54 protein-coding genes (2 of these 54 only partly in view) are annotated in these 56,999 nt (G+C 68.1%); 27 read left to right on the top strand and 27 right to left on the bottom strand.

What is annotated here, in order from left to right; translation table 11 throughout:
- Positions 1-508, bottom strand: the 5' portion of a protein-coding gene (locus tag ABZ909_RS01075) for a TetR/AcrR family transcriptional regulator (protein ID WP_356995569.1). Its footprint begins 62 nt before the window's first position; the window shows 508 of its 570 coding nt (coding positions 1-508); it begins with the start codon at positions 506-508; the stop codon falls past the left edge of the window.
- A gap of 97 nt (positions 509-605) precedes the next feature.
- Here ABZ909_RS01075 and ABZ909_RS01070 point away from each other — a divergent pair, with 97 nt between their 5' ends.
- A complete protein-coding gene (locus ABZ909_RS01070; RefSeq protein WP_356995568.1) occupies positions 606-1,283 on the top strand; it encodes a lysophospholipid acyltransferase family protein in 678 nt (225 codons plus the stop codon).
- A gap of 98 nt (positions 1,284-1,381) precedes the next feature.
- Here the strand turns inward: ABZ909_RS01070 and ABZ909_RS01065 are convergent, their stop codons facing one another.
- Together ABZ909_RS01065 and ABZ909_RS01060 are read right to left on the bottom strand one after the other, a co-directional pair.
- Complete coding sequence (locus tag ABZ909_RS01065) at positions 1,382-1,879, bottom strand: hypothetical protein (protein ID WP_356995567.1); 498 nt, start codon at positions 1,877-1,879, stop codon at positions 1,382-1,384.
- Positions 1,880-2,057: 178 nt separating this feature from the next.
- The gene (locus tag ABZ909_RS01060; RefSeq protein WP_356995566.1) at positions 2,058-2,309 is read right to left on the bottom strand and encodes a hypothetical protein; all 252 of its coding nucleotides are present in this window, start codon (positions 2,307-2,309) and stop codon (positions 2,058-2,060) included.
- Positions 2,310-2,734: 425 nt separating this feature from the next.
- On the opposite strand from ABZ909_RS01060, the gene ABZ909_RS01055 reads away from it, so the two are divergent.
- Together ABZ909_RS01055 and pth are read left to right on the top strand one after the other, a co-directional pair.
- Complete coding sequence (locus tag ABZ909_RS01055; protein WP_356995565.1) at positions 2,735-3,331, top strand: 50S ribosomal protein L25/general stress protein Ctc; 597 nt, start codon at positions 2,735-2,737, stop codon at positions 3,329-3,331.
- A gap of 25 nt (positions 3,332-3,356) precedes the next feature.
- On the top strand, positions 3,357-3,938 hold the full coding sequence (gene pth / locus ABZ909_RS01050; RefSeq protein WP_356995564.1) for an aminoacyl-tRNA hydrolase: 582 nt from the start codon (positions 3,357-3,359) through the stop codon (positions 3,936-3,938).
- A 67-nt stretch (positions 3,939-4,005) separates the two neighbouring features.
- Here the strand turns inward: pth and ABZ909_RS01045 are convergent, their stop codons facing one another.
- Positions 4,006-4,527, bottom strand: coding sequence for a nuclear transport factor 2 family protein (locus ABZ909_RS01045; RefSeq protein ID WP_356995563.1), 522 nt, complete (start codon positions 4,525-4,527; stop codon positions 4,006-4,008).
- Between the two features lie 83 nt (positions 4,528-4,610).
- Entirely contained in the window at positions 4,611-5,492 is an 882-nt protein-coding gene (locus ABZ909_RS01040; protein ID WP_356995562.1) for a DUF4393 domain-containing protein, read from the bottom strand.
- A 347-nt stretch (positions 5,493-5,839) separates the two neighbouring features.
- Here ABZ909_RS01040 and ABZ909_RS01035 point away from each other — a divergent pair, with 347 nt between their 5' ends.
- Positions 5,840-7,162, top strand: a complete 1,323-nt coding sequence (locus ABZ909_RS01035) for a hypothetical protein (RefSeq protein WP_356995561.1) — start codon at positions 5,840-5,842, stop codon at positions 7,160-7,162.
- Complete coding sequence (locus tag ABZ909_RS01030; RefSeq protein ID WP_356995560.1) at positions 7,153-8,067, top strand: Abi-alpha family protein; 915 nt, start codon at positions 7,153-7,155, stop codon at positions 8,065-8,067. The genes ABZ909_RS01035 and ABZ909_RS01030 overlap by 10 nt, the downstream gene beginning before the upstream one ends.
- 162 nt (positions 8,068-8,229) lie before the next feature.
- Here the strand turns inward: ABZ909_RS01030 and ABZ909_RS01025 are convergent, their stop codons facing one another.
- Together ABZ909_RS01025 and ABZ909_RS01020 are read right to left on the bottom strand one after the other, a co-directional pair.
- The gene (locus ABZ909_RS01025; protein ID WP_356995559.1) at positions 8,230-10,038 is read right to left on the bottom strand and encodes an ABC-F family ATP-binding cassette domain-containing protein; all 1,809 of its coding nucleotides are present in this window, start codon (positions 10,036-10,038) and stop codon (positions 8,230-8,232) included.
- A gap of 222 nt (positions 10,039-10,260) precedes the next feature.
- Positions 10,261-11,184: a 4-(cytidine 5'-diphospho)-2-C-methyl-D-erythritol kinase gene (locus tag ABZ909_RS01020; RefSeq protein ID WP_356995558.1), complete on the bottom strand. Its 924-nt coding sequence runs from the start codon at positions 11,182-11,184 to the stop codon at positions 10,261-10,263.
- A gap of 120 nt (positions 11,185-11,304) precedes the next feature.
- Between ABZ909_RS01020 and ABZ909_RS01015 the strand changes: the two genes are divergently transcribed.
- The 5 genes from ABZ909_RS01015 (at position 11,305) to ABZ909_RS00995 (ending at position 15,556) form a co-directional block, all read left to right on the top strand.
- Positions 11,305-11,511 (top strand): heavy-metal-associated domain-containing protein, encoded by a 207-nt coding sequence (locus ABZ909_RS01015; RefSeq protein ID WP_356995557.1) that lies wholly within the window; start codon positions 11,305-11,307, stop codon positions 11,509-11,511.
- Complete coding sequence (locus tag ABZ909_RS01010; RefSeq protein ID WP_356995556.1) at positions 11,508-12,425, top strand: hypothetical protein; 918 nt, start codon at positions 11,508-11,510, stop codon at positions 12,423-12,425. Before ABZ909_RS01015 ends, ABZ909_RS01010 begins: the two co-directional genes overlap by 4 nt.
- The gene (locus ABZ909_RS01005; protein WP_356995555.1) at positions 12,422-14,734 is read left to right on the top strand and encodes a heavy metal translocating P-type ATPase; all 2,313 of its coding nucleotides are present in this window, start codon (positions 12,422-12,424) and stop codon (positions 14,732-14,734) included. The genes ABZ909_RS01010 and ABZ909_RS01005 overlap by 4 nt, the downstream gene beginning before the upstream one ends.
- Before the next feature lie 120 nt (positions 14,735-14,854).
- A complete protein-coding gene (locus ABZ909_RS01000) occupies positions 14,855-15,355 on the top strand; it encodes an LpqN/LpqT family lipoprotein (RefSeq protein WP_356995554.1) in 501 nt (166 codons plus the stop codon).
- Between the two features lie 63 nt (positions 15,356-15,418).
- Positions 15,419-15,556 (top strand): hypothetical protein, encoded by a 138-nt coding sequence (locus ABZ909_RS00995; RefSeq protein WP_356995553.1) that lies wholly within the window; start codon positions 15,419-15,421, stop codon positions 15,554-15,556.
- Between the two features lie 121 nt (positions 15,557-15,677).
- On the opposite strand, the gene rsmA is transcribed toward ABZ909_RS00995, so the two are convergent.
- The gene (rsmA, locus tag ABZ909_RS00990) at positions 15,678-16,559 is read right to left on the bottom strand and encodes a 16S rRNA (adenine(1518)-N(6)/adenine(1519)-N(6))-dimethyltransferase RsmA (RefSeq protein ID WP_356995552.1); all 882 of its coding nucleotides are present in this window, start codon (positions 16,557-16,559) and stop codon (positions 15,678-15,680) included.
- A gap of 221 nt (positions 16,560-16,780) precedes the next feature.
- On the opposite strand from rsmA, the gene ABZ909_RS00985 reads away from it, so the two are divergent.
- Positions 16,781-18,289 (top strand): alpha/beta fold hydrolase, encoded by a 1,509-nt coding sequence (locus ABZ909_RS00985; protein ID WP_356995551.1) that lies wholly within the window; start codon positions 16,781-16,783, stop codon positions 18,287-18,289.
- A gap of 57 nt (positions 18,290-18,346) precedes the next feature.
- On the opposite strand, the gene ABZ909_RS00980 is transcribed toward ABZ909_RS00985, so the two are convergent.
- Complete coding sequence (locus tag ABZ909_RS00980) at positions 18,347-19,507, bottom strand: alpha/beta fold hydrolase (protein ID WP_356995550.1); 1,161 nt, start codon at positions 19,505-19,507, stop codon at positions 18,347-18,349.
- Between the two features lie 161 nt (positions 19,508-19,668).
- On the opposite strand from ABZ909_RS00980, the gene ABZ909_RS00975 reads away from it, so the two are divergent.
- From ABZ909_RS00975 to ABZ909_RS00960, 4 genes are all read left to right on the top strand, one after another.
- The gene (locus ABZ909_RS00975) at positions 19,669-20,436 is read left to right on the top strand and encodes an SDR family NAD(P)-dependent oxidoreductase (RefSeq protein ID WP_356995549.1); all 768 of its coding nucleotides are present in this window, start codon (positions 19,669-19,671) and stop codon (positions 20,434-20,436) included.
- Between the two features lie 126 nt (positions 20,437-20,562).
- Entirely contained in the window at positions 20,563-21,837 is a 1,275-nt protein-coding gene (locus ABZ909_RS00970) for a serine hydrolase domain-containing protein (RefSeq protein ID WP_356995548.1), read from the top strand.
- Positions 21,819-23,438 carry an FAD-dependent monooxygenase gene (locus ABZ909_RS00965; RefSeq protein ID WP_356995547.1) on the top strand — a complete coding sequence of 540 codons (1,620 nt, stop codon included), beginning with the start codon at positions 21,819-21,821 and terminating at the stop codon, positions 23,436-23,438. Before ABZ909_RS00970 ends, ABZ909_RS00965 begins: the two co-directional genes overlap by 19 nt.
- Positions 23,439-23,557: 119 nt before the next feature.
- Positions 23,558-23,698 (top strand): hypothetical protein, encoded by a 141-nt coding sequence (locus tag ABZ909_RS00960; RefSeq protein WP_356995546.1) that lies wholly within the window; start codon positions 23,558-23,560, stop codon positions 23,696-23,698.
- On the opposite strand, the gene ABZ909_RS00955 is transcribed toward ABZ909_RS00960, so the two are convergent.
- The gene (locus ABZ909_RS00955; protein ID WP_356995545.1) at positions 23,695-24,822 is read right to left on the bottom strand and encodes a transglycosylase family protein; all 1,128 of its coding nucleotides are present in this window, start codon (positions 24,820-24,822) and stop codon (positions 23,695-23,697) included. The genes ABZ909_RS00960 and ABZ909_RS00955 overlap by 4 nt on opposite strands.
- A 323-nt stretch (positions 24,823-25,145) precedes the next feature.
- Positions 25,146-25,973, bottom strand: a complete 828-nt coding sequence (locus tag ABZ909_RS00950; protein WP_356995544.1) for a TatD family hydrolase — start codon at positions 25,971-25,973, stop codon at positions 25,146-25,148.
- 88 nt (positions 25,974-26,061) lie between these two features.
- On the opposite strand from ABZ909_RS00950, the gene metG reads away from it, so the two are divergent.
- On the top strand, positions 26,062-27,618 hold the full coding sequence (gene metG, locus ABZ909_RS00945; protein ID WP_356995543.1) for a methionine--tRNA ligase: 1,557 nt from the start codon (positions 26,062-26,064) through the stop codon (positions 27,616-27,618).
- Positions 27,619-28,013: 395 nt separating this feature from the next.
- On the opposite strand, the gene ABZ909_RS00940 is transcribed toward metG, so the two are convergent.
- Positions 28,014-28,820 (bottom strand): helix-turn-helix domain-containing protein, encoded by an 807-nt coding sequence (locus tag ABZ909_RS00940; protein ID WP_356995542.1) that lies wholly within the window; start codon positions 28,818-28,820, stop codon positions 28,014-28,016.
- A 477-nt stretch (positions 28,821-29,297) separates the two neighbouring features.
- On the opposite strand from ABZ909_RS00940, the gene ABZ909_RS00935 reads away from it, so the two are divergent.
- From ABZ909_RS00935 to ABZ909_RS00900, 8 genes are all read left to right on the top strand, one after another.
- Positions 29,298-29,987, top strand: a complete 690-nt coding sequence (locus ABZ909_RS00935) for a helix-turn-helix domain-containing protein (RefSeq protein ID WP_356995541.1) — start codon at positions 29,298-29,300, stop codon at positions 29,985-29,987.
- Between the two features lie 416 nt (positions 29,988-30,403).
- Positions 30,404-31,456 (top strand): 3-oxoacyl-[acyl-carrier-protein] synthase III C-terminal domain-containing protein, encoded by a 1,053-nt coding sequence (locus ABZ909_RS00930; protein WP_354836108.1) that lies wholly within the window; start codon positions 30,404-30,406, stop codon positions 31,454-31,456.
- Between the two features lie 9 nt (positions 31,457-31,465).
- A complete protein-coding gene (locus ABZ909_RS00925; RefSeq protein WP_356995540.1) occupies positions 31,466-32,377 on the top strand; it encodes a hypothetical protein in 912 nt (303 codons plus the stop codon).
- Positions 32,374-34,194 carry a fatty acid CoA ligase family protein gene (locus ABZ909_RS00920; RefSeq protein WP_356995539.1) on the top strand — a complete coding sequence of 607 codons (1,821 nt, stop codon included), beginning with the start codon at positions 32,374-32,376 and terminating at the stop codon, positions 34,192-34,194. The genes ABZ909_RS00925 and ABZ909_RS00920 overlap by 4 nt, the downstream gene beginning before the upstream one ends.
- Positions 34,191-34,460: a hypothetical protein gene (locus ABZ909_RS00915; protein ID WP_356995538.1), complete on the top strand. Its 270-nt coding sequence runs from the start codon at positions 34,191-34,193 to the stop codon at positions 34,458-34,460. Before ABZ909_RS00920 ends, ABZ909_RS00915 begins: the two co-directional genes overlap by 4 nt.
- An 88-nt stretch (positions 34,461-34,548) precedes the next feature.
- Positions 34,549-35,589 (top strand): NAD-dependent epimerase/dehydratase family protein, encoded by a 1,041-nt coding sequence (locus tag ABZ909_RS00910; protein ID WP_356995537.1) that lies wholly within the window; start codon positions 34,549-34,551, stop codon positions 35,587-35,589.
- Positions 35,590-35,603: 14 nt separating this feature from the next.
- On the top strand, positions 35,604-36,809 hold the full coding sequence (locus tag ABZ909_RS00905) for a peptide synthetase (RefSeq protein WP_356995536.1): 1,206 nt from the start codon (positions 35,604-35,606) through the stop codon (positions 36,807-36,809).
- A gap of 107 nt (positions 36,810-36,916) precedes the next feature.
- Entirely contained in the window at positions 36,917-39,055 is a 2,139-nt protein-coding gene (locus ABZ909_RS00900; protein ID WP_356995897.1) for an MMPL family transporter, read from the top strand.
- Here the strand turns inward: ABZ909_RS00900 and ABZ909_RS00895 are convergent.
- From ABZ909_RS00895 to ABZ909_RS00885, 3 genes are read right to left on the bottom strand one after another with little or no spacing between them, the layout of a single operon-like run.
- The gene (locus tag ABZ909_RS00895) at positions 39,001-39,810 is read right to left on the bottom strand and encodes an alpha/beta hydrolase (protein WP_356995535.1); all 810 of its coding nucleotides are present in this window, start codon (positions 39,808-39,810) and stop codon (positions 39,001-39,003) included. The two genes, ABZ909_RS00900 and ABZ909_RS00895, sit on opposite strands and share 55 nt — an antisense overlap.
- Entirely contained in the window at positions 39,810-40,355 is a 546-nt protein-coding gene (locus tag ABZ909_RS00890) for a dihydrofolate reductase family protein (protein WP_356995534.1), read from the bottom strand. Before ABZ909_RS00890 ends, ABZ909_RS00895 begins: the two co-directional genes overlap by 1 nt.
- Positions 40,352-40,936 (bottom strand): dihydrofolate reductase family protein, encoded by a 585-nt coding sequence (locus ABZ909_RS00885; protein ID WP_356995533.1) that lies wholly within the window; start codon positions 40,934-40,936, stop codon positions 40,352-40,354. The genes ABZ909_RS00890 and ABZ909_RS00885 overlap by 4 nt, the downstream gene beginning before the upstream one ends.
- 99 nt (positions 40,937-41,035) lie before the next feature.
- On the opposite strand from ABZ909_RS00885, the gene ABZ909_RS00880 reads away from it, so the two are divergent.
- Entirely contained in the window at positions 41,036-42,193 is a 1,158-nt protein-coding gene (locus tag ABZ909_RS00880; protein WP_356995532.1) for an alpha/beta fold hydrolase, read from the top strand.
- A 216-nt stretch (positions 42,194-42,409) separates the two neighbouring features.
- Here ABZ909_RS00880 and ABZ909_RS00875 read toward each other — a convergent pair whose 3' ends face one another.
- The 3 genes from ABZ909_RS00875 to rsmI all read right to left on the bottom strand — a co-directional run bounded on the left by ABZ909_RS00875 (position 42,410) and on the right by rsmI (position 45,503).
- Positions 42,410-43,654, bottom strand: coding sequence for a cytochrome P450 (locus tag ABZ909_RS00875; RefSeq protein WP_356995531.1), 1,245 nt, complete (start codon positions 43,652-43,654; stop codon positions 42,410-42,412).
- A gap of 101 nt (positions 43,655-43,755) precedes the next feature.
- On the bottom strand, positions 43,756-44,529 hold the full coding sequence (locus tag ABZ909_RS00870) for a type II CAAX endopeptidase family protein (RefSeq protein ID WP_356995530.1): 774 nt from the start codon (positions 44,527-44,529) through the stop codon (positions 43,756-43,758).
- 119 nt (positions 44,530-44,648) lie between these two features.
- Positions 44,649-45,503, bottom strand: a complete 855-nt coding sequence (gene rsmI / locus ABZ909_RS00865) for a 16S rRNA (cytidine(1402)-2'-O)-methyltransferase (RefSeq protein ID WP_356995529.1) — start codon at positions 45,501-45,503, stop codon at positions 44,649-44,651.
- A gap of 136 nt (positions 45,504-45,639) precedes the next feature.
- On the opposite strand from rsmI, the gene ABZ909_RS00860 reads away from it, so the two are divergent.
- Positions 45,640-47,238 (top strand): phospholipid carrier-dependent glycosyltransferase, encoded by a 1,599-nt coding sequence (locus tag ABZ909_RS00860; RefSeq protein WP_356995896.1) that lies wholly within the window; start codon positions 45,640-45,642, stop codon positions 47,236-47,238.
- 12 nt (positions 47,239-47,250) lie between these two features.
- On the opposite strand, the gene ABZ909_RS00855 is transcribed toward ABZ909_RS00860, so the two are convergent.
- Both ABZ909_RS00855 and arcA read right to left on the bottom strand, forming a co-directional pair.
- Positions 47,251-47,625, bottom strand: a complete 375-nt coding sequence (locus tag ABZ909_RS00855) for a GntR family transcriptional regulator (RefSeq protein WP_356995528.1) — start codon at positions 47,623-47,625, stop codon at positions 47,251-47,253.
- Positions 47,626-47,632: 7 nt separating this feature from the next.
- Entirely contained in the window at positions 47,633-48,862 is a 1,230-nt protein-coding gene (gene arcA / locus ABZ909_RS00850) for an arginine deiminase (RefSeq protein WP_356995527.1), read from the bottom strand.
- A gap of 111 nt (positions 48,863-48,973) precedes the next feature.
- On the opposite strand from arcA, the gene soxR reads away from it, so the two are divergent.
- Positions 48,974-49,480 carry a redox-sensitive transcriptional activator SoxR gene (gene soxR / locus ABZ909_RS00845; RefSeq protein WP_356995526.1) on the top strand — a complete coding sequence of 169 codons (507 nt, stop codon included), beginning with the start codon at positions 48,974-48,976 and terminating at the stop codon, positions 49,478-49,480.
- Here soxR and ABZ909_RS00840 read toward each other — a convergent pair whose 3' ends face one another.
- The 7 genes from ABZ909_RS00840 to ABZ909_RS00810 form a co-directional block, all read right to left on the bottom strand.
- Positions 49,481-50,329, bottom strand: coding sequence for an SDR family oxidoreductase (locus ABZ909_RS00840; protein ID WP_356995525.1), 849 nt, complete (start codon positions 50,327-50,329; stop codon positions 49,481-49,483).
- Between the two features lie 209 nt (positions 50,330-50,538).
- The gene (locus ABZ909_RS00835) at positions 50,539-52,362 is read right to left on the bottom strand and encodes a sensor domain-containing phosphodiesterase (protein ID WP_356995895.1); all 1,824 of its coding nucleotides are present in this window, start codon (positions 52,360-52,362) and stop codon (positions 50,539-50,541) included.
- Positions 52,363-52,431: 69 nt separating this feature from the next.
- On the bottom strand, positions 52,432-54,579 hold the full coding sequence (locus ABZ909_RS00830; RefSeq protein ID WP_356995524.1) for an Rv1355c family protein: 2,148 nt from the start codon (positions 54,577-54,579) through the stop codon (positions 52,432-52,434).
- A gap of 2 nt (positions 54,580-54,581) precedes the next feature.
- The gene (locus tag ABZ909_RS00825; RefSeq protein WP_356995523.1) at positions 54,582-55,196 is read right to left on the bottom strand and encodes a hypothetical protein; all 615 of its coding nucleotides are present in this window, start codon (positions 55,194-55,196) and stop codon (positions 54,582-54,584) included.
- A gap of 388 nt (positions 55,197-55,584) precedes the next feature.
- Complete coding sequence (locus ABZ909_RS00820; RefSeq protein ID WP_356995522.1) at positions 55,585-56,019, bottom strand: effector binding domain-containing protein; 435 nt, start codon at positions 56,017-56,019, stop codon at positions 55,585-55,587.
- Positions 56,016-56,459, bottom strand: coding sequence for a GyrI-like domain-containing protein (locus ABZ909_RS00815; protein WP_356995521.1), 444 nt, complete (start codon positions 56,457-56,459; stop codon positions 56,016-56,018). The genes ABZ909_RS00820 and ABZ909_RS00815 overlap by 4 nt, the downstream gene beginning before the upstream one ends.
- Positions 56,460-56,588: 129 nt before the next feature.
- Positions 56,589-56,999, bottom strand: partial view of a trimeric intracellular cation channel family protein gene (locus ABZ909_RS00810; protein WP_356995520.1) — the 3' portion only. It continues 249 nt past the right edge of the window; the window shows 411 of its 660 coding nt (coding positions 250-660); its start codon lies off the right edge, out of view — the gene reads right to left on this strand; it ends in the stop codon at positions 56,589-56,591.

Raw genomic sequence — 56,999 nt, 5'->3', positions numbered from 1 at the left:
CGGTGCCCGGCGCGATCGCCTCGATGCTGCGATTCGCGACCACCACCGCGATGCCGTGCAGCTGCGTCCACAGACTCAGGGCCCGGTCGTCCGCGCCGTCGTTCACACACTCGTCGACCAGCGCCCGCCAGCGCGCGAACATGGGCAGGGTCGTGTTCGCCCGCAGGTTCTCGCCGGCGCCCTCCAGCAGGTCGTGGCGGAACATGAGGGTGAACATCTCCGGCCGCGCATTCGCGAAGTCGATGTAGACCAGGCAGGTGCGCCGCACCCGGGCCTGTGCCGTATCACCCTGCACCGCATCGATTTCGGTCCGCAGGTCGGCGTAGCCGCGCGCGGCGATCGCGGCCAGCAGGGCACTGTGGGTGGGGAAATATCGCCGGGGGGCGCCGTGCGAGACCCCGGCCTCACGGGCGATGGCGCGGAGGCCGAGCTCGCCGGCGCCGACCTCCTCGAGCAGGGCGACGCCCGCGGTCACCAGTCGTTCCCGCAGCGGCTCGAGCTCAGTCATGCGTCACATTCTCCCCACAAGGGTAGACAGTGTCTACTCGGGTCCGGTAGGAACAGTGAGTAGACATTGTCTACGGCCACGATTCGAGAGGCTTTCCATGTGGTACTGGCTACTGAAGCAGGTATTGGTGGGGCCGATGCTGCGACTCCTCGGGCGACCGAAGATCGAAGGGCTGCACCATGTTCCGAAGGACGGCCCGGTGATCATCGCGGCAAACCATCTGGCCGTGGTGGATTCGTTCTACCTGTGCCTGGTGCTGCGCCGCAGGGTCACCTTCATCGCCAAGCAGGAGTACTTCACCGGGGGCGGCATCCGGGGCCGCATCAATCGCTTCGTCATGAATGCCACCGGCCAGGTGCCGGTGGATCGCAGCGGCGGCACCGCGGGATCGGATTCACTCGCTGCCGCGGTCCGCATTCTGGAATCGGGCGGCGTCTGGGGCATTCACCCGGAGGGGACCCGCTCACCCGATGGCCGTGTCTACCGGGGACGCACCGGCGCGGTCCGGGTGGCCATGCAGACCGGCGCTCCTGTCATACCGGTCGTGTTGTCCGGCACCGATCGGGTCAATCCGCGCAATCGGCGCTTCCTGCGCCCGGCCAAGGTGGGCATCTCCTTCGGCCACCCGCGTTATATCCCGCCCGCCGATCAGCGGGCCGTGCGCCGGGCCACCGACGAGCTCATGGCGGATATCGTGCGCCGCTCCGGCCGCCCGTACGTCGATTGCTACGCGGCCACGTTCAAGGCCGCGACGCAGGTCGCCGACGCCGCGTGATCGATGGGACCGCGGACATCGAGACGGCGCGGTAAACAGAACGGCCGGTTGCCCGGACCCCCGCGCGGGTTCCGGGCAACCGGCCGTCAGCCAGAACGTCAGCCCACCTGGGAGGAGGCGCCGTTCGAGGTCGAGGCACCGAGACTGCTCAGGAGATTGCCGATCAGCGGGATCAGCGAGCCCGCGCTACCGGTTCCCGTCGTGGTGGTGGTGGTCGAGGGGTCGGAGACGGTGACATCCACCGGGCCGGAGGCCGGCACCGACTGGGAGCCACCGCTCAGCACCACCCACAGGTGATGCGAGCCCGAGGTCGCCGGGGTCCACTGCACGGACGCCTGGGTGGAGCCGGAGGAGGTCGCCGAGCCGACCGACACCGTGGTGTTGGAGGCGTTGGTGTCGTACACGTTGGCGGTGACGCCGGGAACGCCGGTGATGATGTTGATGGTGTACGCCGTGCCGGTCTGGAAGTTGCTGCCGACCACGGTCATACCGTTGTTGGAGGTGTCCGCGGCGGCGAACGGGGCAGTGAGGGCGACGGTGGCGGAGACGGCGGCGATGCCCACGGCACTCAGACCGAACCGGCGGATGTTCTTCATGAATCTGTTTCCTTACTTCGAAGACAAGCTACTCAGCGTGCCGATCAAATTGCCTAGCACCCGAGTGGCGTCCCCGCTACCGGAAGCGGTATTACCGCGGAAAGCGGTGACGACCACTCGAACCGGTCTCGACAGCGAGGCGAACAGATAACCGACCGCCGGTTCAGTCCGGTTTTCGTCAGCCGACCGAGGAAGCGTTGCCGCTGGACGTCGAAGTGCCGTGACCGCTCAGGGCGCCCAGGCTGCTCAGAATGCTGTTGATGAGCGGGCCCAGGGTGGTCGAGCTGCTGCCGGTGCTGGTTCCTCCCGAGTTGGACGGGGGGCAGTTGGCATTCGTATCGGCCGCGGCGACCGGGGCGGTGAGAGCGACGGTGGCGGAGACGGCGGCGATGCCCACGGCACTCAGACCGAACCGGCGGATGTTCTTCATCAAACTGATCCTTACTCGGAAGACAAGCTACTCAGCGTGTCGTTCGAATTGCCCGGCGCCGGAAATGGGGGCGCATTTCCCTATGACGCAAAGCACTCCCCGCGAGGCGGAGTGATGCGAAATGGTAGTGTGTCAGATTGCCGGAAACAAGAGTGAAAATGTTCCCGCGCAATTCCCGGGAACGCGCGCCCGGCACCCGGCCGTCGAGGGGGTGCCGCAGAGCCGTTCCGGCCGCGTGTTAGAGTCTTCAGGTTGTCTCGGCGAGGGTGTGGCACCCAACTGCCCACCGTGATCGACGCGGCTCGGCCTACACGGCCGTCCATGTTGGTCTTCGCCGACGAGCAGACCAACCTCAGCCAGGGCGGCCCCGTCGCCTGGCGACACGCTGACATTACAGCCGGACGAGCCGTAGGGAGTAGACAGTCATGTCCGACGCCAACCTTCTCGAAGCCACCGTACGCACTGAGTTCGGCAAGGGCGCTGCCCGCCGTACCCGCCGCGACGGCAATGTCCCGGCCGTGCTCTACGGCCACAACGAGGAGCCGCAGCACCTGTCGGTGAACGCCCAGGCGTTCGCTGCCATCCTGCGTGAGCACGGCACCAACGCCGTCCTGAACCTCGACATCAACGGCAAGAAGCAGCTGGCGCTGACCAAGTCGGTCGTCGTCCACCCGATCCGCCGCTACATCGAGCACGCCGACCTGCTGATCGTGCGCCGCGGCGAGAAGGTCACCGCCGACGTGAACGTCACCCTGGTCGGCGACGCCGCCTCCGGCACCCTGGTCACCCAGGACGCCACCACCCTCTCCATCGAGGCCGAGGCCCTGCACATCCCCGAGTCCATCGAGGTCTCCATCGAGGGCGCCGAGGCCGGCACCCAGATCCTCGCGGGCGCCATCGCGCTGCCGCAGGGTGTCACCCTGGCCGGTGACGCCGAGGCCCTGATCGTCAACATCATCGCCGCCCCGGCCGCCGCCGAGGAAGAGGCCGCGGCCGCTTCCGAAGAGGCCGCCGCGGAGTAACTCCCTACTCCCACAACGGTTCTCGATGACCGAGGCAACGGCCGGGCCCGCGCTGGTGGTCGGTCTGGGTAATCCCGGATCCGAATACGAGCGCACCCGGCACAATGTCGGTTTCCTGGTCGCCGATGTGCTCGCGGAGCGCGTCGGCGGCCGTTTCACCGTGCACAAGAAGTCCGGCGCGGATCTGCTCGAGGCCCGCCTGGACGGGCGCAAGGTGCTGCTGGCCAAGCCGCGCACCTACATGAACCTGTCCGGGCGGCCCGTCGCGGCGCTGGCCAAATTCTTCTCCGTGCCCGCCACCGAGGTGATCGTCGTCCACGACGAGCTCGACCTCCCCTTCGGCGCCATCCGCCTCAAGCGCGGCGGCGGCGAGGGCGGGCACAATGGGCTGCGCTCCATTTCGCAGGCCCTCACCACCAAGGACTATCTGCGCGTCCGCTTCGGCATCGGGCGCCCGCCGGGCCGCCAGGATCCCGCGGACTACGTCCTCAAGCCCTTCTCCGCGTCGGAACGCAAAGAGGTTCCGGTGATCGTCGAGCAGACCGCCGACGCGGTCGAACTGCTGCTGCGCGTGGGCTTGGAAACCGCGCAGAACCAATTGCACTGACGCGCAACGTATTCGGCACCCAGCGATAGCGGCACGTTCGGCGCGGTGAGCCCGCGGCCCGGTGCCGTCAGCCGATTGCGCCCGTCCCGTCCGAGCCGGGTTCGACGCGGGGCTTGTCGGCGGGTTCGCGGGCGATCAGCCCCCAACGGCTCGAGGTCAGGCGCAGGCTGGGCAGATCCGACAGGGACAACACCACCTCGTAGGTGCGCTCGTATCCGGTGTGCGCGATGCGCCACTGCCCGTCGTCACAGCGGACGTAGCGGTCCGAATAGAACGCCGCGCCGCGGAGCAGCATGTTGTGCCCCGGGATGAGGACGGTGTCGGCCAGGTACCAGGTGCCGGTCGCCTCGTCGCCGTGAACGTCGATTTCCGGGTGGTCGCAGCGGTGTTCGGTGATGACGTGCGGGCCCAGGGTATTGCGCATGAAGGCCAGGAAGGCGTCGCGCGATTCGAACTGGAGGTACTCGCTGTAGGTGGCGGTGGCCTCCGGAATCATCGTGTCGGCGAACTCCTCCCACGCCTTCGTGTCGAGCGCGCGCAGGTAACGGAACTTCAGCCGGCTGATCGCCGCGACGGCATCGGAATCCATACCTTCAACCATCCCATCAGGCGCAGGAAACCTTCAGGGATCGGCACGGATTTGTACCGGATCGCTATCAGCCGGATACCGACTCAGCCGTTGATGCTGAAGCAGGTGTTGCAGAAGTCCTCGCCGAACTCGGTCAGTCGCAGACTCTTTCGCACGATCTTGGGCACGCGACCGGCCTTTTTGAGCGCCTGCTCCACGACCGGCTGCACCTCGAGCACCATGTATCGCGACAAAATAACCGGATCCTCCGAGGTCATGGTGAGGCCAAGGCGGTTCAGATTGATCAGGTAGTGCCGGGCCCGGTCCGGGTAGCGGACGCCGGACTGCTCCGGAACCGAGGTCAGGTCCCCTGCGACCAGCTCGGAACCGATGCCCAGCGGCCGGTTGGTACGGACATCCACCGATGGCTGCGGACCCTGCAGCGCCATGAAGCGCAGGATGCGGGCCTCATCGGGGGCGAGCTGATCGAGGATGCGGTCGTAGGCCGGGTGCACGTCCTCGGTGAAATAGACGTCGGCCGACCGGGCCAGCAGCGCGTCGCCGCGCCGGCGCAGGTCCTCGTTGGTGACCGAGCGCACCAGGCCGTTGGTGATGGCCGGCGGCGGCGCCCCCATGGGGGTCGGTACATAACTGACGATCTCGCGCACCGAACCCTCGGTGACGCCGAGCGCGCTGCGCGCGATGGACCGCAGCGCCGCCCCCGTGCGCTCGGCGATATCGGCCGACGACTCGCCGTCCAGTGCGGCCTGGGTCAGCTGTTTGGTGATCTCGAAGCTGGTGCCGACCGCCCACTCGGTCCCCCGCACCGCGGTGCCGACCGCCAGGCCGGCGGCGCGGAAGGCCCCGCGGATCAGCCGGGCCTCATTGCTGATCTGCCGCTTCTCCACATCCGAACTGCGTTCCACGGCACGGGGTCCCGGACGGGCCACGTCCTGCCCCGGGATCCTGTCTTCCGCCACGTCCATCTCCGAATATCGCCAGGTGAACCAATCGTCCACAGATTATTGCCCCCGACGGACCTTCGGGCACGTTGAACCCGCGAGCCAGACGAAGGTTACCCCAGTCCACGTCCGCCGCAGAACGACGCACATGACCCCCAACACAACTCGCACAAGGCACGATATGGATGTGGTCCCCGTCATTCTCGTGCGCCCGTCGAGAGACGGGGACATCGAGCCCGGGCAGTGTGACCGAGATCTCCGACTCAGACACTCCGCCGCTGGACTCGCTTACTTAATAGCCAGTAAGGTCCGAACCGCCGAGGGGTTGTCAACGCCAACGGCGGTGCGTTGCGGGTCGGCAGGAGGGTGTCGTGCTGGAAAGTGTCTTTGGGGTGCGTCCGACCATCCTCTTGGAATTGATCACCATCCCGTTGTTCACGGGTGTGATCGGCTATATCACCAACTGGACCGGTGTGCTCATGCTGTTCAAGCCGATCCGGTTCCACGGATTTCGGCTGCCGGGGCTGGCTGCGCTGTTTCCATTGCTGCCCAAGCGCATTCAGGTGCTGCCATTGCTGCAGTACGACGGCCGGATCGGCTGGCAGGGGATCGTGCCGTCGCGGGCGGACAAGATGGCCAGCATCGCGGTGGACAAAGGGCTGGCGAAACTCGGCAGCGTCGCGGATTTCTATCGGGAACTGGAACCCGACAAGCTCGCTGAACACTTTGTTGAAATTGCGGACCTTCAGATTCGCGACATTGTCGAGGACATCCTGAAGCGCGAACATCCGCAGCTCTGGTACAACCTGCCGAACGGTCTGCGCGAGATGGTCCACAGCCGGGTACGCGAACAGTTGCCCGATATTCTCCGGGAACTCACCGATGAACTCGGCAAGAACATCGATCAGCTGCTGGACGTCAAGTCGATGACCATTCGCTACTTCCAGGCGCGACCGCAGATGCTGAACTCGGTGTTCCAGGTGCTGGGCGCCAAGGAACTGCGATTCATGCAGAATTTCGGCTTCTACTTCGGTGCGCCCATGGGTCTGGTGCTGGTCGCCATCCTGCACTTCACCGGCTGGTCGTCGCTGGTGGTGCTGCCGGTCGGCGGGGTGATCATCGGCTGGGTGGTGAACTGGATCGGCATCAACCTGATCTTCGAACCGGCCTACCCGAAGTGGTGGTGCCCGTGGCGGCAGGGCCTGCTCATCAAGCGACAGCCGGAGATCACCGAGGGGTACGCGGCCCTGGTGGCCAGCGAGATCATGACGGTCGCCAATATCGGCGACGAGTTGCTCAACGGGCCGCGCGCCGACCGCACCATGCAGATGCTCCAGGACACCCTCAAGCCGGCGGCCGACCGGGCGCTCGGCCCGGCCCGGTCGGTGGTCAAGTTCGCCCTGGGCAGCCGCGAGTACGACTCGCTGCAGGACACTTTCACCTCGGAGGCGATGACCATCGCGCCGATCGCCTTCGCCGACCCGGCCTTCAACGTGCAGCAGGGCAAGCAGGTACAGGAGTACATCGCCAAACAAATGTCGGCGCTGCCCCCGCCGGAGTTCGTGGACATGCTGCGTTCGGCCATCAAACAGGACGAATGGCTTTTGTTCGTCCATGGCGGCGCGCTGGGCCTGTTCGCCGGTTACGCTCACCTCCTGATCTTCGGAACAGGAGTGGCCACCTCATGGATATGACCGACTCGTCCACCGGTGCGCGCGCCGAATCAGGTTCGGGCGAGGACGATCCCGCCGATACCAGCACCGACATCGCTGTTCGCGAGGCCGCGCCGCTGCCGGTGCCGGTCGACGCCACCGAGCGCCGGGGCGCGGCCGGGCCCGTGCGCGCCGCGACCGGGGTGGTGCGAGTGGCGATGTCGGCCGCGGTCGAGGCGAGCTTCTGGAGCCTGCACACCGCGCTGGGCGTGACCTCGGTGGTGCTGCGCGGCAGCATGGCCGGGCAGCCGCCGCGCGAGATCCTCTCCGATGCCGGTGCGCAGGTGCGGCATTCGGTCCGGCAGGCGCTGGGCGTGACCGCGCCCGAGGCCACCGAGATCGCCCCCGAATCCAGTCCCGCCAGCGCGCTGCGCGCCCGCGGCGCCGAATTGCTGCGCCGCTCCGCCGATTTCCACACCGAGGACGACAACCACCATCACACCGCCTACGCCCGCATCCTGGGCGAGCTCGCGCCCGACGAGGCGCGCGTGGTGCGGCACCTGTACCTGGACGGGCCGCAGCCCGCGGTGGAAGTGAAGACCGGGCGGACCGCCTACCGCGGCGTTTTCAACCTGCTGGGCGAAGATGCGGCGCTGCGGTATCCGAACCGGATCAACGAATATCTGACGAATCTGGACCGGCTGGGCCTGATCGACATCACCCGCGAGGCCCTGGGAAATCCGAACCGCTACCAGTTGCTCGAGGCCATGCCGGAGGTGCGCCGGCTACTCAAGCGGGCGAGCTTCGGCACCAAGGTGATGTACCGGACCATCGAATTGACCTCGTTCGGCGCGGGATTCACCCGCACCTGCCTGCCCATCCCGTCGCTGGACTCCCCCGCCTCCCCGGGGCTCCCCCGCCTCCCCGGGACTTCAGCGGCCGGCTGAGGAGCCGTAGTACGCCACGCATCCGTGCCGCGGTCAAGTGCCGGACCGATTTTGGACGTACCCGGTGAGTTACCCCGACCGTTACGAAATCAGTTGTCGCCTTGACATACGCAAGAACCACAGCGGGCGTGACCGGTTCGGCCGTACGTATGTGACCCTGGATCAGGCATTGTCGGCGAGTTCGAGCCAGCGCTCCTCGGTGGCTTCCTTTTCCGCTTGCACCTGCTTGAGTTCCGCGCCGAGCGTGACCAGCTTGTCCGGCTCGGTGGCCGCCTCGGCCAGGGCCGCGTGCAGCTTGTCCTCGCGGTCGGTGAGTTTTTCCAGGGCCCGTTCCAGTTTGGCCAGCTCCTTGCGGGCCGCACGGTAGGCGGCCGAATCCGTCGCCGGGGCGGTGGAATTCGCGGCGGCCGGGGCCGCGGCCTTGACCGGAGCGGCCGTCTTGCCCGCGGTGAGACCGGCCCGCTTGCGCAGGTACTCCTCGATGCCGCCGGGCAGGTTGGTGAGCTTGCGGTCGCCGAACAGCGCCCAGGTGGAGTCGCAGATGCGCTCGATCAGGTAGCGGTCGTGGGAGATCACCACCAGGGTGCCCGCCCAGCCGTCGAGCATGTCCTCGAGCTGCTGGAGGGTGTCGATGTCGAGGTCGTTGGTGGGCTCGTCGAGCAGCAGCACATTGGGCTCGGCCATGAGGATGCGGGTCAGCTGCAGGCGGCGGCGTTCGCCACCGGACAGGTCGCCGACCGGGGTGCGCTGCTTGGCCGGGGTGAAGCCGAGCCGCTCGGCCAGCTGGCCGGCGCTGATCTCCTTGTCGCCCAGCATCATGCGCTGTGCCACGTCCTGGACCGCCTCCAGCACCCGCATGTTCAGCGGCAGGTCGTCGAGTTCCTGGCGCAGCCAGCCGATCTTGACGGTCTGGCCCTGAATCCGCTTGCCGGACTTCGGGTCCGCGTCGCCGGCGAGCGCGCGCAGCAGCGTGGTCTTGCCCGACCCGTTCACGCCGACCAGGCCGACGCGCTCGCCCGGGGCGAGCCGCCAGGTCAGGTCGGTCACCAGTTCCCGCCCGTCCGGGGTGGCGAGGGTGGCGTCCTCGAGCTCGATCACCACGCGGCCCAGGCGCTTTCGCGCGAAGGAGGCCAGCTCGACGGTGTCGCGCGGCGGCGGCACATTCGCGATCAGGGCCTCGGCGGCCTCGATGCGGTAGCGCGGCTTGGAGGTCCGGGCGGGCGCGCCGCGGCGCAGCCACGCGAGTTCCTTGCGGGCCAGATTCTGGCGGCGGGCCTCGCTGGCGTCGGCCTGGCGGACGCGTTCGGCGCGGGCGAAGATCCAGTCGTTGTAGCCGCCCTCGTAGGTCTCGACCCGGCCGCCCTGCACCTCCCAGGTGCGAGTGGCGACGGTGTCGAGGAACCAGCGGTCGTGGGTGACGACCACCAGCGCGCTGCGGCGGTTCAGCAGGTGCTCGGCCAGCCACTGCACGCCCTCGACGTCGAGGTGGTTGGTGGGCTCGTCGAGGACCAGCAGGTCGAGGTCGCGGACCAGGGCGGCGGCCAGGGCGGTGCGGCGGCGCTCGCCACCGGAGAGGTTGGCCACGGGGGTGTCCATGCCGAGGTCGGCGATGCCGATGCCCTCGACCACGGTCCGGATGCGCGGGTTGGAGGCCCATTCGTGTTCGGCCACACCGTCGGTGCGCTGATCCTCGGCCAGGCCCGCGAGCACGACCTCGCCGACGGTCGCGCCCTCGGGGAGCACGCCGCGCTGGGTGACGACGGCTATACGCAGGTCGCCCCGACGGCTGACGCGCCCCGAGTCGGGCGCTTCTATTCCGGTCAGCACTTCAAGCAGCGTGGTCTTGCCACCACCGTTGAGACCGACGACACCGATTCGCTCCCCCTCCTGAACCCCGAGGGAGATATTGTCGAGCAGCGGCTTGATGCCGAAGCTCTTGGAGACCGCTTCCAGGTTGATCAGGTTGGCCACTGGCCTGTCCCGCCTCTCCGTGCCATTTGCCGAACCGTAAGAGCCTACGCAATACCGCCTCACCGGGCCTTCAGCGCCCGGCTGAGAGCCGCTGACCGTTGGGCACGCGTACCGGCGGCTGGGAGCCGAACCGACTTCGGACGTGCCCCAGGAGTTACCCGGAGGTCACGGAACCAGCTGTCACGTTGGGATTTCAACGGGATTACCCCGAACGTCACGAAATCAGTTGTCGCCTACAATTCGGCGCGCGCCCGGCACCGGGCCGTAGGCCGTTCGGACGCTGCGGCACACCCCCGCGCCCGCGAGTTCGGCGGCGACGGTGACCGCGGCCTCCTCGCTTTCGCAGAGGAAGGCGCAGGTCGGGCCGGAGCCGGAGACGATGCCCGCGAGGGCTCCGGCGGTGACGCCCGCCCGCAGGGTGCGGCGCAGTTCGGGTTTCAGCGAGAGCGCCGCGGCCTGCAGGTCGTTGCCGAGCAGCGGGGCGAGCTGTTTGGCCTCGCCGGAGGCCAGCGCCTGCAACAGCTCCTCCGGGCTGCCGAGCCGCGGCGGGTCGCCGACTTCGCGCAGGCGGTCGAGTTCGCGGAAGACGGCCGGGGTGGACAGGCCGTCCTTGGCCAGGGCCAGCACCCAGTGAAAGGTATTGCGGGACAACACCGGCAGCAGTTCCTCGCCGCGGCCGCGGCCGAGGGCGGTGCCGCCGTGCAGCGAGAAGGGGACGTCGCTGCCGAGTTCGGCTGCGATATCGGACAATTCGGTGCGCCCGAGGCCGAGTTCCCACAGCTCGTTCAGGCCGACCAGGGCCGCGGCGGCGTCGGCGCTGCCGCCGGCCATGCCGCCCGCCACTGGAATGCCCTTGGTGATGGCGAATTCCACCAACGGCGCGCGTCCGGCCATATCGGCCAGCTTGACCGCGGCCTGCCAGACAAGATTTCCGCGATCGGTGGGAACCTCGTCGGCCCCCTCGCCGACAACCTTTACGCGCAGCGCCGAGGACGGCGAGATCTGCACGTCGTCGCTGAGCGATAACGCCTGGAACACCGTGGTGAGGTCGTGGTAGCCGTCGGCGCGCAGATCGTCCACCCCGAGGTGCAGGTTCACCTTCGCGGGCGCGCGCACGATGAGCGGGCTGGGCACAACTGAGAGCACGCGCTCAGCCTAGTCGACAGATTTCCCGTTCGAGTACTTGCGCCAGGTACCCATGGGGGGTATGTTTCGGATGTCGGGGATACCCCCTCACCGTATGAACAGCGAGCGAAGGAGACCACCATGGCCACCAGCACCTACACCGTCACCGGCATGACCTGCGGCCACTGCGTCGGTTCGGTGCAGAAGGAGATCGGCAAGATCGACGGTGTCACCAGCGTGGATGTGGATCTCGCCAACGGCCTGGTCACGGTTGAGTCCGGCGCCCCACTCACCGACGCCGATGTGGTCGCCGCCGTCGACGAAGCGGGTTACGAGGTGGCCAGGTGAACGATCGACTGAAGTTCGCCGCCTTCGGCGGCGGACTGGTCGTCTTGTTCGGAGCCGCGCTCGGCATCGGCGCCCTGGCGGGCGACCGGTCCGGCGCGGCCCCGGCCGAGGCCGCCCCCGACCACAGCCGGCACGAAGCCGCCGCCGCAACGGGCCTGCAGAATAGCCTCTCCGGCTACACCCTCGGCGACATCAGCGCTCCCGCCGCCCCCGATCAGCAAGGCGCACTGCAATTCCGGATCACCGGACCGCAGGGCACCGTCACCCGCTACAACGACCTGCACGAGAAGGACCTGCACCTGATCGTGGTCCGCTCGGACGCGAGTCAGTTCCGGCACGTGCATCCGGCCCGGGCCGCCGACGGCACCTGGTCCATCGACTGGAAATGGGCCGAACCCGGCAGCTACCGCGTGTTCGCCGACTTCTCCCCCGCCGGCGGGCCCGGCGAACTGGTGCTCAGCCGCACCATCGCGGTCGCCGGGAACGTGACCGACAAGCCACTGCCCGCGGCCGCCAAGACCGCCGAGGTGGACGGCTATCGCGTCACCCTCGACGGCGACCTGACCACCGCGGGCAGCGAACTCACCTTCACCGTCACCCGCGACGGCAAGCCGGTGACCGATCTGCAGCCCTACCTGGGCGCGTACGCTCACCTGGTCGCACTGCGGGCCACCGACCTGGCCTACCTGCACGTCCACCCCGAGGGCGAGGTCGGCAAGACCGCACCCGGCCCCGATATCGTCTTCCACGCGGCCTTTACCTCCCAGCCGGCTGCGCCGAGTGACAGCAAGTACCGCCTGTACCTGGACTTCCAGCACGGCGGCGCGGTGCACACCGCGGAATTCACCGACGAAACATCCACTGCCGCATCCGATTCGGACGCGCCCGCCCACCACGGAGGAGGTCACTCATGAGCGCCCCGGCACCCGAGCGTTCGATCGAACTCGATATCGGTGGGATGACCTGCGCCTCCTGCGCGGCCCGGATCGAGAAGAAGCTCAACCGCATGGACGGCGTCACCGCGTCCGTGAACTACGCGACCGAGAAGGCGAAGGTCAGCTTCCCGGAGTCGATGACGACCGATGACCTGATCGCGAAGGTCGTCGACACCGGCTACACCGCAGCCGTGCACCACACCGAGCCGGTGAAAACCGAGGCAGCCGAATCCGCTTCGGCCCCGTCGGCGGCGGATCAGTTGCGGCACAAGCTGTTGGTGACGTTGGCGCTGGCCGTGCCCGTGGTCGCCATGGGCATGTTCCCGCTGCTGCAGTTCACCAACTGGCAGTGGCTGTCGCTGACCCTGACCGCGCCCATCGTGGTGTGGGGCGGGTCGCAGTTCCACCGGGCCGCGTGGGTGAACGCCAAGCACGGCGCGGCCACCATGGACACGCTGATCTCGTCGGGCACACTGGCCGCCTTCGGCTGGTCGGTGTACGCGCTGTTCTGGGGCACGGCCGGCATGCCCGGTATGAAACATCCGTTCAGCCTGGCCATCGAGCGCGGCGACTCGTCGTCGGCGCTGTACTTCGAGGTGGCGGCCACGCTGATCACCGCGATTCTGGCGGGCCGCTACTTCGAGACCCGGTCCAAGGAGAAGGCGGGATCCGCGCTGCGGGCGCTGCTGGAGCTGGGCGCGAAGGACGTGTCGGTGCTGCGTGCCGCCGCGAGCGCTGGACCCGAAGGCGGCAGCCTGCGTAACCACGAAGGGTCCCGGGAGCGGCGCGATGGGCACCTCGTCGAAACCCGCATCCCCATCGGCGACCTGCGGGTCGGCGAAGAGTTCCTGGTTCGTCCCGGCGAAAAGGTCGCCACCGACGGTGTGGTGGTGAGCGGCAGTTCGGCCCTCGACATGAGCATGCTGACGGGCGAATCGGTGCCGGTCGAGGTGGGCCCCGGCGATCAGGTGGTCGGCGCGACCGTGAACGCGGGCGGTCTGCTGACCGTGCGCGCCACCCGGGTCGGCGCGGATACCCAGCTGGCGCAGATGGCTGCGCTGGTGGAGGAGGCGCAGAACGGCAAGGCTCCCGTGCAGCGGCTGGCCGATCAGGTGGCGGGCGTGTTCGTGCCGATCGTCATCGCGATCGCGGTGGCGGCGCTGGGCTTCTGGCTCGGCACCGGTGCGTCCGTGGCGACCGCCTTCGGCGCGGCGGTGGCGGTGCTGATCATCGCCTGCCCGTGCGCGCTCGGCTTGGCCACGCCCACAGCTCTGCTCGTGGGCACCGGACGCGGCGCGCAGCTGGGCATCCTGATCAAAGGCCCGCAGGTGCTGGAGTCGACGCGGCGCATCGACACCGTGGTGCTGGACAAGACCGGCACCGTCACCACCGGCAAGATGACGCTCGCCGAGGCGATTCCGGGCGCCGGCGTGGACGCCAACGAGCTGCTGTCGGTGGCCGCGGCCGTAGAGCACGGCTCCGAGCACCCGGTCGCCAGGGCCGTGGTCGCCGGTGCGGCCGAGCGTGGACTCGACACCGAGAAGGTGGAGCAGTTCGTCAGCCACGGCGGCAAGGGCGTGCAGGGTCTGGTCGGCGAGCGCGCGGTGGTCATCGGACGCATCGAGCTGCTCGAGGACTGGTCCATCACGCTGCCGGAGTCCTTGGCGGACGCCAAGATCCGGGCCGAGCGGGCGGGGAAGACGGCCATCGTGGTGGCCTGGGACGGGCAGGCGCGCGGCGTGCTGGTCATCGCCGACGCCGTGAAACCCACCAGCGCCCAGGCGATCTCGGAGATGAAGGCGCTCGGCCTCACCCCGGTGCTGCTGACCGGCGACAATGCGGCCACTGCCCGCACGGTCGCGGATCAGGTGGGCATCGAGCAGGTCATCGCCGAGGTGCTGCCCAGCGACAAGCTGGACGTGGTGAAGAAACTGCAGTACGAGGGCAAGGTGGTCGCCATGGTCGGCGACGGCGTCAATGACGCGGCCGCCCTGGCCCAGGCCGATCTGGGCCTGGCCATGGGCACCGGGACCGACGTCGCCATCCAGGCCGCCGACCTCACCCTGGTGCGTGACGACCTGCGCGCGGTGCCGACCTCGATCAAGCTGTCGCGGGCCACGCTGCGGACCATCAAAGGAAATCTGTTCTGGGCCTTCGGTTACAACGTGGCCGCCATCCCGCTGGCCGCCGCCGGTCTGCTGAACCCGATGCTCGCCGGTGCCGCCATGGCACTGTCCAGCGTGTTCGTGGTCAGCAACAGCCTGCGACTGCGCCGTTTTCGCGGATGAGCGACACCGATCGCTCGTCCCGCGATGCGACAGGGCCGCCCCGATCACCGGATCCGGGCGGCCCTGTCGCATCGTGTTGAATGGCGGGTGACCACCGCCGCCCCCTCGCGAGGAGCCCCGTTGACCACCATCGCCGAATACCTGGCCGCCGCCCAGATCGAGGCCGCCCCGGTCGACCCCGCGGCTCCCGGCGCCCCCAAGGTCGCGGTCGGCATTCCCGAAGGCTGGCAACAGGTTCCGCCGAGCATGTTCCCGGGCTCCTACGGTGTCTGGACCCAGGCTCCCGTGAACGGCTGGGCCGACAACGCGGTCGTCCTGGTCGCCACCTTCACCCCGCCCGTCGACGCCCGCGAACTGCTCACCCACGCCTTCGACGACGCCCGCCGGCTCCCCGGCTGGCAGGACCTCGAAACCGACACCACCGACTTCGAGGGCTGGCCGTCCGCCGGCATCACCGGCACCTACAACGTCGAGCAGCTCACCCTCTGGGCCTACAACCGCTACATCATCGTCGAGTCCGACAACGGCCAGTACCTGGTCCAGCTCACCATCACCACCCGCGACGACAGCGACGGCTCCGGCCCCACCACCCTGCTCCAGGGCCTGTCCATTTCGGCCTGACCCGCACCGCGTGCCCGACCACCGACGATGGGCGGTGCAGGATCGATCGGCCGACTTTCGGGTGTGAGCCAGCCGCGATACGAGTGGCGTTGCTGGAACGCCGCCTTCTTCACCCTCGAAGGCTCGGGCCAAATCTCCGCCCAGGTGAGCACGAACCCCAGCCCGTCCCAGCTGACCATCGACGTGCCCGCACCGATCTGATCACGACCCAGCACGCCCGGACCGGCCGGCGCCACCGAAGGAAGGGGTTACCGACCCCTATTGATCCACCCGAGCCCGGTGCCACCCCACTCACTCCGGGTGGGGTGGCAGGTCTTTCGGCTCATTCCTGCTGGGCGAGGCGGACGTAGGCGGCAGTATCGAGGGTTTCGCCGCGGGCGGTGGGTGCGATTCCGGCTGCGGTGAGGCGCTTTTCGGCTTCGGCGGCGGAGCCGGCCCAGCCGGCGAGGGCGGCGCGGAGGGTCTTGCGGCGCTGGGCGAAGGCGGCGTCGACGACGGCGTAGACGCGCCGGCGGAAGGATTCGTCCTGGGGCCAGGGGGATTCGGGGAAGCGGTCGATGCGGACCAGTCCCGATTCAACCTGGGGTACTGGCCAGAAGATCTGGCGGCCAACGGTTCCGGCGCGGCGGACCGTCCCGAAGAAGCCGGCCTTGACGCTGGGCACGCCGTAGATGCGGCCGCCGGGGGTGGCGGCGAGGCGGTCGGCCACCTCCAGCTGCACCATGACGAGAGTGGTTCGGATGCTGGGGAATTCGGCCAGCAGGTGCAGCAGTACCGGCACGGCCACGTTGTAGGGCAGGTTGGCCACCAGCGCGGTCGGCGCGGCGGGCAGGTCGGCGTGGGTGACCTTCATGGCGTCCATGGGGACGACGGTCAGCCGATCGGCGAGCTCGGGGGCGCGGGCGGCGGCGGTCTCCGGCAGGTGGGCCGCGAGGGTCGGGTCGATCTCGACGGCGATGACCCGGTCGACCACGTCCAGCAGCGCCAGGGTCAGCGAGCCGAGGCCGGGACCGACCTCGAGCACGGTGTCGTCACGGTGGACGCCCGCGGTGGCGACGATGCGGCGCATGGTGTTGGCGTCATGGACGAAGTTCTGCCCGAGCTGCTTGGTCGGGCGGACGCCGAATCGCTCGGCCAGCTCACGCACTTCGGCGGGCCCCAGCAGGGCGGCTTTTCCACGACCGGCGACTTCGGGTTCGGACATTCTGGAAAACCTATCAAGCTGCGTGAATCACCCGGCACCCGGTCACACCGCGAGGGCTGTGGCGCCCGGAATCCAGCACTGATGTTTGCCACATATTTGCCAACCCGCTCGACCGGACGTGGCGGCCGTGCGCGCCGGACCAAATCCGCCATGTCGCACGGTCTTTCGCCAGGTATCCGAGTAGCGTCGCCCCTTGGGAACACAACCGTGAAGGAGAGTGCATGCCCGCTCGGCGGATTCGACGGCTCGTCCTGGGCGCGGCGCTGCTGACCGCGGCGGTCACGCTGCCCGCGGGACCGGCGAATGCGGACGCGGCCCCGGGACTGGACCGCTTCTACCACCAGACACTGGAGTGGAAGCCGTGCGACAACGCCGCCCTCGACGCCGCCGGCGCGCGGTGCGCGGGCGTGCTGGTACCGCTCGACTACAACAATCCGGACGGTCGCACGCTCACCATCGCGATCTCCCGCATCGCCGCCACCGATCCGGCGCGCCGCCGCGGCATCCTGATCACCAATCCGGGCGGTCCGGGCGGCGCCGGCCTGGCGATGCCGGTCAACACCCAGAAGGCCATGAGCGCGGACGTACGCGCACAGTACGACCTGATCGGCATGGACCCACGCGGCGTCGGCCGCTCCGATGCGGTCAATTGCACGATTCCGGTGCCCACCATGCTCTTCTCCGCCGGATTCGACGTATTCGGCTATGCCCGCGACACCGCCGTGGCCGCGGCGCTGGCCACCGCGTGCGTGGGCACCGACCCGGACAAGGCCCGCAACATCACGACTCGCAATACCGCGCGCGACATGGATCTCATCCGAAGCCTTTTCGGCGAGACGAAGCTCAACTACTTCGGCGCGTCCTACGGCACCTACCTGGGCGCGGTCTACACCCAGATGTTCGGCGACCACGCCGACCGCATGGTCTTCGACAGCGCCATCGACCCGGACCGCTACTACGTCGGGCTCTACCAGGACATGGGCGCGATCAACGAGTACGCCCTCGACGACTGGGCGAAATGGGCGGCCCGCCACGACGATCAGTACCACTTCGGCAGCACCCCGGAGGCGGTACGCGCCTGGGTCGAGGACCTCATCCGGCGGTCCGCGGGTCACGAGATCTACGGCAGCGGCTACCTGGTCGACGAGCACACCATTCCCATGATGCTGCTGGCGCTGCTGCCGAACCCGCAGCTGAACCCCAACCTCGCCGAAGTGCTCACCATGGTGGCGTCGGGCGTGGCGGGCGGCCCCATCGACATGGACGCGCTGAAGGCCAGGATCGTCTCCGTGGTGCCGCTGGACGCCGCCGCCATGGCCGCCATCATGTGCGGCGACAAGGCCGCGCCGCGCGATCCCGCCTGGTACTACGGCAATGTCGAGGCCGCGCGGCCGACGCAACCGGTGTTCGGTGCGTTCGCCAACAACATCACCGCCTGCGCCTTCTGGCCGGACCCGGTGGAACCGCCCACCGAGATCCGCAATGCGGCGCCGGTGCTGATCGTGGCCAATGTCCACGACACCCGCACCGCATACTCGGAAGGGCTTGCGCTGCATACGGATCTGACCGGATCACGCCTGGTGACGCTGGCGGACACCAGGATTCACGGCGCGTTCCGGCCGGGCCTGAGCCCGTGCCTGAACGATATCGTGAACACCTACTTCGCCACCGGCGTCCGCCCGGAGCAGGACGTCACCTGCGAACCCGATTTCAGCTGGTTCCCCCAGTAAGTCGTTGGGGGCCCGGGGCTTTCACCCCGAGCCCCCGAAGAGGTCACGCGACCATCGTCACGGCACGGTGGGCGTGGCCAGGATCCGATCGCTGAACGCGCCGATGGCATCCCACATCTGCGGGTTCAACTGGGTGTGGGTGCCGGTACCTACCACCGTCTGGAAGTCCACGCCATTGGCGGCGAACTGCGCGGCCAGCGCCGCGTGCAGCGGGGACGGCACGGCGGTGTCATTGGTGTTGAGCAGCAGCAGGATCGGCGCGTTGTAGCCGTTGACCGGCACGGTCATGTACTCGTTCATGGCGGCCCGGAATTCCGGGGTATCGAGCGGCCGCGACAGCATGTCGCCGATGCCCATGCCGTCGACCACCTTCATGATGTCCAGCAAGCACAGGCTCTGCGAGGCGTCCAGGGCCTGCTTGCCGCGCGGGGTGAGGTAGCTGTCGACATCGACCTCGGGGTGGGTGGCGCGCAGCCCGGCCAGCATGCTGACCACGAACGCGTTGATCGCGGTTCCGGCCTGACCGGGGATCTCCGGCACCCGGGGACCGATGAACGGGGCGATCTTCTCCAGGTCCGATTCCGGGTCGACCGCGATGGCGCCGCGGAAGTCGAGGTCAGGGGTCTGTGACACCTGCAGGTGCGCGGCGCCCAGCGCCGCCTGACCGCCCTGTGAGAAGCCGGTCACCGCCCACGTGCGTGAGAGCGCCGGATTCGCGGCGCGGGCCGCCTTGACCAGGTCGATGGTGGAACCGGCCTCGGTGCTGATCTCCAGGTACGGGTGCGGGCCGGTATCGAAGCGGCCCAGGCCCAGATAGTCCGGCGCGACCACGGCGAAGCCCTTGTTCACGAAGTACTGCAGCACCTGTTCTTCCCGGGGCCAGCTCACCTTCGAGTCGTCGGTCTGCCCGCCGCAGCCCGGTCCCATGCCGGAGGTGCCATGGTCGTAGGCCATGATCGGCCAACCGCCCGCGGGTGCGGGACCGGACGGAACGAACAGCGCGCCACTGGCTTTCACCGGTTCGCCATTGGAGCGGGTGGTCCAGTAGTCGATGATGGTGCCGTTCGGCAGGCCGCGGAAGCCGTCCGGTAGCGCGGTGGTGGCGAAGGCGGTGCCGGCCGTCTCGGCGTGGGCCGCGGTTCCCGGCAGGGCCAGCAGCGTGCCCGCCGACGCTATGGCCGCGGTGAAAATCCGTGTACGCCAACCGACCGACCTCATGAATCCTCCATTAGTCCCGACCCGATGACCATTCCCGTTCGGGGCCCGAGTTTATCGATTTGAACGTAGGACCAGTATGAGAAAGTTCTGGCAATCAGCTGATCGAGAGGATGCCGGAACTTCCCATTGACGCGCCTTGAAACTTGTTCTAATTTCTCGCCATGTCGCGCAGATACGAAGGTCGCCGAGTACTTGTCACCGGAGCGGGATCGGGCATCGGACAGGGCGTGGCCCTGCGATTGCTCGAAGAGGGAGCCTACCTGGTCGCCGCCGATGTGAACGAGGCCGGACTGGCCGCCACCGTCGACGCTGTCCCCGGCGATCAGCGCGAGCGCCTGCGCACCCTCACCCTCGACATCTCCGACCCGGCGGCGGTCCGCGCCGTCACCGCCGAGGCCCTCGAATTCCTCGGCGGCCTGGACGTTCTGGTGAACGCCGCGGGCATCCTGCGCGCCGCGCACACCCACGACATGCCCCTCGAGGACTGGAACAGGGTCATCTCGGTCAACCTGACCGGCACCTTCCTCATGATCCAGGCCGCGCTGCCCGCGCTCATCGAATCCGGGCACGGCGTGATCGTGAATTTCTCCTCCACCTCGGCCTTCGGGTCCAATCCCTATATGGCCGCGTACTCCGCGTCGAAGGCGGGCGTCAACGCGCTCACCCACTCCATCGCCTTGGAATACGTGAAAAAGGGCCTGCGCGCGGTCAATATCGTGCCCGGCGGCATCAGCACCGGCATCACCTCCGGTCTGGAACTGCCCGCCGACGCCGACTGGACGCTCATGGCGCGGCTGCCCGGGTGGATCGAGGGCGGCGCGCTCGGCAAGCCCGAGGACATCGCGGGTGTCGTCGCCATGGCCGCCTCGGATGACGGCCGCTATATGACCGGCACCGAGCTCCGCGTCGATGGTGGCGCACTGATGTAGCGACACCGCCCATTTCCGTTCGCGACCGGTTGGTACGGAGTTAGGCTGACAAGCGCTCGAGCAGCTTCATAACCACGTTCCAGCGGACCCGGACGGAGAGTTATGGGATACCGGCGGAGTTTCGGCGTGCTCATCGCAGCCGTGGGTTTGACGGTCGCGGCAGGGTGTGGGTCGTCGAACGATACGGGGTCCAAGGAGCCCGGCTACGCCGCGACGTTGCGGCCCATCATCACCGAACTGATGAAGGACAACGTCATTCCGGGAGCGGTGGTGGTGGTCGAGTCGCCCAAGGACGGCGACTGGACCGCCACCTTCGGGACCGGGACCATCGGCAAGGACGATCCGATGACGGTGGACGACCACTTCCGGATCGGCAGCAATACCAAGACCATGACGGTGACGGTCCTCATGCAGCTCGCCCAGGAGGGCAAGCTCTCCCTCGACGATCCGATCGGAAAGTACTGGCCGGGTGTGCCGAACGGGGACCGCATCACCCTCGCCCAGCTCGCCGAAATGCGCAGCGGCCTCTACAACTACACCTTCGACTACGACTTCAGCGCCGCGATCGACAAGGATCCCCAGAAGGTGTGGACCCCGGAGGAATTGCTGGCCATCGCGTTCGCGCACCCGGTCGATTTCCAGCCGGGCGAGAAATTCGAGTACTGCAACACCAACACCATCCTGCTGGGCCTGGTCATCGAGAAGGTCACGAATATGCCTGTGGCCGACAACTTCCGGCAGCGCATCTTCGAACCGCTCGGGCTGAAGCACACGTCGTTCCCCGCGCCGGCGGACTCCTCGATGCCGGATCCGCATCCGCAGGGCTACGCCTTCGGCACCATGGTCTCCACCATCGACACCTTCGCACTGCCGCCGGATCAGCGGGCCGCTGCGCTGGCAGGCACGCTGCAACCGGGTAACCGGACGACCTCGAGCCCGTCGTGGACCTGGACCGCGGGTGCGGCGATCTCGACGGTCGACGATATGACCATGTATGCGAAGGCGCTCATCGACGGCAAGCTGCTCGATGCCAAGTTCCAGAAGATGCGGATGGACAGTATCCAGCCGATCGATCCGGCCGATCCGGCCATGGCCGGGTACGGCCTGGGCATCGTGCGATTCGGTGAGCATCAGTTCGGGCACGACGGCCAGATCCCGGGCTACATGACCTACATGGCGTCGGATCCCGACTCCGGCCTCACCATCGTGGTCGCCACCAACCTGGCGGCTGTTCCGTCCGGCGAAGGGGCGGCGCTGGTACTGGTGAAGGGCATACTGCCCGCCTTCTACGGCGCCGGCGCGATGCCCGGACACGACCCGGCACAACACAATTCGGCTGATAGCACCCCCGAGCCGTCCGAATCACCGACAGGTTCGCCCCTATGGACGACACCGCGGTAATCATCGCCGGCGCCGGACCGGTCGGTCTGACCGCGGCGATCGAACTGCGCCGCCGGGGCGTGCCGTGCCGGATCGTCGACCCGCTGCTGGAACCACCGCCGTACGCGAAAGCCGTTGGCATCCAACCGCGTGCGCTGGAAGTGTTCGAGCAGATGGGGGTGCTGCGTCGGATCCTGGATGCGGCGATCCAACTGCGCGGGCAGCTGGCCTTCGTCAATGGTGAGCAGAGCGCGCGGATAGAGCTGACGCTGCCGCCGGACGTGCCGTTCGGATTCGCCGGCCTGCCGCAGTACGAGACCGAGCGGATTCTGCGGGACCGGCTCATCGTGCTGGGCGGCACCGTCGAACGCGGTACACGGGTCGCGGCTTTCGAGCAGGACGCCGACGGGGTCACCGTGACACTCGCGAGCGGAATGGGTGAGAAGACCACGCGGGCAAGCTATCTCGTCGGCTGCGACGGCGCGCACAGCACGATCCGCAAGGCGCTGGGTCTCTCCTTCGAGGGTGCGGCCTTCACCGAGCACTACATGCTCGGGGACGTGGAACTGAGCTGGTCGATGCCACGCGGATACAACATCCGCGCGAGCCACCGGACCAACGGCGTCACCGATGATCTGCTGGTCTGCATCCCGCTCCCCGGCCGGCACCGGTACCGCATCTCCATGCTGCTCCCCAACGGCCGGACACGCGATCCGACGACCGGTGACGACGACGTCGAGCACGGCTTCGCCACCGGGTGGACGCCCGATCTGCCCGATCTCCAAGCGGTCGTCGACCGCCTGGCGCCCGAACCGGCGCAGGTGTCGAACCTGCGCTGGTCCTCGGTCTTCCGGATCAGCCACCGCATCGTCGATTCCTACAGCCGCGGAAGGGTTTTCGTGGCGGGCGACGCCGCCCACATCCACCCGCCCACCGGCGCCCAGGGCATGAACACCGGCATCCAGGACGCCCACAATCTGGCCTGGAAACTGGCCCTGGCGCTCACCGGGGACGCTTCCCCCACCCTGCTCGACTCCTACGACCTCGAACGCCGCCCGGTGGGCGAGGAAGTCGTCGGCCGCACGGTCCGCAGCGCCCGCGAAGGCATCGGCGCGGACTCCACCGACCCCGCCTACGTCCTGCGCCGGGAGGCACAACTTCTCATCGACTACGCCGGCAGCCCCATCGTCGCGCCGTCCCCACCCGGCGATCCCGCCCCGCGGGCGGGCGCTCGCGCGCCCGACGCCCGCGGCCTGACCCGCGACGCCGTCGCCTTCGGCTTCCGGCTGCTGCCCCTCATCGACGGCACCGCCCACACCCTGCTGCTCTACGCGGACGACACCACCACCGAACACGACCTGCGCGACCTGGAACAGCTGGCCGTCACCGCGACCGCCGCGGCCCACGGCCACCTGGACGCCTACCTGATCGCCGCACCCCGGGCCGGCGCGGCCGCGACCACCCTCCCACTGATCCGCGACACCGCAGGCGAGTTCGCCGGGGCCTACCGCGCGGACCACGGATCGGCCTTCGTCATCCGTCCCGACGGCTACCTGGGCTTCGCCCACCGCACGGCCACCACCGCCGACCTCGTCGACTACCTCGAATCCACTTTCCGCTGACCCGGCGCGTTCGCGTCGAGCGCCGACCACGGGGCAGCCGATACTTCTATTCGGTAACAGTGGAACTCGCGGGATCGAAATGCCCGGTGGCAGTAACCACTACGCAAGGGAGATGCGACATGGGTTCCGCAGACCTGATGAGCTGGCTGGCCGACGGCTATCTCAACGGTGATCCGATCCGCTACCCGCTCTATGTCGGGTTGATGTTCCTCAGCATGCCGTTCCAGCTGCTGTCCACACTGTCGGGTCAGTCCTTCTAACCGATGCCGAGCCGTGAGGTGCAGGCCGGCCACGCGCCCCAACCCTGGCGGGCGCGCGTCACTTCGGCGATGGCGATCTGCTCCTCGCGGGTCGCGAGGTCGGCGCGCGGGGCGTAGCGGGTGCCGCCCTGGCGTTCCCAGGTGTTCTGGTCGAACTGGATGCCGCCGAAGAAGCCGTTGCCCGTATTGATGGCCCAGTTGCCGCCGGATTCACATGTGGCCAGGGCATCCCAGGTGGTGCCGTTCTGCACGTCCGGGACCTCGGTGCCCGGCTTGGCGCCCTTGCGCACGGTCTTGGGCTGCGCGGGCACGATCACGGTGGACTTGATCGGATCCTTGCCCGCCTCATGGCCGTTCACGATGGAGACCGCGAAAGTCACGTCCTGCGTGCCGGGCACGCCCGGATTCTCGACGATCGTGCGGCTCATATTGAGCGTCTGATCCTCGATGATGTTCTCCGGCGGATCCAGCGGCACCCGCTCGGTGCGGTTCTCCACGATCTTGCGGGTGACGGTGATCTTCATACCGTCGGTGAGCGGGGTGCTCGCGGCCGGCTCCACGGAGTCCTGATTGACCAGCGGGCGGCCCTGTGACTGGAGCAACTCCCCGATGGTCGGGGCGGCGAGGCGGACCAGCGACGCGGGCGCGCCGTTGTCACTGAGTTCGACCGTCCGCGGATTGGTGATGAGCAGTTGCGCGCCCTCGAGCGGCAGCGGGGTCGGGCGCGCGGGCGAGGTGAAGACGTCGCCGGGCAGATTGAGCTTGATGACCGCCTCGGCCACGGTGAGCGCGGTGGTCCACGCCTTGGAGGGCGTGCCGTCGACGATGAGCGAGACCTCACGGGCGCGGTTCAGCGTGATGGTGGATCCGTCGCTGATATGCGCTCCGGCGGAAGGGGATACGTCATCGCGGCTGGTGATCGCGTACCCGGCGTCCTTGAGCGCCCCGCGGACGTCCCCGCGCATGGTGGATTCGGCGAACTGCTTGCCATCGATGACGAAGGTGATCTGCTTCTTGCTCATGATGGCGACGCCGGCTCCGAAGATGAGCGTGACGAGCATCGCCGCGATGGCCCCGTACAGCATCGGGGAACGCGACGAGTTGATCTTCGTCAATGCGTGCATCGGAAATCCCGGCATGGTCACAGTACGATAACGAGGGGGTCGCGGATTGACAACCACCCCCGGCGGAACTGCGGGGACGAGGATTACGACCCGATATCGAATCGCAGGTAAATCACGACCGCGCTAGATCATAGTGAGCTGCGGCACATATGGCGACCCAAGGCCCGGTGTCCGATTCCCGACAGCGACAACTGATTTCGCAGCGCTGAGGGTAACTCGCCGGGTACGCCCGAAAGGTTCGCCGCCCGACCGCTGGCACGCGTGCGGTACCCGCGACGGCACCCGAGCCGGGCGATGAAGTCCCGGAGAGGCGGAACAGTACCTCAGATTCCGTAGACCCGGCGGGCATTGGCGGTGGTGATCTTGGCCAGCTGCCCCGGATCCTGTTCACGCAGTCCGGCCAGCGCGCGCAGCGTGTACGGCAGCATGTACGACTCGTTCTGCGCACCCCGGAACGGATGCGGGGTCAGGAACGGTGCGTCCGTTTCGACCAGAATCAGTTCGTCCGGAACGAGTTTCGCGGCCTCGCGCAATTCGTGCGCGTTCTTGAAACTGACCGTGCCCGAGAAACTGAGCACATAGCCCTCCTCCACACAGGCCATCGCCATGTTCGCATCGGAGGAGAAGCAGTGGAAGATCACGGTTTCCGGCGCGCCCTCGTCCAGCAGCACCGCCAGCAGATCGTGATCGGCCTCCCGGTTGTGGATCATGAGCGGCTTGCCCAGCCGCTTGGCCAGGTCGATGTGCCAGCGGAAGCCCTCGACCTGATCCTCGATCTCGGCGCAGCCGTCCAGCTTGCCCGGCCAGTAGTAGTCCAGCCCGGTCTCCCCCACCGCGACCACCCGGGGATCCGCGGCCAGCTGCTCGAGCTCGGCCTTGGCGGCGTCGTCGAGGTGGTTGGCGCGGGTCGGGTGCAGCGCGACCGCCGCGTAGACGCGGTCGTCCCAGTGCGCGGCGCGGACCGCGAAGCGCGCGGCCTCGAGGTCGTCGGCGACCGTCACCAGCTCCCGCACGCCCGCCGCGCGGGCCCGTTCCACCAGGGCCGCAACCGATTCCGGATCGGTGGCCCCGCAGGCGTCGATATGGGTGTGCGCGTCGATGAGCGGCGACAGCGGCTCGGGCGGCTCGGGCGCAGGTCGGCGACTGGTCATGCCCATCCCCCGAAAGAAAGAAGGGCGGCACCTGCCACGGGGATATTCACGCGAGCGACGTAGGACACGCAGATAGAGTAGACACACCATGAGCGCATCCGATCGCCCCGCCTTTTACATCACCACGGCCATCGCGTACCCGAACGGCGCACCGCACATCGGGCACGCCTACGAGTACATCTCGTCCGATGCCCTGGCCCGCTTCAAACGGCTGGACGGCTTCGATGTGTTCTACATGACCGGCACCGACGAGCACGGCCAGAAGGTGCAGCAGGCCGCCAGGGCCGCCGGTCTCGCGGAGCAGGAGTACGCCTCGCGCAACTCCGACGTCTTCGAGAACATGGACAAGGCGCTCGACATCTCCTTCGACCGCTTCATCCGCACCACCGACGAGGACCATCTGGCCGCGTCGGTCGCGATCTGGGAGCGCATGGTCGAGGCCGGGGACATCTACCTCGACACCTACGCCGGCTGGTACTCGGTGCGCGACGAGGCGTTCTACACCGAGGAGGAGACCACCCTCCTCGAGGACGGCACCCGCATCTCCACCGACACCAAGACCCCGGTGGAGTGGACCGAGGAGTCGAACTACTTCTTCCGCCTGTCCAAGTATCAGGACAAGCTGCTCGAACTGTTCGAGACCCAGCCGGAATTCATCGCGCCCACGACCCGGCGCAACGAGATCGTCTCGTATGTGAAGGCGGGCCTGAAGGATCTGTCCATCTCCCGCACCACCTTCGACTGGGGTGTGCCGGTGCCGGGTCACCCCGAGCACGTCATGTACGTGTGGGTGGACGCGCTCACCAACTACCTGACCGGTGCGGGCTTCCCCGACACCGATTCGGCGTCGTTCCAGCGGTACTGGCCCGCGGACCTGCACATCATCGGCAAGGACATCTCCCGGTTCCACACCGTGTACTGGCCCGCCTTCCTGATGAGCGCCGGAATCGAGCTCCCCAAGCGGGTTTTCGTGCACGGCTTCGTCAACTACAAGGGCGAGAAGATGTCCAAGTCGGTCGGCAATGTGGTCGATCCCATGGACCTGGTCGACACCTTCGGCCTGGACGCCCTGCGCTTCTTCCTGCTGCGTGAGATCTCCTACGGCCAGGACGGCTCCTACGGCCACGAGGCCATCGTCGGCCGCATCAATGCCGATCTGGCCAACGAGTACGGCAACCTGGCCCAGCGCTGCCTGAAGATGGTGGCCCGCGACTTCGGCGGCGTCGTCCCGACCCCGGGCGAGTTCACCGAGGACGACAAGGCCCTGCTGGAGCGCACGGGCAGCCTGCTGGAGAAGGTGCGCGCCGAATTCGACCAGCAGCAGATCCATCTGGGCCTCGAGCAGCTGTGGCTCACCCTCGGTGAGACCAACCGCTATTTCTCCGCCCAGGCGCCCTGGACCCTGGCCAAGGCCGGCACCCCGGAGGACACCGCCCGCGAGGGCACCATCCTCTACGTGACCATGGAGGTGCTGCGCATCGTCTCGATCCTGGTCCAGCCGGTCATCCCCGGCTCGGCCGGGAAGATCCTGGACCTGCTCGGCGTCACCGACCGCAGCTTCGCGGACCTCGCCACCCCGCTCCGCCCGGGCACCTCGCTGCCGGAACCGGCCGTGGTCTTCCCAAAGTACGTCGAACCGAAGTAAGAACCGGTGCACGCCCGCCGCCTTCGGCGGGCGGGCACCGAATCACACCCGTCGACCGCAGGTGGAGATTCCCCTCCGAACTCCACCATCGCCGGAACGGGAATGCGGCGCCGAACATGCCACTGCCCGATCCGCGGAATCGGATCGGGCAGCGGCTGATCTCGCCGTTCCAGCATCCGGTCCGGTTGTCGCGATGGTCAACCTGGGCCGGTAGCACGATTTGGGGCACCCCCGCTGACCAGCGGGTCCAGATCAGCTGTTCACGAGGGGGTCAACGGTTGGGGTGCCGGATCTCCTACTCTGAACAGCAGCCGGTGCACGATCAGCTACCAGCTCCCGGTTGATCAGCGCCTCGCGCGCGGTCTGCCTGAGCAGAAAACGAGGCCGGAGCCCGGTCAGCCGAGCGCGCACGGGTCGATGGTGGCGGTCCCGGGCGACCGCGGCGTGAGCATGAACAGCTGGTAGGAGCAGTTCTGCGGGTGAAAGGCGTTGTAGGAACGCATGGTCAGGCTCATGATCTCGCCGGTGGCTGGGTTGCGGACCTGCACGAGCGAGTCATTGAACAGGTCTTCTTCCATCGGGGTGTTCCACATGCGCGCGAATTCCGGGTTGACGCCGCAGGTTTCGATGATCTGGGCCATGCGCTCGGGGGCGACCACGCCGGGTGAGAGGACGCGCAGGCCGAAAACCAGGCGATGCACGATGGTGTCCCAGTTGACCAGCAACTCGCGAGCTTCCGGGATGGTCAGGAACTGCTCGATGACATTGACCGGGCGGTCGGCGTCGGGCGCCGAGGGGGCCAGCCACGGAAACGCCCCGCTGGCAGCCCGATTGGCCGCGAGCACCTCGTATTCGGGGAAGCGGTGGAAGTACGCCGGGTAGGGCAGGGCCTCGAGATGGTCGAGGTCCTCTTGGCGCAGCTGGGGCGGCCAGGTGCCGCGCGCGAAGGTGGACACCCTGGGCAGGGCCAGCGAGACCACCTTCTCGAGCATCCACACCGGTACGTCCATGGCCGCACACCAGTCCTCGAGCCGGTCCGCCGAGACCGTGCGCTCCCCGCTCTCCAGCTTCCGGTAGAGCGAGACGCTGACGAACATCCGCCGAGCGGTCTCCTCCTGCGTGAGGCCCTGATTCTCTCGCCGGTGCCGCAGGTACATTCCGAGCAGCGGCTGCTCCGGAATCGGTGTGAGCGCGTCGAGCATCTGTCCGCCTATCCCTCCAGCAATCCTTCAGCTAAATATCTATCGAAGTAGCCGGCGAGGATCCAGTTTTCCGGTCCAGCCAGCGTACGGACCGTGGCACACGACAGCCACGCCGGACCCACCCAGAGATCCACACGAATGGCGACTGCCGATTCGCCAATGCAACGATGTGCATATGCGGCCCAACGGCACGAGGAATGATCTTTCGCCGCGCTGGAACGGGCATTCCGATCGACATCGGGCGGATCCGGAAGTGCTGCTGTCACCCGGATCTCCGAGGAGATCGCCCAACTGCCGCAACGGATTCCGGATCTGCGCGCCTTCACCTTCGCGGTATTGCGGCTGCCGCGGCCATAGCGATCGAGGCACCCGGCGGCGACTGAGGTCACCCGACCGCAATCCCGGGGCACTCCCGCTCCGGGCGCCCACCGATAATGACCATCTGAAGCGAACGCGGTTCAGTGAGAGAGGGAATGGATGCGCGACAGACAGGTCCACATGACGGCCGGCGCACCACAGGGCACATTGCAGCGCACCAATTTCGACGAACGGCACCGGGCCGCCCGGGACGCCGTCCTCACCTCACAGCGCGGCCGGCTGCTCGAGGCCATGGTGGAATGCGTCGAAGCCAGGGGCTACCACGCCACCACACTCACCGACATCGTGGCGCGCGCCCGGGTCTCGCGCAGCACCTTCTACGAACACTTCAGCAACAAGGAGCACTGCTTCATCGAGGCGGTGCGCACCGCCTCCGACATCATCGCGACCCGCATCGCCGACGAGCTGGCGCAGCTGCCCACCGATGCCGGCGCGTACGAGCGCATCGAGTCCATCGTGGTCACCTTCTGCGAAACCGTGGCCTCCGAACCGGATTTCGCGCGGCTGATGCTGGTCGAGGCGTTCAAGGTGGATCAGGAGTCGGTGGCGCTGCGGGATCTGTCGGTGGACCGGTTCGCGGATCTGTACCGGGTCTTCTACGCCCAGGCGCGCGAGACCGATCCGAGCCTGCCGGTCATCGCCGACGAGCTGTTCGCGCTGATTCCGGACGCCATCGGCGAACGCACCCGCCGGGTCATCGTGGCCGAGGGGGCGCACCGGGTGCCCGAATTGGCCCCGCTGTTCGTAGAATTCGTGGTCGCGGTGCTGGGCCTGCCCGCACAGGCCTAATCGCTACGCCACGTAGCGAAATCCGCTGTCGCCCAGACAGTTTTCCGATCGGGGCCGCCGGAGCGCGCGGGTGTGACGCGGCCGGGTGAACTCACTCACAGCGAGAAGCTCGGTTGGTCATCGTCGGGCCATACCGATGACACATAACGAGCGGTTGCCAGGCGGTGACCACAGCGCCCAGCCTTCGGCGTACCCCCACTTCAGCCAGGCTGCGGGCGGTCAGGCTGAGTGCGGAAGTTTTGCGGCACCCCACGTAACACTAAGCGTACGTTCACGTTTCGTCTGAGACAGCCATCTGGAACGCTCCAGTTCCCCAAGATAGTTACTCTCGGGTAGCCTCAGTTCATCCGAGCTTGACGATCACACATTTCACTCTCTTCCACGAGGTTTCAGCCTCCCAGTTCCAGGAGTCCCCTGTGCCGCAATCTCGATTCGAGTCCATCGGCGCCTATCTGCCCGAGAAGCGTGTCACCACAGCCGAACTGCTTTCGCAATTGAAGGAGGTCCCGGAGTTCGATCTCGAACGAATCACGGGCGTCAAGGAACGCCGTTTCCGCGACACCCGCCCGGAGACGCTCGAGGACTCCTTCGCCCTGGCCATGAAGGCCGTCGAGGACTGTCTGTCCAGGTCATCCTATGCCGCAGGCGATCTCGACATCATCATCTCGACCTCCATCACGCGCAGTAAGGAGGGCACCAAGATGTACATGGAGCCGTCCTTCGCCGGTGCCATCGGCCGCGCCATCGGCGCTCGCGAGGATGTCATCGCCTTCGATCTCTCGAATGCCTGCGCGGGCATGATGAGTGGCGTCTACATTCTCGACCGAATGATTCGCAGTGGCGCGGTGAAACGCGGCATCGTGGTCAGCGGCGAGGCCATTACGCCCATTGCCGAAACGGCCGTGAACGAGATTTCCAGTAAATACGATCTGCAATTCGCGTCGCTGACTGTCGGCGATTCCGGTGCGGCCGTGGTGCTCGACGAAGCCGTGGACGACAACGACAAGATCCACTACATCGAGCTCACCACCGCCTCGGAGTTCTCGCACCTGTGCCTGGGCATGCCCAGCGACAAGTCCAATGGCGTGGCGCTCTACACCGACAACCGGAAGATGCACAACGAGGCGCGGTTCCTGCTGTGGACCGACACCCAGCGCAACTTCATGGAGGCGAACGGAATCACCTTCGCCGACGAGGGTTTCGACTACATCATCCACCACCAGTTCGGCGCGGCCGCGATTCCGTTCATGAACGCCATCGCCGAGCGCGAGTTCGGCCACCCGATGCCGCCGGACCTGAATGTCATCGAGAAGTACGGAAACACCTCCAGCACTTCGCATTTCATCGTGCTGCACGATCAGCTCAGCCAGCAGAACCTGGCGGCCGGGTCGAAGATCCTGATGATTCCGGCGGCCTCCGGCGTCGTCGGCGGCTTCCTGTCCACCACCATCTCGTCGCTGAAGGTCTGAGGTACTGCCATGGGTGTGCGCATCAAGTCCACCGGAATCAGCCGGGACGCCGACACTTTCAGCATCGTCGAGCTCAGCGGCCGGGCCGCGCGGCGGGCTATGGAGAGCGCGGGCATCGAGCCCGGGCAGGTCGGGGTCATGATCAACGCGGGCATCTTCCGCGACAACAATACCGTCGAGCCTGCCGTGTCGGCCCTCATCCAGAAGGCCGCGGGCATCGGACTCGACTACGTGAAGGAGGACCCGCGGTCGTTCTCCTTCGACCTCATGAACGCCGGCACCAGCGTGCTCAATGCCGTGCAGGTGGCGCAGGCGGTGCTGGCCACCGGAAGCGCCGAGCACGTGCTGGTGGTGTCGGGCGACACCCACCCGTCGCTGACGCGTTCCGCCGCCGACGACGAATTCCCCTACGCCACCGCGGGTGCGGCGCTGCTGCTGGAGCAGACCGGCGAGCCCGAGGGCTTCGGCCGGGTGCACACCCGCGCCGCCGCAGGCGCTCCGGGCCTGGAGTCCTACGTGGATACCGAGACCATGGGCGATCGTGGCCGCGGCATCATGACGGTCGAGCGCGAACCCGACTATCTGGACCGGCTGCTGGCCACCGCCGCCGAGGCCGCGCGCGCCGCGCTGTCGGACAGTGCGGTCGACGAGACCACCACGGCCCTCATCGCCGCCACCCCGAGCGCCGAATTCCCGGCCCGCCTGGCCGCCGAACTCGGCATCGCCGCGGACGCGGTGTTCACCCCGGACCTGACCGACGGTGACCCGCACACGGCCGCGCTCACCCTGGCGTATCACGCGGCTGCCCAGGCGGATTCGCTGGCCGGCTACCGCGATGTGCTGTTCGTAGCGGCCGGTGCAGGCCCCTCGGCCGCCGCGGTCGTCTACCGGCTCCCGGCCCTCGCCGGAGCCGCGGCGTGACCACCGCGACCTATTGGCAGGCCATCGACCGCTTCCGAGCGGTGGTGGCCGCCGATCCGGACCGTGAGGCGGTGATCTACCCCGCGGGGAAGACCGCCTCCGGCCTCCCGGACTACCGCAACCTCACCTACCGTGAGCTCGACGAGTGGTCCGACACCATCGGCCTGCACCTGGCGGCGGCGGGCGTGGGCCGCGGCACCCGCACCATCGTGCTGGTGCTGCCCAGCCCGGAGCTGTACGCGATCATGCTGGGGCTGTTGAAGATCGGCGCGGTGCCCGTGGTCATCGATCCGGGCATGGGCGTGCGCAAGATGCTCAACTGCCTGCGCGCCGCCGACGCCGAGGCGTTCATCGGCATTCCGCAGGCGCACGCGGCGCGAGTGCTGTTCGGCAAGTACTTCCGGAACGTGCGGGTGACTCTCACCGTAGGCCCGCGCTGGTTCTGGGGCGGCCCGACCCTGCGCAGCTGGGGCGCCCCGGTGACGGCGGGCCGGCTCGGCAACCGGTTCCGCACCGACGGCGCGGCCGGTCCGGTCAGCGCGAAAGTCGCGGCGCGACTGGAGGAACTGCTGGCCACCGTCGCCGAGCGGCGGTCCGCCGGCGAGCACCGGGCCCCGTTCGACGCCTTCACCCTGCGCGAGCGGGTGCCGGCGCCGGCGGACGAGGTGCTGCTCATCGCCTACACCACCGGCAGCACCGGGCCCGCCAAGGCCGTGGAGATGACGCACGGCAATCTCAGCGCCATGGTCGAGCAGGTGCACGCAGCGCGCGGCCGGGTGGAGCCGGGCACCTCGCTGATCACCCTGCCGCTGGTCGGCATTCTCGACATGCTGCTCGGATCACGGTGCGTACTACCGCCTTTGGTGCCGAGCAAGGTCGGCTCCACCGATCCGGCGCACGTGGTCGACGCCCTCAACCGGTTCGGCGTGAAGACCATGTTCGCCTCCCCGGCCGTGCTGATTCCGCTGCTGCGGCACCTGGAAACGCACAAGACGCCGGTGCCGACCCTGCACAGCATCTACTCCGGCGGCGCGCCCGTCCCGGACTGGTGCATCGCCGGGCTGCGGCAGGTGCTGGCCGAGGACGCCGAGGTGTACGCCGGGTACGGCTCCACCGAGGCACTGCCCATGTCCACCATCGAATCCCGCGAACTGCTGGGCGGTCTGGCGGAGCGCGCGCATCTGGGCGACGGCACCTGTGTCGGGCGGCCCGCCGAGGGCGTGCGGGCGCGGCTGGTCGCCATCACCGACGATCCCATCCCGACCTGGGCGCAGGCCGAGGCCCGCGAATCCGAGCTGGTCGCCACCCGTGGCATCGGCGAGCTGGTGGTGTCGGGACCGAATGTGAGCACCCGGTACTACTGGCCGGAGTCGGCGAATCTGGCGGGCAAGATCCACGAGGACGACACGGTGTGGCATCGCACCGGCGACCTGGCCTGGATCGACGGCGAGGACCGGATCTGGTTCTGCGGCCGCAAGAGTCAGCGCGTGCACACCGCCGCCGGCCCCATGTTCTCGGTGCAGGTGGAGCAGGTCTTCAACACGCTGCCCGGGGTCGTCCGCACCGCGCTGGTCGGCGTGGGCGTGCGCGGCGCGCAGCTGCCGGTGCTCTGCGTGGAGGCCGCGCCCGGCACGGACACCGCCGCACTGACGGCGCAGTTGCGGCAGCGTGCCGGCGAATTCGATGTCACCGCACCGGTTTCCACGTTCCTGTTCCATCCGAAGTTCCCGGTCGATATCCGACACAATGCCAAGATCGGCCGCGAACAACTCGCGGTCTGGGCGGCGGAGCAGCTCGGGAAGGACGACGGACGATGAAGGTGACTGTGCTGCGGGCGATTCCGGTACTGGGATGGCTCTATCTGGCCCTGGGGCTGCTGCTGGCGGCGGGCGATCGCGCCCCCGCCAACCGGCTGCTGCGGGCGGCGTTCTGGATCGACGCCTTCCTCAGCATCGTGGTGCACGCGGCCCAGATCCCGGCCGCGCTGAAGGCGACCGCGGGCACCGAGCACTCGCCGGTCAAGACCGCGGCCATGACCCAGATCTTCGGAATCACCTGGTGGAAGACACAGGAGGCCGCGTGAACGGGTCAGGCGCGGAGGAGTCGCTCCACCACTCAGCGCTTGCCTGCGTAACCACGCAGCGCCCCCGATCATGCGGAGAGGATAGAGCGTGAAGGCACTGGTAACGGGGGCGTCCGGGTTCCTCGGCGGGGCGATCGTGCGCCGCCTTCTCCGGGACGGCGGCTTCGAGGTGGCCATCCTGGCCCGGCCCACCAGCAATCTGCGTGACCTGTACGAGGTCATCGACGAGGTCGAGATCATCACCGGCGATCTCACCGATCAGATGTCGCTCGAACGCGCCACCAAGGGCGTGGACGTGGTGTTCCACAGCGCGGCACGGGTCGACGACCGCGGCACCCGGGCGCAGTTCGTGGCCGAGAACGTCACGGCCACCGAGAATCTGCTGCGCGCCGCCAAGCGCAATGGGGCCTCGCGGTTCGTGTTCATCTCCAGCCCCAGCGCGCTCATGGACCGCGACGGCGGCGATCAGGTGGACATCGACGAATCGGTGCCGTACCCGAGCCGCTACCTGAACGTGTACTCGGAGACCAAGGCCGCGGCCGAACGTGCCGTGTTGGCTTCCAACACGACCGAATTCACGGCCTGCGCGCTGCGGCCCCGCGCCATCTGGGGCGCCGGCGACCGGTCCGGGCCGATCGTGCGGCTGCTCGGGCGGGCGGCCGCGGGCACGCTGCCGGACCTGTCCTACGGCGAGCAGGTGATGGCCTCGTTGTGCCATGTGCAGAACATCGCGGAGGCGGCCGTCCTGGCGGCCCGCTCCGAGCAGGTCGGCGGCAAGGCGTATTTCATCGCCGACGCCGAGCAGACCGACGTGTGGGGCTTCCTCGGCGAGGTGGCCACCGGCCTCGGTTATCCGAAGCCGACCCGGCAGCCGAATCCGCGGGTGCTCTCCGCCGCGGTGGCCACCATCGAAACCGTCTGGCGCCTGCCGTTCGTCGCCACCCGGTGGTCACCGCCGCTGACGCGGTACGTGGTGGCGCTGATGACCCGCACCGCCACCTACGACACCTCCGCCGCCACCCGGGATTTCGGCTACCAGCCGGTCGTGGACCGCGAGACCGGGCTGACCGAGTTCCTGGCCTGGCTCGAAACCCAGGGCGGCATCGTGGCATTGACCGAGAAGATCTAGGCAGGGGTACACACATGTTCCGCCGTCCCATCTCCCCCACCGAGCTCATCTACTTCCCGATGCGGGATCTGGCCCCGCCGTTCCTGATGCAGCTGGTGGTGGAGGGCGAGGGCAGCATCGATCCGGAGGCGCTGCGGCGCGCGGTCGCCACCGCCGCGGACGCCAATCCGGGTGCGCGGCTGATCCGCGACGGCAAGCAGTGGGTGGACAGCGGGGTCGCGCCGAGCGTGCGGGTGGTGGACCACGCGCTGGAATACCCGGCGCTGGAGGCGGATCCGGTGCTCACCAGCCCGATCGGGCCGACCCCGGACGCCACCGTGGAAGTGCTGCTGCTCACGGCCGACGTACCCGAGGGCAAGAAGGTGCCGACCACCCTGGTGTTCCGGGTCTTCCACGGCGTCATGGACGGCATGGGCATGGTCATGTGGGCCACCGATGTGCTGCGGGTGCTGCGCGGTGAGGAACCCGTCGGTGCGCCCGATCCGATCGCCGACGCCGAACTGGTGCGCAAGGTCGGCGCGCCCGGGCGGCCCACGCTCATGCTGCCACGCTTCCGCTCGGCGATCGGGCCTGGGCGGCAGGACCCGGGCGAACACCGGCACCTGTTGCGCACCCGCACCATTCACGCGACCGGGCCGGGCGCGCTCATGCGGGTGGCGGCGCTGCTGGCCGAGGAGGGCGGGCCGATCTCGCGCATCATGATCCCGGTCGACATCCGCCGCCACGACCCGGCACTGCGGTCCACCGCGAACCTCGCGCTGCCGCTGTTCCTGGACGTGCGGCCGGGCATGGACTGGACGCAGCTCAACGAGATCAAGCGCGCGGGCCTGAAGGAGAACCGCGAGCTCAACCAGATGGACAACGGCGGCCTGAAATACCTGCCGCAGGCGGCGGGGCGCGGACTGCTGCGCGCGCTGAATCTGCTCGGCTCGCGCACCGGCCGGAACCTGGCCTCCGCCACCGTCTCCCATATGGGCCGCTACGACCTCGACGCACTGGCGGTCCCCGGGTTCGCCCCCACCGCCATCAAGGTCATGCCGCAGCACAGTGTCGCCATGCCGCTGCTCATCGGCATGACCGAGTGCGGCGGACGCACCGAACTCACCGTCTCGGCCCGCAGCGGACGCGGCATCCCCGAACGCCTGGACGCCCTGCTGGACCGCATCGTCCGAACGCTGGAATCCGAACTGACGCCGACCAATTCGCCCACGGCACCCTGACCCGGCTGATCCAATCCGGCGTTCCCGAGCCCCCGCCCTCCCAGAGATCGGAGTTCATCTTGACCGGCGACGAGAAGCTCAGCGGTGGCGGCGAATCGGGTCGATTCATTGCCGCGTGGGCGCGGGTGGTGGTGCGGCGGCCGAAGACCGTCCTCGTGGCGGCGGTGTTGTTCACGCTGGCCTGTGGGCTGTTCGCGGCGGGGCTGCAGCAGCGGGTGAGTTCGGCCGGATTCGTGGTGCCGGACGGTGAATCGGCCGCGGTGGACAGCTGGGTCACACAGCGGCTGGGGCCGCAGAATCCGGACGTGATCGCCATCTACACCGCGCCCGAGGGGCAGTCGCTCGCCGATATCGGGCAGAGAGTGACGGCGGCGGTGGGAACGATCGATCCGGCGCTGCTGGATCGGCCGGTCGAAACCTATTGGAACAGCCCGCGATCACAGTATCTGCGCTCCTCGGACGGGCGACAGGCGGTGGCCGTCGTGTTCTCGGCCGGCAAGGACGATCAGCGGGTCGCGGAGTATCCGAAAATCGCGGCGGCACTGCGAGTTCCGGGGCTCGCCACCGAGCTGACCGGGTACAGCGCGCTCGCCGACACCATCAGCGCGCAGTCCCGCCACGATCTGGTGCTGGCCGAATCCATTTCGATCCCGCTCACCGCCATCGTGCTGGTGCTGGTGTTCGGCGGGGTGGTGGCGGCTTCGCTGCCCGTCCTGATCGGCACGCTCGCGGTGGTGGGCGCGCTGGGGGCGGTCGGCATCATCGCCCGGATGACCGAGGTCAGCGTCTTCGCCATGAACGTGGTGTCGCTGCTGGGGCTCGGATTGGCCATCGACTACGGGCTTTTCATCGTCGGGCGGTTCCGGGAGGAGCTCGGGCAGGGCCGCTCGGTCGAGGAGGCCGTCACCCGTACCCTGCAGACCGCCGGGCGCACGGTGTTGTTCTCAGCGCTCCTGCTCATGTGCGCGTTCGCGGGGACCTTCGTGTTCCCGCTGGCGGTGCTGCGGTCACTGGGCTTCGGAGCCATCGCGGCGGTGGGGCTGGCGGCCGCGCTGTCGGTGACGGCGCTGCCCGCGATTCTCGCCCTGCTGGGGCCGCGGATCGGCAAGTGGAGCTGGCGGGCCGACGCCTTCGAGCGCTCCGAGGAACGGGCGCAACGGTTCTGGGGCCGGGTGGTCACCGCAGTCATGCGGCGGCCGGGTGCGGTCGCCATCGCGGTGGGCGCGATCCTGCTGGTGCTGGCCGCGCCGCTGAGCGGGGTCCGGCTCGGCGATGTCGACCACACCGCGCTGCCCGCCGGCAATGAAACCCGGGTCGCCGTCGAGGAATTGACCGCGCACTTCCCGGCCGCGAACAGCGGCGCGACCATTCTGGTGCGCGAAACCGACGGCAGCGCACCGACTCCGGCGTCCATCAGCCGGGCGCTGCGGGAGATCAGCGGCGTGCCGGGCGTGCGGCAGGCCATGACCCTGGACTCCCGCGACGACACCACCGTCATCCACGCCGCACTGGCGGCGCCGGACCGCTCGCCGAAGGCCCAGGACGTCGTGCGCGACCTGCGTGACCTGCGTCTGGACGGACTCGACCTGCGGATCGGCGGCGAGAGCGCCAGCACCGTCGACAGCATCACGGCCGTCCTGGACCGGCTGCCGCTCATGATCGTGGTCATGGTCGCGGTCACCCTGCTCATGCTGGCCCTGGCCTTCCGGTCGATCGTCCTGCCGCTCAAGGCCGTGCTGATGGCCTTCCTGAGCCTGACGGCCACCTTCGGCGTGCTGACCTGGATCTTCGATCAGGGTCATCTGGCCGGTGCGCTGCACGTCAGCGTCGGGCCGCTGTCGGCGGGCATGATGGTCCTGATCATCGCCGTGGTCTTCGGCCTCTCCACCGACTACGAGGTGTTCCTGCTGTCCCGCATGGTCGAGGCGCACAATGCGGGCGCGGACACCGAGGAGTCGGTACGCGTCGGCACCGTCCAGACTGCCCGCGTGATCACCGCCGCCGCAACGCTGCTCGTGCTCATCACCGGGGCGTTCACGCTCTCCCCCCTCACGCCCATGCGCTTCCTCGGCCTGGGCATGGTGATCGCCCTGGTCATCGACGCCACCCTGGTGCGCATGCTGCTGGTTCCGGCCCTGGTCAAGCTGATGGGGCCCGCCAACTGGTGGGCCCCGGGCAATCGGAGAAGGGTTCAGCCGAAGAATTCGATCAGCGCGGGTGCCAGCACGGGCGCCTTGACCAGGTGAGTCTGGCCGGGCAAGACCCGGTGCGAGGCACCCGGAATCGCCTGGGCCAGTGCGGCATTGGCATTGCGCATCCAGGCGGGGCTCTTGCTGCCGGCGATCACGGTGACCGGCAGGTCGAGCCCGGCCCAGCGATCGGCCGGAAGCTTACGGCCCCGTTGGAACGCCTGGACGTACTGGATGTCATACGCCATGGTCGGCGCCACCGTCTTGAGGTGACTCCAGCCCGGGAAGAGCGGGAACGCGGCCACCATGAGGGCGGGCAGATGCACGCCCGCTCGCATGAAGTACTTGACCGCATCACCGTTCTTGCCCTGGGCCAACAGGGAATTCAGATGCTCGACATAGTCGGCCGGGGCCGGCGGACGGGTATTGTCGTCGATCACGAACGGCACCTCGTAGAGCGCGACCTTGCGCACCGTGCGGCCGCTGCGCAGGTAGTCCAGCACCAGGCCGCCGCCCGACGAGATGGCATACAGCATCACCGGTCCCGCGGCCAGGTCGATGACCGCGTCGAGATCCTCGAATTCGCGCTCGATGTCGGCCGGCAGGTTGTCGCCGCTCTCACCCCGGCCGCGCCGGTCGTAGGTGTAGACGGTGTAGCGGCTCGAAAGCGCCTCGGCGAGCGACTTGTTGGGGCCGAACTCCTGGGCGGCGAGCGCGCCGTCGATGAGCACGACCGCCGGGCCCGAACCGTATCGGGTGTACGCGATCGAGGTGCCGTCCTTGGAGTCGACGAAGCCTTTGGTGGGTTCCATCAGATGTCCTTGGTGTAAGTCAGGGATTGGATTCCGCTGCCGAAAGTGGTTGCGGCGGCGAGCCGTAAGGGGAGCCGGGGGCCGTTCTCGGGGAACATCCGGTCACCCGAGCCCACCACGAGGGGGTGCAGCATGAGGACGAGATCGTCCAGCAGCCCGTACTCGAGCAGCGTCCGCACCAGGGTGATGCTGCCGTGCACGGCGATTGCCATGCCCGGCTTTTCCTTGAGCTCGGTGAGCTCCTCGACGAGCCGGTCGGGGGACAGCACGGTCGTGTACTTCCACTCCGGATCACGCAGCGTCGATGACACCACGAGTCTCGGCGTCAGGTTGAACCAGTCGGCCATCTCTCCTTCCCGGTCCGGCCAGGCGGCGGCGAAGATGTCGTAGGTCTTGCGGCCCAGCAGCAGGGTGTCGGCGGCGCGCAGGCCCGCCATCACCGCTTCCTCGGTCGCGTCGTCGTGGTACGGAAAGTGCCAGTTCTCCGGAGCCTCCACCACGCCGTCGAGGGAGAGGTAGACATTGGCGGTGACGCGGCGGCTCATGCCGTGGCTTCCTGCCGGGTGTAGACCAGGTTCACCACACCGCAGTCCAGGGAACGGCAGTCGGTCAGGGTGAAAGTGGCCGGCATCTGGTCCAGGGTGAAGAATCGCGCGCCCGGACCGCCCAGGATCAGCGGAAACACCAGCAGGTGCAGCTCGTCGAGCAGGTTCTCGGCGATCAGGTAGCGCACCAGGGTGCCGCTGCCGCCGATGCCGATGTGCTGGTGCCGTTCCTTGAGCGCGCCGATCTCCTTGGCCAGGTTGTCGCGCAGGATGGTGGTGTTGGCCCAGTCGGTGGTCTCCAGCGTCGTGGACACCACGTACTTGGACATGGCGTTGACGGCGTCGAAGTACGGGCCGGACTGGCTGGTGAAGAAGGGTTTCAGGCCCTCATAGGTGGTGCGACCCAGGAGCATGGCGTCATTGCCCGCCATGATTGCGCCCACGGCCTGCTGCACCTCGGCGTCGTTGAAATACGGCCCGGTGTGCGGATCGGTCGGTGAGATCGACGGGGCGAGACCGGTCCAGCCGCTCTCGGTCACGCCGTCCAGTGAAAGGTACTGCCCTGCAACAATTTTTCCCATGCGTCTACGGTCGCAGTTTCGGAAAGCCCATGGAATTGCCGGGTTCGCAAGACAGTGATGCTCCTGCGGAATGAATGCGGGGCGGGCATACTCGGGCGCATGGTCGAGCCGCTACCGCAGACCCCCGAGGGCGTGGAACTCCGCCACCTGCGGGCCTTCGTCGCGGTCGCCGAGGAATTGAACTTCGGCCGGGCGGCGCAGCGGCTCTACGTCACCCAGCCCGCGCTCAGCCGGACCATCCGGTCATTGGAAAAGCTGGTTGGCTGCGATCTCTTCCATCGCAATACCCGCAGCGTGGGCCTCACTCCCGCGGGCACGGCGCTGCTGGATCGAACCCGTGACGTGCTCGCCGACCTGGACAGCGCCCTGACGGCGGCCCGCGCGGCGGGCGGCGAGCTCTCGGCCCGCATGGACCGGCTGTGGAATCCGGTGGAGGAGACCTTCAACGGCGATCTGGCGCCGATGCGATCGGCCTTCGAACTCATGCACGCGGAGTTCCCCATACCCGAGGGGGTCACGCTGGAACCGGTCAACACGGGAGGCGTGCCCGGGATCCAGCTCGTGCCCACCGACGACACGGAGTCGACGGCGATCTACGTGCACGGCGGCGGCTTCATGATGGGCTCGGCCTACGGTTACCGCAGCATGGCGGGCGCGGTCGCGCAAGCCGGGCACACCCGGGTGCTGGTCCCGGAATACCGCCTCGCCCCGGAACATCCGTTCCCCGCGGCCCTCGACGATGTGCTCACCGCCTACCGGTGGCTGCTGACCCACGGACGGCAGCCGGAACAGATTGCGCTGGTGGGCGATTCGACCGGGGGCATGCTGGTCCTCGCGATGCTGGCTCGGGCACGCGACGCCGGGCTGCCCATGCCGAGCGCGACCGTCCTGATCTGTCCCGCCGTCGACTTCTATGCCCCGGAAGACGACCCGCCGGCGGATGTGGAACAGCACATGCGGTTTCAGAACGCCTACCTGGCGGGACGCCCGGCCAGCGATCCCGAGGCCAATCCGATGTGCGCGGATCTCACCGGTCTGCCGCCCACCCTGGTGCAGTCGAGTGAGTTCGACGGGTTGGGACGCAATACCCATCGACTCGTCGCGCGGCTACGCACGGCCGAAGTCGCGGTCCGGCACGACAGCTTCGCCGTCGAGGGGCACTGCTTCCAGATCTACTGGTCGTTTCACCCGGAGGCGGCCGAGGCCGTCCAGCAGATCGGGGACTTTCTGCAGAAACCGAGTCCCGCCACGTCCTGACGCTCCGGTGACGCAGCTGCGTGGCGCGAATCCCGCTCGCGGACACGCAGCTGCGTTTCCGAGGGCCGCCGATGTTCGCCATTGAACTCGGCGCACCCGCGAACCGAGCCGGACCCGCCGCCGGCGGAAACCGATTCGGCCCGTGCGCGTCGGCCCGCGGAGATGGGCGCACAACCCCCTTCATCGTGCGCACATCTCGACGGGCCGACGCCCGGTTCAGGGACGAAGCCGCACCGGCAGGGCGGTGAGACCCCGCACGATCAGGGATTTGCGCCAGACCAGCTCCGCCCCGGCGGCCAATTCCAGATCCGGGTAGGTCGCCAGCAGACGGCTCAGCGCGATCCCGCCCTCCATGCGCGCCAAGGCCGCGCCGACACAGCGGTGGACGCCGTGGCCGAAGGCGAGATGGTTCTTGTCGGTACGGTCCAGATCCACGCGGTGCGGATCGGCGAAGCGGGCCGGGTCGCGGTCGGCGGCCGCCATGGACACCAGAAGGCGCTGACCGGCGGGGATTTCGACGCCGCCCAGGGTGACCGGGACGGTGGTGTAGCGGAAGGTGGCCTCGCTCGCCGGCGACTCGTAGCGCAGAACCTCCTCCACGAAATCCGGTACCCGATCGGGTGTTTCGGCCAGTGCGGTCCGGACATCCTTGTCCGTCAGCAGGATCGCGACCGCGTTCGAGATGAGGTTCACGGTGGTCTCGAAACCCGCGACCAGCAGCAGGAACACCATGCTGATCAGCTCACGGTGCGAGAGCCGGTCGCCGTCCTCGCTGACCGAGATGAGTTCGGAGAGCAGGTCATCGGAGGGTTCGTCGCGCTTGGCGTGGATGAGTCGATCGATGTAGGCGAGGAACTGCTGCACCGCGGCCCCGCGGGCCTCGACGGTCTCGTCATTGGAGACCAGGGTGGTGGACCAGGCGCGGAAGTCGTCGCGATCCGCCTGGGGCACACCGAGCAGTTCGCAGATGACCAGCATGGGCAGCGGGAAGGCGTAGCGGTCCAGCAGATCCTGATCGGCGGCGGCAGCGGCGGCCAGATCGGCGAGCAGCGCATCGGCCAATTCGGTGATGCGCGCCGCCAATTCACGCACGGCACGGCTGCTGAACGCCCGGTTCACCAGGGTGCGCAGGCGGGTGTGCTCCGGCGGGTCGTAGAAGAGCATCATGTCGCCGAACATGGCGCCGGCCGCCTGAGCACCCGCGCCATCACCCGCCAGTGCCGTCCGCGCGCCCTCGGATTTGAGGGCCTTGCTGATCGCGGGGTTCAGGAAGGCCGCCTTGGCCGCCTCGTAGTCGGTGATCAGCCAACCGGTGCCGCCGTCCGGGAAACGCACGAAATGCGCGGGCCCGCGCGCACGCAACAGGTCGTATGCGGCGTGTGGGTGCTGATAGAAGTCATCGGTCAGCACGAACGGCTCGATTGCCAATTCGCCTGCCGAGACATCGGTTTCGTGCACCATGATCGGGCACTCTAACAGTGGCCGGGTTGACCGGTCCCGCCATCGGCCGCCCCGGCCGCTGCATACACTCACAGTGCACAAATCTCGGCCGCGCCTGCCGCTCACCCGGTCACGCGGACACCCGCTCCCCGGCGCGAAATCCACACGGCCGCACCGACGATAAGCGCTGCTGCGGCGTAGTAGTACAGCTGTGGCACGCCCAGCGTGTCATCCCCCATCACCAGGTACAGCGCCACATTGATCAGCCAGTGCCCGACGGTGCCGATCACAACCCGCTGCGAGTAACTGCCGACCGCGAGAAACCCCAGCACACCGGCGAATCCGAGGACCGCCGCCAGAAATGCCGCCGCCACCGCGGGTCCCGCCGCGAATGCCTGCACATGCCACACCGCCCAGACCACCCCGGTGATCCCGATCGCCATCGGCCGGGCATACCGCGACTCCAGCACCGGCTGCAGGAATCCGCGCCACCCCGCCTCCTCCCCCGCCGCCCCGACCAGCTGGAGCAGCACGAACACCGCGAAGGGCACCCCGCCCACCGCAACCGGACCGTGCAGCTTCATCGAGTCGGAGGCCATCGCGGCGGTCGACAGGCCGATGACCGCACACGAAACCACCACCGCCACGCCATGTCCGCGCACCACGTCCCACGACACCGACGCGGGCAGCAGGGCGGCCAGGCGTTGCCGCCACACCAGGGCCACGATCCCCACCCCCACCGCGGGCCCGAATTGCGTCAGCGACAGCGCCGCCGGGTCGATCCCCGAATTCGCCTGCACCGCAAGCAGAACTCCGGACGCCAGAAACGCCAGCACCACGTAGGCGCCGACCATCGCACCGATACTTCCCGACCGCCGCACCTCATCCGAGATCACCCCGCGATGGTCGCACCGCAAGCCTGGACGGTCCTCACCCCCGAGAGTGATTCCCGCACCGCGATATCGGACTCGAGAGCCAGTCCCGAGCCCTGCCCGGCTACCCGAACCCTGCCCGGCTACTCGGCGGCCCGCGCGGCGAGCACCGCGTCGTAGAGTTCGCGACGGGAGGCCCCCGTGGCCGCGGAGACCTCGGCACAAGCGTCCTTGAGCCGCAGCCCGGAGCCGATCAGCGCCTCCACCTGGCCGACCAGGTCGGCGGGCTCGGCGGAAACCGGTTGCGCGCCTTCGAGAACCACGGTGATCTCACCCCGCGCGCCCTCGACCGCCCATGCGGCCAGCTCGGCCAGCGTGCCGCGCACGACCTCCTCGTAGGTCTTGGTGAGCTCGCGGCACACCGCGGCGCGGCGCTCCGGGCCGAGCACCTCGACCGCATCGGCCAGGCAGTCGGCCAGGCGGTGCGGGGCCTCGAAGAACACGACGGCCCGCGGCTCCGCGGTGAGGGTGCGCAGCCACTCCCTGCGCTGGCCGGACTTGCGGGGCGGGAAGCCGTCGAAACAGAACCGCTCCACCGGGAGGCCGGACAGCGCGAGCGCGGTGGTCACCGCGGACGGGCCCGGCAGACAGGTGATCGGGAGGCCGCGTTCCACGCAGGCCGCCACCATCCGATAGCCCGGATCGCTCACCGAGGGCATCCCGGCATCGGTGACGAGCAGTACGGTACGGCCGGACTCGATCTCCTCGAGCAGCATCGGGATCCGCGCAGTCTCCACATGGTCGTAGAAGCTCACCACCCGGCCGGTGATCTCGATATTCAAAGCCTTGGCCAGTGCACGCGTCCGCCGCGTGTCCTCAGCGGCCACCACCTCGGCGGTCGCCAGCCCGTCGCGCAGTCGCTGCGAGGCATCCCCGATATCACCCATGGGAGTGGCCGCCAAGACCAGCCGTCCGCCGGCACTCGGCTCCGCGCTCATGGTGCTCCTACTCCTCGAAGGGTCCGCCAACTCGCCCCCGACTCTATCGATGCGATCGACCGGCGCCGCGCACCTCCATCCTCACCGCAGCGGGACTCGGGGGCGGGTACCGCTTACGATCGACGGCGTGACCCAGGTGACCGACGTGCGACCGGCAGCGGTGGGGGCGGAGACGGCGGCGCTGTCGAGTCCGGCTCCGCTGGTGCCCTCACCCGATTTCGGGCCCACGGATTGGGCTCGGGGGTGGGTGGTCACGCTGTTCCTCACAGCCGTCGCCGCCGTCACCCGGTTCCTGTTCCTCAACTATCCGACCGATCTGCACACGCCCGTCTTCGACGAGAAGCACTACGCGCCGCAGGGCTGGCAGGTACTCACCGGTGGCGGCGTGGAGGACAACCCCGGCTACGGGCTGGTGGTACACCCGCCGGTGGGCAAGCAGATGATCGCGCTGGGCGAGGCCATCTTCGGCTACTCCCCGTGGGGGTGGCGGTTCACCGCTGCCGTCTCCGGAACGCTGATCGTGCTGCTGGTGATCCGCATCGTCCGGCGCATGACCCGATCCACGCTGATCGGCGCGTTCGCGGGCATTCTGCTCATCTGCGACGGACTCACCTTCGTGTCCTCCCGCATCGGCATGCTCGACATCTTCCAAGCCCTGTTCGTGACGGCGGCTTTCGGCTGCCTGGTGGTGGACCGCGACGACATCCGGGCGCGCATTGCGCTGGTGGCCGCGCAGGGCCGCATCGACGACAGCGCATACGGGCCGCGATTCGGGGTGCGCTGGTGGCGCTTCGGCGCGGGTGTCCTGCTCGGGCTGGCCTGCGGCACCAAATGGTCCGGCGCGTACTGGATCATCGGTTTCGTCGCGCTGTCACTGGCCTTCGATCTCTCGGCCCGCCGCGGCTACCGGGTGAAGCGGCCGTGGGCGGGGGTGGCCAGGCGCGATCTCGGACCCACCGTCTACGCGCTCGCCGTCATCCCGGTGTTCGTGTACCTGGCCTCCTTCTGGGGCTGGTTCGCCAACGAGACCAGCTACGACCGGTACGCGGTCGGGGTGAAGGTCGGACGCGGCGGCGACTTCTCCTGGGTGCCGAGCGCGCTGCGCGGGCTCTGGTACTACGGCGGCGAGGTGCTCACCTTCCACTCGCAGCTGACCAATTCCGCCGGCAATCACCATCCCTGGGAATCCAAGCCGTGGACCTGGCCCATGGGCCTGCGGCCGATGCTCTACTACTACGCCGACACCAATGTCACCGGCTGCGGCCAGCCCGCCTGTGTGAAGGCCGTGATGGCGATCGGCACCCCCGCGCTGTGGTGGGTGGCCTTCCCCGTGCTGGCGTGGGCGCTGTGGCGGAGCGCGGTGCGCCGCGACTGGCGCTACGCGGCAGTCCTGGTCGGCTACGGTGCGGGCATCCTGCCCTGGTTCCTGGACCTCGACCGGCAGATGTACTACTTCTACGCGGTGCCGCTGGCCCCGTTCCTGGCCATGGGTGTGGCGCTGGCGCTCGGCGACATCCTCGGCCACGCCCCACCCAGCGGGCGACGGCTGTCGGGAGCCCCTGGCTGGCAACACTTCACACCACTCAGTGAGCGGCAAGGCCTGGGCCTGTTGCTGGTCAGTCTCTACCTGGCCCTGGTCATCGCCAATTTCATCTGGCTCTGGCCGATCCTGACCGCCATGCCCATCACCCCGGGCAACTGGCACGACCACCTCTGGCTCCCGAGCTGGCGATGAGAGCCCGAAGGGTCAACTGACCGTGGGAGTTTCGCCGAGCGCCGCGTACAGATAACGCACTGCGGCAGCGTCGTCGAGACCGAGTCGACGGATCACCGCGACATATTCGGTGGCGGCGCGGCCGGCCAGGTCGCGGGTGGGGTCGCCGGAGGAGGCGACGAAAGAGCCCAGGCGGCCACGGGTTTCGAGGACGCCGTCCTGCTCCAGCTCCCGGTAGGCGCGGGCCACCGTGTTCGGGGCCAGCTTCAGCGTCGCCGCCAGTGCCCGGACGGTGGGAATCTTGGTCCCGGCGGCCAGTTCGCCGGAGCGCACCCGGGCGATGATGCCCTGGCGCAGCTGCTCGTACGGCGGGACCGTCGAGTGGTGGTCGACCGGGATGTCCAGCATGGCTTCATCACACCTCGTCACGCGACAACGGGCAGGACAGGCAGCGCGGACCGCCACGGCCGGAACCCAATTCGGAGCCGGGGATGCGCAGCACCTCGATTCCGGCGTCTTCGAGCCGCGCATTGGTGTTCTCGTTGCGTTCGTAGGCGACCACCACGCCGGGGGCCAGGGCGAGAGTGTTGTTGCCGTCGTCCCACTGCTCCCGCTCGGCCGTGACGCCGTCCAGACCGGTGTCGACCACCCGCAGCTTGCCGATGCCCATGGCCTCGGCGGCCACACGCAGGAAGGGATCCGGGCCGGAGATGCTCACCCCGTGCCCCTCTTGCTTGCGAATGGTGAAGGCGCACAACTCATCCTGGATGGCCGGGTACATGACCACCGCGTCGACGTCCACCATGGTGCAGACGGTGTCGAGATGCATGGTCGCACGGGTCTGGGCGATCGGCACCACGAGCACGGTGCGCGCCAGATCGTCCTCGAACAGGCTGCGCGCCAAGGCTTCCGCTCCCGCCGCCGTGGTGCGCTCGCCCACCCCGACCGCCACCACGCCCGGCGCGAGCAGCAGCACGTCGCCACCCTCGATCGGCGCGGTGTGCGATTCGTAGGCCCGTCGCACGCCCAGGAAGCGGGGATGGAAGGCGTAAATCAGGTCGGTGAGCGAGGTTTCGCGGGCGCGGGCCGGCAGCGCCAGCGAGGTGATGGCCACCCGCGGCCCGATCCAGAAGGAGGAGTCCCGGGTGAACAGCAGATTGGGCAGCGGGTCGATGACGAAGTCGTGCCCGTGGTGCATGCGCCGCACCAGCGAGGTGGCGTCCGCGCCGAAGGGCAGCTCGTCGAATGTCATGCCGGACATCAGGATCTGCGCCAGTTCCGGCGCGGGCACCCCGCGCAGGTGGGCGGCCAGCTCGTCGGCGAGTACGTGCCCGAGTCGCCGCGCGTCCACCGCGCCCGAGATGCCCTGTATCCGCGCGGCGCCGCTGACCTGGATGGTCTCGGTCAGCACATCGGCCAGCAGCAGCACCTCCACGCCACGCCCGCGCAACACCTCGGCGAAGGTGTCGTGTTCCTGCTGGGCGCGCTCCACCCAGGGAATCGCGTCGAACAGCAACTGGTCGTTGTTGCGCGGAGTGAGCCGGCGCAGCTCGTCGCCCGGCCGGTGTAACAGCACCGTGCGCAGCGCGCCGACCTCCGAGGTCACGGAAAACGGTCGCGCCGTGGGTGCGGCCTTTGTTCCCATGACACGACGGTAGTTCCCCGTGGCACGGTTGGCATGCAATTCGCGCCTCGAGTCGCACCCTGGGAGAACCCAGGAGTCGCACCGGCCAAAAACCTGGAGTAATGTTCAGGTATGCAGACCGCGTCGTGGCAGGCCAAGGAGCTGACCCCCGGTCAGCTCGCCCAGCGAGCCGGAGTTTCGGTGTCCGCCTTGCATTTCTACGAACGAGAGGGCCTGATCACGGCCCGCCGCACCGGCGGGAATCAGCGCCGCTACCCCCGGGAAACCCTGCGCCGGGTGGCGTTCATCCGCATCTCACAGCGGGTCGGCATTCCGCTGGCCGAGATCCGCCGCGCCCTCGACAACCTCCCCGACGGCCGTAACCCCTCCCGCCGCGACTGGGAAACCCTCTCCACCACCTGGCGCGCCGACCTCGACGACCGCATCGAACAGCTGATCCGGCTGCGCGACAACCTCACCGGCTGCATCGGCTGCGGCTGCCTCTCGCTGGGCGTCTGCAAGATCTTCAATGCCCACGACCACCTCGGCGACGAGGGCCCCGGCGCGCGCGTGCTGGACACCCACGCCGCCGAGAACTGCACCAAGGCCGTCTGCGCCCCCGCGCTCGACCAGGCGTGACTACTTGCGCGGCAGGAACGAGGTGAACAGGTCGTTGGCGCGGCGCATGGCGAACTCGTAGGGCCAGGCGAACTTGCGGGACCACCAGTAGCCGAACCGAATGTCGAACTGGGTATGGATCAGGTAGGTGCCCTTCTCGACACCGCGCAGGATCGCCTCGGCCACCTGGTCGGGAGACTTGGCGTGGTGACGGAAGCGCTTGATCCAGGCCTGGATTCGCGGGTCGTCGCGATCCACGCCGACAATGTCCACGGTCTGCACCAGCGGCGTGTCGACCGCGCCGGGCACCACCAGGTGGACGTCGATGTGGTGGCGCGCCAAATCGAAGCGCAGCACCTCCGACACGCCGCGCAGACCGAACTTACTGGCGCTGTAGGCGGCGTGCCAGGGGAAAGCGAGCAGACCGGCGGCCGAGGACACATTGACCAGCGCGCCACCGCGTTTCGCCTCGATCATGGGCGGCACGAAGTTCTCGATGACGTGAATGGGACCCATGAGGTTCACATCCACCATGCGTTTCCAGTGGCGATGTTCCAGGTTCTCCACCGTCCCCCAGGTGGAGATGCCGGCGATGTTCATCAGCACGTCCAGCGAGCCGAGCTCCTCGTGGACCTTCTCCGCGAAGGCGGTGACAGCCCCGTATTCGCTGATGTCGAGGGCGCTGGCGACCTCGACGATGCCGCCGGCGGAACGGATGGTTTCGACGGTCGCGTCCAGCCCTTCGGCATTGACGTCGGTGAGCACCAGCCGTGCGCCCTTGCGGGCCGCCGCCAGTGCCGTCGCCCGGCCGATGCCGCTCGCCGCGCCGGTAATCAAAGTCTTCTTGCCCCTCAGGCTACGATCACGCACGTCGATCCATCCCTCATTTCGACAGCCCTGTCAGACCGCACGCTACTACGCGAACAATTCTGTTCGCGAGTTGGGCGAGTACCCGTTACGCCCCTATTTTCCTGGGCGCGCGCACCCCGGTCCGGGATTGCGCGCGCGGCGCGGGGACGTTAGGGAGTCGTGCCCATCCGGACCGCCGGACCGTGACCCCCGGACCGCCGGACCGCGAGTCAGGACGCCCCCGGCAGCACCGACCGACTGGTCCCGGGCAGGTCCAGATCCAGCGCGATCCGCCCCGCCGCCAGATGCTCCTCGACCTCCCCGCCCGGCATGGGCCGCGCGATCAGGAACCCCTGCGCGCGGTAGCAGCCCAGCGCCACCAGCGTGCGCGCCGCCACGGTGGTCTCGACGCCCTCGCCGACCACCCCGAGACCGAACGAACCCGCCAGTCCAACAATCGATTTCACGATCGCCAGATCATCCGCGCTGGCGCCCAGCCGCTGTACGAAACCCCGGTCGATCTTCACCGCGTCCACCGGCAGCGCCTTGAGGTGCGACAGCGAGGAATACCCCGTCCCGAAGTCGTCGATGGCGATCTGCACGCCCATCCGCTTCAACCCGCGCAGGGTCACCTGCGTGCGCGCAAGATCCTGCACCACAACATGTTCGGTGATCTCCAGGCACACCGACGACCCGTCGATGCCGTACCGCCGCAGGATCCCCTCGATGGTCTCCACGAAATCCAGCGAAACCAGCTGCACCGGAGACACATTGATCCGGATCACCACATTCGACGCCAGCCCGCGCCGCCGCCACTGCGCGAACTGCTCGGCGGCCGTGCGAATCACCCAGCGGCCCAGCTCCCCCGCCAGATTGGTGGCCTCCGCGACACCCACGAACGCACCGGGCGGCAGCAGCCCGCGCGTCGGATGCTGCCAGCGCACCAGGGCCTCCAGCGCGACCACCCGGCCGGTCCGCAGATCCACCTCGGGCTGATAGTGCAGCACCAGCGAACCGTCGGCCACCGCGCCGCGCAGATTCAGCTCCACGTCGTCCTGCAGCTCGAACTGCGCGCGCATGGCATCGGTGAACACCGCGACCCCGTTGCCGCCGCTCGACTTGGCCGACAGCAGCGCGTGATCCGCACGCCGCAGCACATCGGCGACCGTGGTCTCACCCGGAATACCGAGCGCCACCCCGACGCTGGCGCCCCGGCTCACGGTCTCCTCGCCGACGGTCACCCGCCGCGCGACGAGCTGCTGAATTCGGCTCGCCTCACGCTCGGCCGCCGCCGCGTCCATCGGCTTGGCGGGCACGATCACAAACTCGTCGCCACCCAGCCGGGCGATCACGTCACCCGGATCCAAATTCTCGCGCAAGCGCGTGGCCAGCGTCCGGATGAAATTGTCCCCGGCCGTGTGGCCGAGAAAGTCGTTGAGCGCCTTCAGCCGATCCAGATCCAGGAAGAACGCCGCGACCGGCCCCGGACTGCCGGGTCTGAGCCGATCCTCCATGTGCTCCAGCAACGCCCGCCGGTTCGCCAACCCGGTCAGATCGTCGTGCATGGCGATATAGCGGAGCCGCTCCTCGGCCTCCACGCGTGCCTGCAACTGGGCGAACAACGCGGCGATCGCCTTGAGCACATTGACTTCCCGGGTGCTCCAGTCACGATCGCCGACCTTGATGAAACCGAGCAGACCCGTAGACACGTCACGCGACACCAGCGGCACCGCGGCGGCGGACACCTGTGAGTACCCGGTCGATTCCAGGATGAACTGCTGATAGTCGGGAAACTCGCCGCTGTCCCGCAGCACCATGGGCTCGGTGGCGTGCTCGAACTGCGCGAACACCGAATTGGTCTGGTCGAAGTAGGCCACCCGCAACGGGTCCGGGTCGACGGCCACCGGCCGGGGCGGCCATTCCGCGATCAGGATCGAGGCCCGCTGCTTCTGGTCGGTGAAGCGCAGAAAACTGAAATCGACATCGAAATGCTCGACCAGCCAGGACAGCACCCGCTCACTCGCCGACGCCATGGTCGTGGCGTCGACCGCCATCAACTCGGAGGCGACCTGGGTCACCAGTGAGTCGAGTGTTCGCCGAGGCACCGTCATTCTCCGATCACGCTAACCGCGGGTTTCCGCGCCCGGTACCGGAAGTCGCCTGCTTCGAACCGTGGGCGCCACCGCATAGCTGAGGCGAAGCACCACCGCCATTGTCTCGTTGTCAGGCACTCCCAACAGGCCCAGGAAGCGGCCCTGAACTGACGTTAGTGTATCGGCGAACTCCGGGGAAACCCTATCCACGTCCTCGGGGCGTCGCACGTAGAGGAAAGCCGGCGAGACCGGCTGGACCGCGAGACCGTGCCGTTCGGCCTCGATCCATACCCGCTGAACGGCCTCCCCTGCCCGTGCGTAGGCGACCAATTCGGCCGTGTCGTCCGGCACCGGCGCGGGGAAGGTCACGGCCACCACGGCCGAGCTGGTCCGGATCCGGCCGCGGGAAGACTCACCCAGCGCGAAACCGCCCTCCCAGGCGCGCACCAGCTCCATGACGTCGGCCCGGCGGGCGATCTCGAGCTTGGCCAATTCGTCGTCGGCGAGGTCCAGGGTGCGCAGGTCCATGCCGGTCCGCGCGTCGTCACCTGGCCACCGCAGTTCGGACAGCATCTCCCGATGCAACCGGGGAGTCAGATATCGGACCCGGTCGGACTCGCCGAGCAGCAGGGCGAGGCGCTCGATATCGGCGGGATCGGTCACGGAGCGCAGCACGACACCGGCATCCGCGGCGACGGTGGACAGGGCTTCCAGCGCCGGTGCGGGCATCGGCGCACCGCTGCCGAAGTGCCGATTGGTTCGGCGCGCGAGCAGGGCCGGGTAGTCGCGGGCCAGCACCGGATCGGTGTTCGTTCCCGGTCGCAGTACCGCCTGGAACTGTCCCGGGCCGTCGATGCGGAACTCGCTGTTGCCGAGAATGCCGAGTGCGGCGGCCGCGGCCTTGGCGTTGTACAGCGCCGCACCCACCGCCATCGCGCTGCCGCGGTAGGCGATGTCCACGATCGACGAGCGTTCGGGCGCAAGGGAAATCGTGACGGACCCGGCATCGACGCCGAGGGTCCACGGCTGCGCATTGCCCACCGAGGGCGCGCGCTGGGCGCAGAACAGGACGGCTGCGATCCCGGATTCCGGGCTGGGCTCCTCGGGCGGCGGCTCGGCCCAGACCAGATCTTCGAACGGGTCCGGTTCGGCGAGCTCGTCGAGGCTGCGCTCCAGGTCCAGCCGGGTCCGGCCGGACGGCAGTTTCAGGCCCAGGCCGAGACGGCGCACCGCGGTCGCGATGCTGGAACCGCCGTGCAGCACCTCCGAGCCGAGTTGCGGCCAGCTGTTGAGACTTTCGCCCAGTTCGACCATGCTGGCCGCGCCCCGGCTGGACAGGTTGCGGCCGTCCAGGATTCGAATGAGGTACGGGGCTTTCTCCCGAGGGGTCAGCCCGCGCAGTTGGGCGGTGCCGATATCGCCGATCAGCCCGTGGAACGGTGGCCGTTCCGGCTCCAGGTCGAACCGTTCCACATCGAGCAGGCCACGGTCGCTGGTCTGCATGAGCAGGGGCATCCGGCGACTACGGGCGCCCTCACGCAGCGCGAGTTTGATGTCGAAGGAGTCGCATTCGTCGACGACGATCGACAGATCCGTGAGGAAGGCCTCGAGGTTTTCGTCGGTCACGCCCTCCTGCCACACCTCCACCGGCAGGTACGGATCGAGCTCGGCGATCCGCCGGGCGGTGACCACCGCCTTGTTCTCGCCGATATCGAACAGGGTGCCGGGGAGGCGATTCAGATTGATCAGTTCGACGGCGTCGAAGTCGGCGAGCCGCAGCCGGCCACAGATACCTTCCAACGCAAGGGTGTACGCCACCGCGTGGCCGACGCTCTGCCCGACCACGCCGACGGACAGGGCGCCGAGTCGCTCCTGTTCGGCGTAGGTGAGATTGTTGCGGTTGCGATCGAGACGGACGATCCGCAGCAGTTGCGGGCCGGGCAGGCCGAGGACGATGTTCCGCCACGGATAAAAGACCCAGCGATCGAATTCCGATCCTTCGGACAATTCCGGTGGGGCGACCAGGGATTCGAATTCGGCACGCAGCAAATCGCGCAAATCGGAAAATTCGACCGTCGAATCGGCACGCAATGCAGTGAGCCGAGCGGCATCCTGAGGATTCGATTCATCGAAAAATAGCGGACGGTATTCACCGGCCGCGGGTAGATCTGCGGCCATCGTTACGCGAGTCCCTCACCCCGGACCCAGGTACTCGGCAATTTCTGGCCCGATTCCATGAATTCCGACAATTCCGCATCGATCAGCCGAACCTGGGATTCCGTTGCCACGGACCGATAGGTCTGCATGTCGTACCACACCGGCACGGTGCGATAGCGGTCGTCGGGGTACGAGGACGCCGGGATCCACCACGCCACACGCGCGCCGCTGCTGCGGTAGCACCGGAGGGCATGTTCGGGCGCCACGCCGACCTGGTATCGCACGCCGAGCAGCACCATCGAGTGGACGTAGGCCCGGGCGATCCAGTCGACCAGGGCGCCGCGGTGTTCGACATCACGCGCGGTCCAGCCGGCCTTGCCCTCGATCACACCCTCGGGAATCTGATCGGCGACCATCCGCCGGAAGGCGATCTCACCGGGCAATCCCGCCCAGCTCGCCACCGCGTGCACCTCGTCGACATGCCGGTACGGACCGGAGACGCGCATGCCCGCGACGGCCCGGCCGTCCGAGTCCAGCGCGACACCGAAAAGCGTGGTGGAGCGGCCGTCGACCACTTTGTCGTATTCGAGTGCGTCCTCGGTGCCGAACTGGCGGTAAACCTCGCGCGCACCGTCCATACACCTGCGCCACAAGCGGAGATCCGCCTGCGGCGGACCGATCACGAATGTGTAACCCGATTGCGGATCCGTTGATTGGAACATGCCATCACCAGGCCCTTCCGCCGGGACGAGCGAGACCGGTTCGACTGTCATAAAGTTCCGCTCCACTAATGCGCTGACGTCGCGCGATCCTCCTGTGCCCCTGCCCGATACGGCCGTGCATCGGCCATGCCCGGCACGAGCACCTAGGGGAGTATCCGCCAGCCAACTGAAATTGTCCAGGCGTCCGGCAAATGCTCCGAAACCCCGATGTGGCTCCAGGAATCGCGCCTGGTCAGGCCATTGCTATCAGTCGCGAAAATCAGCAACAAGACCGGTTGGTACCCATTTGGTTAACAATTGGCAATCAGACCAGGATGGAGATGAAAAGCTCCAGTTCGGCGGTGCCGTGCCAGATCTCGATCTCCTCGCGGTAGGCGCGGGTGATCTCGGCGGAAGCGGTGGCGTCGTCGACCTGAGCCCAGACATCCTCGGCCGGATCGTGATAATCGCCATTGGGCCGGAAGCGGGCGTAGACGCCCTTGGGGACGCGGATGAGGACGTCACCGACCGGGACGTTGTCGGGACCCTTGTACTCGTAGGAGACCAGCACGTTGTAGTTGCCGGCCGGGTCAGGGACGTAGACGGTGGCCAGCGGGCGCTCGGCGCCTTCCCGGTCACGCAGGCGGTCGCGCAGGAACTCGATGAGCTCGCTGTTGGAAACCTTGAAGCTGGGGCGCACGCGCGGAACCACCAGGCCGCCGTAGACCCCGCCGGGCCGGACCACGATCGAATAGGTCATGACGGCTCGACCGCCAGGTACAAATCGATCTTGTACGCGTGCGGATAGGTCTCGAAGTCGCCGGTGTGAATGCGCTTGATCTGCTTGTGTTCCTCCGCGTAGGCGATCTGCGTCCACAGATCGGTCATCACCTGAGGGAAGTTGCCGACCGAGGAGAAGCGGGCGTAGGTGCCGCGCGGCAGGCGGGCAACCACGTGGCCGCGGGTCACCTCGTCGAGCGAGCCGCACTGGTAGCCGACGATCTGGGTGTTGTAGGTGCCGAGCTCGGCCGCGTAGTCGGTGTAGGCCGAGGCCAGCGGGCCACCGAGTTCCTGATGCAGCACCGCGGCCCAGGCCACTTCCAGATCGTGATCGCGCAGTTCACCGAGGGCACGTTTGGGACTGCGCACCGGCAGCCCGGCAATCCACGTCTCGTCCCGCTCGACGATCTCGAACTGCATTGGATGGAAACTCTCTCGAGGTGTGATTTCACAGCCAGTCGGCCAAGCCTTCGCCATGCTATCAATCAGCCCGGACCGCGCTGGGCGACACGACTGAGGCGCTCGCCTCCCCGCGCGCGGGCGTGTCGCTCACCCGTCGCGGCGGCGGTGCGGGCGGGCCATCGGGGCATGCCAGTGCCGGAACAACGCGATCAGGCGCAGGCCGACCGCGCCCGCCCCAGCCAAACCGCCTGTCCAGTATGTGTATTGGCCGTAGTGCAGCAGCAGCGCCGTCGCCGCGGAACCGAGCAGGGCCGGTACGGCGTACAACTCGCCGTCACTGAGCACGCTGGGTGTGACACCGGCGAGGACATCGCGGATCACACCGCCGCCCACCGCGGTCACCAGACCGAGCGCCGCCGACGAGGTCGCCGACATGCCGTGCTGGAAGGCGGTCACGGTGCCGGTCACGCAGAAGATGCCGAGGCCGATGGCGTCGGCGATATTCAGCGGGGTGCGGACCAGCCGCACCGGCGGATGCCAGAAGAAGATGACGGCCGC

It is taken from the genome of Nocardia sp. NPDC046763 (assembly GCF_040645495.1).
GTDB lineage: Bacteria > Actinomycetota > Actinomycetes > Mycobacteriales > Mycobacteriaceae > Nocardia.
The sequence above is the reverse complement of the archived record's forward strand: the minus strand, read 5'-3'. Positions and strand labels throughout refer to the sequence as shown.

Bases quoted from the DNA above. Each gene is read 5' to 3' on its own strand.
- ABZ909_RS01070 (WP_356995568.1), top strand. From the start codon at position 606: ATGTGGTACTGGCTACTGAAGCAGGTATTGGTGGGGCCGATGCTGCGA.
- ABZ909_RS01065 (WP_356995567.1), bottom strand. From the start codon at position 1,879: ATGAAGAACATCCGCCGGTTCGGTCTGAGTGCCGTGGGCATCGCCGCC.
- ABZ909_RS01060 (WP_356995566.1), bottom strand. From the start codon at position 2,309: ATGAAGAACATCCGCCGGTTCGGTCTGAGTGCCGTGGGCATCGCCGCC.
- ABZ909_RS01055 (WP_356995565.1), top strand. From the start codon at position 2,735: ATGTCCGACGCCAACCTTCTCGAAGCCACCGTACGCACTGAGTTCGGC.
- pth (WP_356995564.1), top strand. From the start codon at position 3,357: ATGACCGAGGCAACGGCCGGGCCCGCGCTGGTGGTCGGTCTGGGTAAT.
- ABZ909_RS01045 (WP_356995563.1), bottom strand. From the start codon at position 4,527: ATGGATTCCGATGCCGTCGCGGCGATCAGCCGGCTGAAGTTCCGTTAC.
- ABZ909_RS01040 (WP_356995562.1), bottom strand. From the start codon at position 5,492: ATGGACGTGGCGGAAGACAGGATCCCGGGGCAGGACGTGGCCCGTCCG.
- ABZ909_RS01030 (WP_356995560.1), top strand. From the start codon at position 7,153: ATGGATATGACCGACTCGTCCACCGGTGCGCGCGCCGAATCAGGTTCG.
- ABZ909_RS01015 (WP_356995557.1), top strand. From the start codon at position 11,305: ATGGCCACCAGCACCTACACCGTCACCGGCATGACCTGCGGCCACTGC.
- ABZ909_RS01005 (WP_356995555.1), top strand. From the start codon at position 12,422: ATGAGCGCCCCGGCACCCGAGCGTTCGATCGAACTCGATATCGGTGGG.
- rsmA (WP_356995552.1), bottom strand. From the start codon at position 16,559: ATGTCCGAACCCGAAGTCGCCGGTCGTGGAAAAGCCGCCCTGCTGGGG.
- ABZ909_RS00985 (WP_356995551.1), top strand. From the start codon at position 16,781: ATGCCCGCTCGGCGGATTCGACGGCTCGTCCTGGGCGCGGCGCTGCTG.
- ABZ909_RS00980 (WP_356995550.1), bottom strand. From the start codon at position 19,507: ATGAGGTCGGTCGGTTGGCGTACACGGATTTTCACCGCGGCCATAGCG.
- ABZ909_RS00975 (WP_356995549.1), top strand. From the start codon at position 19,669: ATGTCGCGCAGATACGAAGGTCGCCGAGTACTTGTCACCGGAGCGGGA.
- ABZ909_RS00965 (WP_356995547.1), top strand. From the start codon at position 21,819: ATGGACGACACCGCGGTAATCATCGCCGGCGCCGGACCGGTCGGTCTG.
- ABZ909_RS00960 (WP_356995546.1), top strand. From the start codon at position 23,558: ATGGGTTCCGCAGACCTGATGAGCTGGCTGGCCGACGGCTATCTCAAC.
- ABZ909_RS00955 (WP_356995545.1), bottom strand. From the start codon at position 24,822: ATGCACGCATTGACGAAGATCAACTCGTCGCGTTCCCCGATGCTGTAC.
- ABZ909_RS00950 (WP_356995544.1), bottom strand. From the start codon at position 25,973: ATGACCAGTCGCCGACCTGCGCCCGAGCCGCCCGAGCCGCTGTCGCCG.
- metG (WP_356995543.1), top strand. From the start codon at position 26,062: ATGAGCGCATCCGATCGCCCCGCCTTTTACATCACCACGGCCATCGCG.
- ABZ909_RS00940 (WP_356995542.1), bottom strand. From the start codon at position 28,820: ATGCTCGACGCGCTCACACCGATTCCGGAGCAGCCGCTGCTCGGAATG.
- ABZ909_RS00935 (WP_356995541.1), top strand. From the start codon at position 29,298: ATGCGCGACAGACAGGTCCACATGACGGCCGGCGCACCACAGGGCACA.
- ABZ909_RS00925 (WP_356995540.1), top strand. From the start codon at position 31,466: ATGGGTGTGCGCATCAAGTCCACCGGAATCAGCCGGGACGCCGACACT.
- ABZ909_RS00915 (WP_356995538.1), top strand. From the start codon at position 34,191: ATGAAGGTGACTGTGCTGCGGGCGATTCCGGTACTGGGATGGCTCTAT.
- ABZ909_RS00905 (WP_356995536.1), top strand. From the start codon at position 35,604: ATGTTCCGCCGTCCCATCTCCCCCACCGAGCTCATCTACTTCCCGATG.
- ABZ909_RS00895 (WP_356995535.1), bottom strand. From the start codon at position 39,810: ATGGAACCCACCAAAGGCTTCGTCGACTCCAAGGACGGCACCTCGATC.
- ABZ909_RS00890 (WP_356995534.1), bottom strand. From the start codon at position 40,355: ATGAGCCGCCGCGTCACCGCCAATGTCTACCTCTCCCTCGACGGCGTG.
- ABZ909_RS00885 (WP_356995533.1), bottom strand. From the start codon at position 40,936: ATGGGAAAAATTGTTGCAGGGCAGTACCTTTCACTGGACGGCGTGACC.
- ABZ909_RS00880 (WP_356995532.1), top strand. From the start codon at position 41,036: ATGGTCGAGCCGCTACCGCAGACCCCCGAGGGCGTGGAACTCCGCCAC.
- ABZ909_RS00875 (WP_356995531.1), bottom strand. From the start codon at position 43,654: ATGGTGCACGAAACCGATGTCTCGGCAGGCGAATTGGCAATCGAGCCG.
- rsmI (WP_356995529.1), bottom strand. From the start codon at position 45,503: ATGAGCGCGGAGCCGAGTGCCGGCGGACGGCTGGTCTTGGCGGCCACT.
- ABZ909_RS00855 (WP_356995528.1), bottom strand. From the start codon at position 47,625: ATGCTGGACATCCCGGTCGACCACCACTCGACGGTCCCGCCGTACGAG.
- arcA (WP_356995527.1), bottom strand. From the start codon at position 48,862: ATGGGAACAAAGGCCGCACCCACGGCGCGACCGTTTTCCGTGACCTCG.
- soxR (WP_356995526.1), top strand. From the start codon at position 48,974: ATGCAGACCGCGTCGTGGCAGGCCAAGGAGCTGACCCCCGGTCAGCTC.
- ABZ909_RS00835 (WP_356995895.1), bottom strand. From the start codon at position 52,362: ATGGCGGTCGACGCCACGACCATGGCGTCGGCGAGTGAGCGGGTGCTG.
- ABZ909_RS00830 (WP_356995524.1), bottom strand. From the start codon at position 54,579: ATGGCCGCAGATCTACCCGCGGCCGGTGAATACCGTCCGCTATTTTTC.
- ABZ909_RS00825 (WP_356995523.1), bottom strand. From the start codon at position 55,196: ATGGACGGTGCGCGCGAGGTTTACCGCCAGTTCGGCACCGAGGACGCA.
- ABZ909_RS00820 (WP_356995522.1), bottom strand. From the start codon at position 56,019: ATGACCTATTCGATCGTGGTCCGGCCCGGCGGGGTCTACGGCGGCCTG.
- ABZ909_RS00815 (WP_356995521.1), bottom strand. From the start codon at position 56,459: ATGCAGTTCGAGATCGTCGAGCGGGACGAGACGTGGATTGCCGGGCTG.